Source organism: Flavobacterium sp. P1_E4 (assembly GCF_056405915.1).
Map to the genome: position 1 here is coordinate 57,672 of NZ_JBFUBE010000014.1, position 53,563 is coordinate 111,234.

The following is a 53,563-nucleotide window of genomic DNA, read 5'->3' on the forward strand; positions in this document are numbered from 1 at the left end:
TATCCGAATATTTTTTCACCAGTTCATATCATTTTTCTGGAACTTATTATGGGACCTACCTGCTCCATAATTTACGAAAATGAACCTATGGAACCCAATTTGATGAAACAAATTCCTCGCCCTTTTACCAATACTTTTTTCAGTCTCAAAGAAATTACAATTAGTATTATACAAGGATTGGTAATCACGTTAGGCCTTTTGTTCATTTATCAATACAGTACAAAAAATGGATTTTCGGAAGATCTCACCCGAACCATAGTTTTCCTCACATTGATTTCAGCCAACATTTTCCTGACACTTGCCAATCGGTCTTTTTATTATTCGATCTTGACCACTTTAAAATACAAAAACAATTTGGTAATACTTATTATTGGAATAACGCTGTTGATAACAGGTTTGCTATTAATCATACCGGTCTTCAGAACATTTTTCCAGTTTGAAAGTATTGAGCCTTTACAAATTGGTTTTAGTGTATTAATTGGGTTCGTTTCTGTAGTTTGGATTGAAATTTTTAAATTTTTTAGAAGAAGAAAATAAAAAAAGTGAGCAAATCCTTTTATTTATTGCTGCTCCCCGATATTATATTAAATCCGATTTGAAACGTGAGGGCATTTGCCTTGGAGAGATCGCTATAAGCCAAAAGATTATTGGCCATTGCATAAAAGTTGACCACACCAATTTTGGTCGTCAATCCCAAGCCTATGTTTGAATACGAATAGGAATCGATAGTGTAAGTGGCTTTCATTTGTAATCCTTTTAGAAATCTTCTTCTATAATAACCCGTTAGGGCCAACATTGGGGCTCTAGGAGTTGACATTGCAAAAAGCTGTGCCCCAACCGCGCTTCGATACCAAGAATCTTCATCGGTTTCACAATTGCATTCTGTTTGCCTTTCTTCTTCAAATGAATATTGGAATGAAGAATAAAATTTCAAAGGGCGCTGTGTGGTGTACTTATTATATATGGTATCAAAAGGAATCGCTTCTTTAAAATCCCCGTAGGCATCATCAATAGTACCTTCTTCATTAAAATTGGTAATAACTCCCTTAAAAGCGTAATCCCCTTTAAATGTATAATCGACAACATCTTTTGTGTGGCTTATAAACCCAATATCCACCAAACTTGCTGTTATCTGAATGTTTTTTTCTGGATAATAAGTAAGTCCTAAATCCATACCGAGCCCAAGATTCCCTCCCAAAAAGGCTTTTTTAGGAATATCATCCCTTAAATCAGTTGCTAAATCACCCTCATAGTTTTTGTCCAAATACTTTGCCGCCCCTGAAGTATTGAGCTGTAAATTGGATTTTATGACTTGATTATAAATTAAATCAGAACCTTGTGAAGTATAAAAATATCCTGAATTATGTGTTGAAGTCGCATTAAAAACACTGGAATAAATTTTTCCACGAATTCCGAGTATAAGTTTCTCATTAAGCTGTTTATTAAATCCTATGTGAAAGACAGAGAGCAACTCTGCTTTTGCACTCAAGTCACCCAAATCAAAAGACTTCCCTATATAATCTTTATTCCCATACAAAGACAAAATGGCCAAATCTTTTGGAACATAAATAAAGGAGTCTAATTCTTGATACATTCCAAAAGAAACATACGACTTACTTTCTTCACCACCTACCCTAAAACCTGCCGTAAATATTTCCAGCTGTTGATTGGCGGTCACATAATCATTTCTACTGGTTGAAGCTAAAACATTTTTTACTTTGGTAGTAAAATCTACTCCATCATTGGCAAATAAACGATAAGCATCAAATCCTGTTGAACCAACATTAGCCGAAATTCCAGATAACAACGGCACCCCAAAAAACCAATTGTATTTCACATCTGCTCCCGGATTAAGCAATAAGCTTTGGGGTTGAGGAGTGAAATTATATAAAACTTCTTTATTTTGGGAAAAACAATAAAAAGTAACTGACAGACATAAAAGGATTATTATTTTTCTCATTTTACATCAAAATAAGCCGTTATACTTGAACTCAACTCAACTCTGCCTGGACTATTAGCTGTTAATGGCGGACCTGAAATCATCACAATCGAGAAAACCATTTTGGTCGTTCTCTTTAAAACATCAACATTTGCAGCGGTAAATGTTTCTGTTTTTTCCGCTAAAACTTCTGTGCCGTTGTAGGCGGCTACATCCATCGTTATTAAATGGATGGGTGCATTATTTTCATCGAGGAAAGTGATATTATAAACATAGCGTCTCGCTATTGTATTTTTGATTCTGAAATATAAATCGGTTTTCACCAAATCTTCTTCCACAAAGGAAGTGTTCAAAAAATCAACATTAGAAACATATGAAAAGAAAGACTGCTCACTCCCGTTTATGATAAACTCAGGAGCTTTCACTTCAAAATAAGCGAGGTTTGTAGTAAATACAGGTTGAGAATTAAAGTCATTGACCTGCTCGAAGTCCAAATCGCTGCTACACGAAAAAAGACAATACCCTAGTGTGGCAATTAAAATAATTTTTTTGAAAAAAGGAAATTTCATATCTCGTTATTTTAATTTTAGAAAGCAATTCACAAGAGTCTTTGCAACTACACTAAAGTAACAAAAAAACTTAAACTATCTAACTATTAATAACTTAAATACAAAAACAAACTAGTATTAATGAAATTCACCAAATATTTTTGAAGCCTCATTATAGGCGCTTTCAAAACTCATAGGACTGCAATTGGTGTTTTCTTTTTGAACGGTAAAATAAGAGAGTAATTTCTCTGTAGGCATATTTCCAGTCAATTTATCTGTAGCCATGGGACATCCTCCAAAACCTTGTATTGCGCCATCAAAACGGCGACATCCTCCTTTATAGGCTGCATCAATTTTCTCCAGCCATTTATCTGGTGTTGTATGAAGATGGGCTCCAAATTCGATTTGAGGATATTGAGGAATCAAATTAGAAAACAAGTAATCAATTACTTCGGGTGTTGAAGTTCCCACAGTATCGGAAAGGGATAAAATTTTCACTCCCATTGCAGCCAATCTCTCAGTCCATTGTGCCACAATTTCAACACTCCAAGGATCTCCATATGGATTTCCAAAACCCATTGAAAGATAAGCTACAGTTTCTTTATTGGTCTTATCGGCAAGATTTAAAATCTCATCCAATGTTACCAAAGATTCTGCTATTGTTTTATGCGTATTTCGCATTTGAAAGTTTTCTGAAATCGAAAAAGGGAAACCTAAATATTGAATAGCGGAATGTTCCGAAGCAAGAGTTGCTCCTTGTGAATTAGCCACTATAGCCAACAGTTTACTTGTTGTTTTGGATAAATCAAGTTGTTCTAAAACTTCGGCAGTATCTTGCATTTGAGGTATGGCTTTCGCCGAAACAAAACTCCCAAAATCAATGCTATCAAAACCTACACGCAATAAACATTGTATATAAGCTACCTTTCTTTCGGTAGGAATAAAAGCTTTTATGCCCTGCATAGCATCTCGTGGACACTCAATAATTTTTATTGCCTTCATAACTTTCTTCCGAAAAAGTATTTAAATTTTGGTTGTCAGGAACCCACTTTTCATCTCAACGGAAGAAAAAGGTTTTTTGATGTGGGTTTCAAATATATAAAAAAGGTTTTGAGTTACAAAGAAAGAAAAATCGTTCTCTTATTATTTTTTTGCCAAAATTGCTTTATTTATTTCCTTCACCAATGCCGGCCCTTCATAGATAAAGCCTGTATATAATTGAATTAAACTAGCACCAGCCTCTAATTTTTCTAAGGCATCTTCTGCAGAATGTATTCCTCCTACTCCAATAATTGGAAATGCCTTATTGCTTTTTTGAGACAGAAAACGAATCACTTCTGTAGATCGTGATGTCAATGGTTTACCTGATAACCCACCTGTTTCCGTTTGATTGCAAGAACGCAATCCACTTCTGGAAATTGTTGTGTTGGTTGCAATTACACCTGCAATCTTGGTATCTTTTACAATATCAATAATATCTAGTAATTGCTCATCTGTAAGATCTGGAGCAATTTTTAGCAGCACTGGTTTTTGCTTTGGCTTCGCCAAATTCTTATTCTGCAAAGTTTGAAGTAATTGAGTAAGTGGCTCTTTTTCCTGTAAAGCTCTAAGATTTGGAGTATTAGGAGAACTCACATTGACTACAAAATAATCAACATAATCGTATAAAGTATCAAAACAAATCTCATAATCTGAGGTAGCATCTTCATTTAAGGTCACTTTATTTTTACCAATATTTCCTCCTATAAGAACACCGTTGTTTTTCTTTAGGCGTTCAACCGCTTCCAGAACTCCTCCATTATTAAAGCCCATTCTATTGATGATTGCCGAATCTTCCACTAAACGAAATATTCTTTTTTTATCATTTCCAGACTGCCCTTTTGGGGTAAGTGTACCAATTTCTATAAAACCAAAACCAAAATTAGACAACTCTTTATACAAGACAGCATTTTTATCAAAACCAGCCGCTAAACCTACAGGGTTTTTAAACTTTAAACCAAAAACTTCTGTTTCTAATCTTTTGTCGTCAACTTGATATAAAAATCTAAAAAGGGATGAGAATCCTGGAATTTTCGATACTATTCTAATTAATGAAAAAGTAAAGTGGTGCACTTTTTCAGGGTCAAAACAAAAAAGAATAGGACGTATAAAAATCTTGTACATAGTTCAAATATTGATTGCCACAAAAGTAAAGAAATGTTTTTAGTTTTAGGGCATAGAAATGCGTTTAAAGCCGTTCATTTGTTAAATTAACAAACTAAATTCACATTAAACTAAATCATTTAGACACAAAAAAATAAAAAACGACACAGAAGCATCGCTTTTTATTTTTCCAACCAATTAACAATTAAATTTTATTTTGGCATAGCAGCATTTATTGCCGCTTTATCTATATACTGAATAACTCTGTCCACTTTATCATTCGCGTCAAAATGATAATCTGTATGTATCCACTGAGTCATTTCTTTTCCTTTTTTATACTTTGCAGTTGTTTTGTACCAAGCAAGTAACCAAACTCCTTTGGCCTCCACGCTTTGAGACTTATTTACCATAATAGGCAAGAATATGGCATCGCTGAATTTAATGGTTTCAATTACATTGGCTCTTCTTTGTTTCCAATAAGCTGCTATTGCGGGTTTTCCCACTAGGCTGTCTCCACTGTTCCATACATAAACTGCACTGTCTGCATAAATTTCCATCCAACTATCCATGTCTCCTTTTTCCATAGCGGCAAGTGTCTTCCTGCCTATTTCAGCATACTTAGGATCTGCGAATTCAGCTGGTTTAGCAACGGTATCATCAGCAACAACTGCTGTATCCATTTCTTTAGATTCTTCTTTTTTACAACTTACAAATAGGCAAAAACAACAAACAATCAATACAATTTTTTTCATAGCTTAAATATTTAAAGTGTCAAAATATTTAGATTAAGCTATTACTAGAAAGGGTAAGTAAATTTAATCAAAAAAATAATAGGTTTACTTAAAATTAAAAAATAAAACAACTGATTATCAATTTTTTACATTAAAACCAAAACATTAATCAAAATTAAAACCATCCTCATTTTAGAACAAAATTTGAAGCTTCTTTTTAAAACTCTATTATTTACTCCAGAACAATTTTGATGTGTTTTTGATGGGATTTTTCAAATACAAAATAAAGTGTTGTTGAACTACATTTGGGATTCAATAATTTAAACCAAATAAAAAACCTTTTTATGTTTAAAAAAATAATCTTTACCCTATTATTGATTAACTCTTCATTTTACATACATATTCATGCACAAGTAAGTCCCAAAAGAGGAGTTGCTTACGGAAACCATTCCGTTTCAGATTTGAACACTTTAAAACCGGGAATTTCGTGGTGGTATAATTGGTCTTCCGAACCTGAACCTGCTGTAAATGACAGCTATGAGAGTTTAGGCGTAGAATTTGTACCGATGGCTTGGGGAAAAATAAATAATCCAGATGCTTTTATTGCAACCATAAAACCTGGAGCCAAATATTTATTGGCTTTCAATGAGCCTAACTTTAATGATGGATCACGGTTAACTCCTCAAGAAGCTGTAAACGCCTGGCCAAATATCGAAAAGATAGCTGCTGCAAAAGGGTTGGAAATCGTGAGTGCCTCCCCTGCTTATAATGGACCTTCCAATTATGGCGGATATCAAAGCCCCATTGCTTGGCACGATGAATTCTTTCGTCTTTGTCCAACTTGCAAAGTAGATTATATTGCTTTTCATACTTACGATGCCTCATCTAGTTCGGTAATTGGGGTAACGAATGGGCTAAAGAAATACAACATCCCTATTTGGGTAACCGAATTTGCCAATAGAGTAGTACAATCCGCCACAGAGAAAACCAATTTCATGAAACAGATTGTGACCTCTTTTGAAAATGATCCCGACATTTATCGTTATTCTTGGTTTACTTGTAGAGTTCCTTCGGATTGGACCGATATGCTGGAAGGGCAATTGCTTGGTCCAAATAGTGGCGAAATTAAACCTATCGGGACAGCCTATCTTAATGTTCCTTATACTTCCAAAAAAATGAATGTTCCAGGCAGAATCATCGCCTACAAACATTATCGCCGCAGAGGGACTGGCTTTCAAAGCACTACCGATGGTGGCACGACACGAAATGTATCTTTTACAGATGCTGGAGATTGGGGAGAATACATGATAAATGTAGCCCAAAACAGTTCTTATAAAATGACTTTTCGAGTAGCATCTTTAATTCAAGGTAAATTTGATATCAGCGTGAATGGCGTCATTGTAAAAACGGACGAAACTTTTGAAGCCACCGGAGGCTTACAAACTTATACTGACAAAATAGTTTCCAGAATCAACTTGCCACAAGGAGAAAACTATATCAGGATTCTTTATAAATCGAGTTTTAACTTTAATTATATTGATGTAGTTGACGAAAGTAATCTTGGAATTGATGACAAAAACCTAGAAAACAACTTAGATGTTTTTTACCCAAATCCTTTCACAAACGAAGCTTCAATCCAAATTAAAAGCACAACTACTGAACCGATTCTTCTCAAAATAATTGACATGAAAGGTACGGTTTGTTTTTCCAGTAATGATTTTTATACTAATCAAAAAATAACTATTGGTAACCATTTAGCAAGCGGAATTTACACGGTAATTGCCGTTTATGAAAATACACAGAAAACATTCAAAGTGATTAAAAATTAAAACAATTCATTACAATTTGGGCATGACCACAAGGGTCAGGCTGTCCATTATATCTTTTCTTTTCCTAAAGAAGGAAAAGAAAAGGATGTCATTTCCATCCTTCATGCAAACCCGTTTTCAAAACAATATTTTTCTTACAAAAATAAAATAATCCTACAAAACAGTAAGTAAAACCAGATTACCCTTTTAACGGTGTTTAATAGTGTACATTAGCCAAAAAACAATGTCTATAGAACATAAAGTTCAATTGGTTGAAGAATTATTTGACCGCCTAGAGAATGAAATAACTAATTTCAAATCCGAAACAAATTTACATTGTCTTACAGGTTGTGGTCAGTGCTGTTCAAAACCAAATATAGATGCTTCACCTTTAGAATTTTTACCATGGGCCTTTTACTTATTTTTAAATGGAAAAGCCGAAGCTGTTTTAGAAGAACTAAATACCAAAACCAGTACTTTTTGTCATTTATACCAATCGCTTTCAACTACAGACAACAAAAATGGCAGATGCACGGACTATAAATACCGTGGATTAATTTGTAGACTTTTTGGCTATGCCGCAAGTAGAGACAAATATGGCGAGCTACGATTAAATACCTGTAAAATAATAAAAGAGAACCAACAGGAAAACTACATTAATACCGAAGTAGCTATTAGCAAAGGATTGTATATTCCAATTTTTTCGGACTATTATATGCGATTAACGCAAATTGATCAGAGACTTGGAATTACTTTACTTCCTATAAATGAAGCCCTAAAAATGGCTATTGAAGAAGTCTTGCATTATTATGCCTACAGACCTTTTCCAGGCGGACTTGAAAATATTGCTTAGAATTAAAAATTCACTTATGTGCAATAATCAATAATGCAAAAACAATTGCTTTTTTTTCTAAATTAGTTGGTTCAAATAAAGAACCATGAAAAAATTAACCAAGGAAGATATCAGTCAGGAAATTTTTGATCTGTATGATGACTACGCACACAACAAAATCGAAAGAAGACAATTTATCGAAAAATTGTCCTTGTTTGCAATAGGAAGTTTAACTGTACCGTCTCTCCTTAGTTTTATGACTCCTAATTATGTTGATTCTATCACAATCAAACCCGATGATCCAAGAATAAAATCAGAATACATAACATATCAGTCTCCAAAAGGAGGGGGAATAATTAAAGGACTTTTATCACAACCAACGGAAACCAAAAAAAAATTACCCGGAATAATTGTCGTTCACGAGAATCGAGGATTGAATCCCTATATTGAAGATGTAGGAAGAAGAGCAGCTGTGGAAGGTTTCATTACTTTGGCTCCCGATGCACTATCCCCACTGGGAGGTTATCCAGGAAATGATGATGCAGGAAGGGAACTTCAAAAGAAACGCACTCGTGAAGAAATGCTCGAAGACTTTATTGCAGCCTATGAATATCTGAAATCACACAAAGACTGTAATGGTTATGTAGGTGTTGTTGGATTTTGTTTTGGAGGTTGGATTGCCAATATGATGGCAGTCAAAACCCCTACTTTATCCGCGGCAGTTCCTTATTACGGAGGACAACCCACTGCGGAAGAAGCCGAAAAAATAACGACTCCAATTATGCTTCACTATGCCGGTTTAGACACCCATGTCAATGAAGGCTGGCCTGCTTATGAAGCCATACTCAAAAAGAACAAAGTAGAAAACACCGCTTATTTCTATCCCGGTGTTAACCATGGTTTTCACAACAATACGACTCCTAGATATGATGAAGCTGCAGCCACTTTATCTTGGACACGAACCATTGATTTTTTTAAAGAGAAACTAAAAAAGAAATAATTATGAATCTTATAGCCAAAGCATCTATACAAATTCAAAAACCGATTGAAGAAGTTTTTGAAGGAATTGTAAATCCCGAAAAAATGACAAACTATTTTATTTCGGAAAGCAACGGACGAATGGAAACTGGAAAAGAATTGATGTGGAAATTTCCCGAATTCCCAGTTGAACTTTCCATAAAAAAAATTCAGATTGAAGTCAATCATTCGATTTCATATGTTTGGGATCCAGAAACCGTAGTGACAATTATTTTGGAAGCACAACCCGACAAAAGTACCGTCGTAAAAGTAACAGAAGACGGAAAAACATTCAATGAAAACAACCTTAAATGGGCCATAGGAAACACCGAGGGGTGGGCAAATTTTCTTGCTTGCATGAAAGCCTATCTCGAATACGGAATACAACTTCGCAAGGGAGCATTTGAGTTTATGAGACAATACTAAAAGTAACAACGAACTATTTGTTTTTCTCAAATTTTTAAAAGAACTTATAAAAGTATCGTAAATTCAAACCGCTTTATTCTTGATTAACATCATTACAATTATTTAACTCACTAATTGAAAGATATAAAGATTGTTCTTCCAAGATAATAAATAGTTAGTAAAGCAAAAAAAAAGACTTCTTCACGATTCACTTTAATATCATTTTAAAGAAAGTACTTTACAAATACTACACAAAAAGAAACTTTGATATCTTTGATTTACTTTAAACTATAAATCAGGATAAAGACTAAAAAGTATCAAAATCAAACTATATGAAAATTTTTACTCAACGCTTAATCTTAATCCTCTTCCTTTTACCTTTTTTTACAAAAGCACAAAATGCAAATTCCATTTCAGAAAAGACAAAAAACATGAAAGCCAATACTGGTTTTATAAACTTTTATTGGGAAGAAAGCACGGGGAAAGTTTGGTTACAAATAGACAAACTCAATGAAGAAATCTTATATCAAACATCATTATCTGCGGGTTTGGGATCTAATGATATTGGCTTAGACAGAGGTATAATGGGTACAACATACATAGTCAAATTTAATCGAGTGGGAAATAAGATTTTAATGATTGAACCTAATTATTCTTACCGAGCAGTCAATGGTGGTGTTGCCGAAAAAAGAGCCGTTGAACAATCATTTGCTCAATCAACTATTTGGGGATTTACAGTTGCTGCCGAAAACAATGGAAGTGTGCTTGTAGATGCCACAGATTTTTTATTGCGGGATGCTTTGCAAGTATCTAATACTTTACAAAACACCAAACAAGGTAGTTATGGAATTGATGCAACAAGAAGTGCAATGTATCTTGAACACACCAAAAACTTTCCTTTAAATACAGAATTTGAAACAACAGTTACTTTTGAAAACAAAGATGGAAAACCTGGGAATTATGTAAGTTCAGTAACACCCGCACCAGAGTCCATCACATTGAGAATGCATCATTCTTTTGTAAAGTTACCAGACAATAATTTTGAAACAAGATTATATGATGCTCGTTCTCCCTATATTACAAATTCTTATTTTGATTATAGTACGCCTATTACCGAACCCATTCAAAAAATTAACATTATACGTCATCGCTTACAAAAAAAAGACCCTACAGCTGTAAGAAGCGAAGCGATAAATCCCATAATTTATTATTTAGATAACGGAACACCCGAACCCATAAGAAGCGCTCTATTGGAAGGTGCCAGCTGGTGGAACCAAGCTTTTGAAACTGCAGGCTTTATAAATGCTTTCCAAGTAAAAATCCTACCTGAAAATGCAGATCCAATGGATCTTCGATATAACATGATTAACTGGGTTCATCGTTCCACTAGAGGCTGGAGTATGGGAGGGGCTGTAGTTGATCCTCGTACAGGCGAAATAATTAAAGGAAATGTAACATTAGGATCCTTACGAGTTCGTCAAGATTATCTTATCGCACAAGGATTACTTGCTCCTTTTAAAAATGGAGTTATTCCAACCGACAATAAAATGCTTCAAATGGCCTTGTGGCGTTTAAAGCAATTGGCTGCCCACGAAGTAGGTCATACACTCGGACTGATGCACAACTATATTTCCAGTGCACAAAATAGAGCAAGTGTAATGGATTACCCGCCTCCAATGGCAACCTTAGATAATAACAATGAAATTGACCTGAACAATGTTTATACCAATGAAATTGGTGATTGGGACAAAGTTAGTATTCAATATGGATACGAACAGTTTCCAAAAGGCACTAATGAAACTTTAGCATTGGATAAAATATTAACTGATGCTTCAAAAAAAGGACTCACTTTTATTTCCGACAGAGATGCTCGCGATCCAGGAGGAATGCATCCTAATGCACATCTTTGGGATAACGGAAAAGACCCCGTTATCGAGCTTCAAAATGTAATGAAAGTGCGTGCAAAAGCATTATCTCAATTTGGAGAGAACAATATTACCAATGGCACTCCAATGGCGATGCTGGAAGATGTACTTGTGCCCATTTATCTTTTCCACCGCTACCAAGTAGAATCGGTTACAAAAGTAATTGGTGGTATAAATTACTCTTATGCCATAAAAGGCGATGGTCAAATTATAACCCAAGCAGTTTCTAAAGAAGAACAACTCAATGCTTTGAATGCCGTTGTTGGTTGTATGGATCCAAAAGTATTGGAAATACCTGAAAATATATTAAAATTAATACCTCCACGTCCAGCAGGATATGAATATACCCGAGAATTATTTAACCGGAAAACTGGGCTTTCGTTTGATCCTTTAGCAGCAGCAGAATCAGCAGCGGATATTCCATTATCTTTTTTATTTAATGCTAATCGTTTAAATAGAATGATTGAATTACAGGCAAGGAATAATGGTCTTGGCATTGACGAAATGATTAACATACTTATTGACAAAACTTGGAAAGCTCCTAGGTTGAAAGGTTTACAAAAATTAATACAGCAACAAAATCAACAATTGCTTCTCACCTATTTATTGGCAACTTCCATCAATGACGACATTTCTTTTAACGCCAAAGCACAACTTTTAAAATCGATTGATGATTTAAAAGAATACACAACCGCTCAATTAAAAACAACAACAGACACCGATTATAAAGGACATTTATTACTTGCATTAGAAAGAATAAAATCTCCAGAAAAAGCAAAACCCACATTACACCAAGCACCACCTCCAGGCTCACCAATAGGTTGTGGAGAAGATGAAAAATAGTTACCAGTAATTTCTTTTGAGACAGTACAATAACAAAAAAAGCCCCAAAATGGGGCTTTTTCAATATCAAAACTTGAGTTTATTTACTCAAATACATTTTTCTTCTAGAGTACAATTCGTAGAATTGATCGTCTTTCAAGTCATCAATAAACAAGATACTTTCTCCTGTTGATTTCATCTCTGGTCCTAATGCTTTGTTCACATTTTGGAACTTACTGAAAGAAAAAACAGGTTGTTTAATTGCATATCCTTTTAATTGTGGATTAAAAGTAAAATCGGTTACTTTATTGTGTCCTAACATTACTTTAGTAGCATAGTTCACATATGGTTCTCCATAAGCTTTTGCTATAAATGGAACCGTACGAGACGCTCTAGGGTTTGCTTCAATGATATAAACGGTATCGTCTTTTATTGCAAACTGAATATTGATCAAACCAACCGTTTTTAAAGCTTTAGCAATTTTATGAGTGTGATCTTTTATTTGTTGCATTACAAATTCACCCAAGTTAAAAGGAGGTAAAGTAGCATTACTATCTCCAGAGTGTACTCCGCAAGGTTCAATATGCTCCATAATACCTATGATATAAACATTGCCGTCTGCATCACAAATTGCATCCGCTTCAGCTTCGATTGCTCCTGCCAAATAATGGTCTAACAGTAATTTATTTCCAGGGATCGTTTTCAATAAGTTGATAACGTGCTCTTCTAATTCTTTTTTGTTGATTACAATTTTCATTCCTTGACCTCCTAATACATAAGAAGGACGAATCAATAATGGAAAGTCCAAAGTATCAGCAAGTGCAGATGCTTCATCAGCAGTTTCTGCAATTCCAAATTGTGGAAAAGGAATTTTTAATTCAGTCAATAAATCAGAAAAACGTCCTCTGTCTTCGGCTAAATCCAAAGCATCAAAACTAGTTCCAATAATTTTCACCCCGTATTTAGACAATTTCTCGGCCAATTTCAAAGCAGTTTGACCTCCTAATTGCACGATAACACCTTCCGGTTTTTCATGTTGGATAATATCATAAATATGTTCCCAGAATACAGGTTCAAAATACAATTTATCGGCTGTATCAAAATCAGTCGAAACTGTTTCTGGATTACAGTTGATCATTATGGTTTCATAACCACATTCTTTGGCTGCTAAAACCCCGTGCACACAAGAGTAATCAAACTCGATTCCTTGTCCAATTCTGTTTGGTCCAGACCCTAGAACTATAATTTTCTTTTTATCAGTTACAACACTTTCATTATCAACATAACGTTCTCCGTTAGCTTTTTCAATTTCAGCCTCAAAAGTAGAGTAGTAATAAGGTGTTTTTGCTTTAAACTCCGCAGCACAAGTATCAACCAATTTGAATACACGGTTAATATCCATTGTCATACGCAAAGAATGTACTTCACTTTCTAGACAATTCATCATGTGTGCAATTTGTCTGTCTGCAAAACCTTTTTGCTTTGCTTCTAGCAATAACTCTTTTGGAAGGCTAGAGATTTTATAATTCGAAATTTCTTTTTCTAAAGTATAAAGTTCTTCGTATTGCTTCAAGAACCACATATCGATTTTAGTGATTTCATGAATACGGCTCAATGGAATTCCCATTGCAATAGCATCATAAATTACAAAAACTCGATCCCAACTTGCAAAAGTTAGTTTCTCGATAATTTGCTCGTAGTTTGTATATCCTTTTCCGTCGGCACCTAAACCATTTCTTTTGATTTCTAATGATTGAGTCGCTTTATGTAAGGCTTCTTGGAACGAACGTCCAATTCCCATTACCTCTCCTACCGATTTCATTTGAAGTCCCAAAGTTCTGTCAGCGCCTTCAAATTTATCGAAGTTCCAACGTGGTATTTTCACAATCACATAATCCAAAGTCGGCTCGAATAAAGCTGAAGTAGATTTTGTAATTTGATTTTGCAATTCATCCAAATTGTATCCCAAAGCCAGTTTCGAAGCAATTTTTGCAATTGGGTAACCAGTCGCTTTTGATGCCAAAGCAGATGAACGAGACACACGAGGATTGATTTCAATCGCAACGATATCCTCTTTTTCATCTGGCGAAACGGCAAACTGCACGTTACATCCTCCTGCAAAGTTTCCGATGCTACGCATCATCAAGATAGCATAATCACGTAATTTTTGGAATGTCGTATCCGACAACGTCATAGCTGGCGCCACAGTAATTGAATCTCCAGTATGAATTCCCATTGGATCCATATTTTCGATAGAACAGATAATTACAACATTGTCGTTTTTATCTCTCAATAACTCCAATTCATATTCTTTCCATCCTATCAAAGCTTTATCAATCAAAACTTCATGAATTGGAGACATTTCCAATCCGTAGGTAAGTTTTTCGTCAAATTCTTCTTTAGTATGTACAAATGCTGCTCCTGTTCCTCCAAGAGTAAAAGAAGGACGAATTACTAATGGAAAACCAAATTCCTGGGCAATTTCTTTTCCTTCTAAGAAAGAAGTAGCAGTTTTTGCTGGTGCAGTAGGAACATTTATTTTTTGAAGCAATTGTTTGAACTGCTCTCTATCTTCAGTAATATTGATGGCATTTACATCTACACCAATCATTCGTACTCCAAAATCTTGCCAAATTCCTTTCTCGTCAGCTTCCAAACATAAATTCAAAGCAGTCTGTCCTCCCATGGTTGGAAGTACCGCATCAATCTGCGGGTGTGCTTTAAGGATCTCAATAATAGACTTTGTCGTTAACGGTTTCAAATAAACATGATCCGCCATAGATGGGTCGGTCATAATTGTTGCAGGATTGGAATTGATTAAGATTACTTCAATCCCTTCTTCACGAATGGAACGGGCTGACTGTGAGCCTGCGTAATCAAATTCACATGCTTGACCAATAACTATCGGACCTGAACCTATTATTAAAACTGATTTTATAGATGTATCTTTTGGCATTTTATTATGTATTGTAGTTGTTGTTTTTTTATCACGTAAAATTTGAAATTTGTTAGAAAAACACGAATTTCAAACTTAATAAAGCAGTACCGCTTGGGTATAAAAAAAGGCGATACTAAAAAAAGTAACGCCTTATAGATGTTTATACAAACATTATTTTTTGTGTCTTGGTTCGCTAGAAACAGTCAATTTATGTCTTCCTTTAGCTCTTCTACGCGCTAGAACTTTTCTTCCATTAGCAGAAGCCATTCTATCCATAAATCCGTGTTTATTTCTTCTTTTTCTTTTCGATGGTTGAAACGTTCTTTTGCTCATTGCTTTGTATATTTAAAATCTTAATTAAGTGTCTATTTATTTTTGAATAACCATTATTCTAAAACCGAGTGCAAATATACAAAGACTTTTTTTTCTGGCAAGTAGTTTTTAAAAAATATTTTTAAATCCTTTTACTATCTTTGCAACCATAAATCTTTATACATTATGTTTCATAAAAATATCAAACTCATTCTCGCTGGACTTATTATAATCACTAGCATTTGGCAATTTACTGAAAGCAATATTGGAAACGGAATTTTCCTTATTTTATTGTCTGGAATTCCAATTTTTTTATATTTCAAAAACGAATTTATACTACTTGCCTTTTTAAAACTAAGAAAACAAGACTTCGAAGGAGCTAAAAAATGGTTAGCATACATCAAAAATCCCGAAACTGCTTTAGTTAGAAAACAACAAGGATATTTCAATTACTTACACGGGATCATGCTTTCGCAAACAAATATCAATCAAGCTGAAAAATATTTCAAAAAAGCAATAGAACTTGGTTTATCAATGGATATGGATTTGGCAGTTGCCAAATTAAACTTAGCAGGTGTTGCAATGACCCGCAGAAGAAAACTAGAGGCTACTACTTTATTAAATGAAGCTAAAAAGCTAGACAAGCAAAACATGCTTAAAGATCAGATTATCATGATGAAAGAGCAAATGAAAAAAATATAAATACCTAGCTTAAAACACTTATTACTATAACATTACAAAAAGTCACTCTCGTTTTAGGGTGACTTTTTTTACATCACAAGTATTACATCGGATTAATGCGTTATTCAACGTTATTTTTATATTATTAGACACAAAGAAGATATCTTAGCTAATTGTTTTTATACCTAAATGATTTATGCAAAGATTTTTACTTACACTAATTTTATCTTTATCGTTAACAACTTCCTATTGTCAAGATACAATTACTTACCTGTCTGACGCTATAAAAGAAAACATAAATCCCTATAAAAGAGCAAGCAATAGCGCTTACGAAAAAAGGAACATTGAGGAAGGCAAAAACCTTTTTGATTCTTTAGTAAAAAACAAACTCGTCGGAACAAAATTCGATGATTTCAGTTTGAAAGTTTACAAAGAAAAAAATGTAAAAATAAACCGAATCTCCAAACCTATTTTCATCATCACTTATGCTTCTTGGTGTGTTATTCCTAAAGGAGAAATTCCCGCTTTGAATATACTAGCTAAAGAACATCGCGATGACATGCAAATTATTGTAGTGTTTTGGGACAAAAAAAGTGATTTAAAAAATATAGCCTACAAATTCAACGACAATATTAAAGTGTGTTATGCTAATGAGTACTATTCGAAAGATTCCCATATTGTAGCAACCATCAAACATACTTTAGGCTTTCCAACTTCAATTTTTGTAGACGAAAATAAAAACGTTGTAAACATCAAACATTTTGAGAGTAATACAAAAATAAAAACTCCAATTAAAGAAGCTATCATCACCAGTTACAATTACTTCAGTAAAGACATTAATGAAAATCTAATGAAAGCTTTAACCAATAAAAAAAGCTTCACCACTAATTAATTCTTTTTTACTTCGCTTTGAATAAAAAAGCAATATCTTTTTAACTACAACTCTTCAACATCATCAAATTTACCTAGAATAATTTTAGGCAAATTTGTATTTAACCATTTGCATTTCATCAAAATCATTACGTGAGTACCACCTTTAACTATAATACAATTAGAAATCTTTTTAATTGGAAAAACGTCGTCTGCATCACCATGAATATGTATTACGTCATGATCAACAACAGTCCTATTCCACAAAATAACTTGCTCAATAGCCCAATCTAGATATCGTTTATCCCGTACCGAAAGAAATTTTTCATATAACTTAAGTCTTTCATTTACTTTTTTACCAAAAGAAAATTTCGCCAAGCTTTCAATATTTTGAACCAAACTTATTGGAATTAATTTGTAAGCTTTCGTCTTTTTTGCAATCACCATTCTTTTAGGAAACTCCAAATTACTTTTTACACTGGAAATAATTAGAACTTTACGGACCACAATAAAACGTGACATTTCCTGAACCAAAATACCCCCAAAAGAAACGCCTATCAAAACTGGGTTTTCATGTTTAATCTTTCCCGTCATGCGCTTGGCATAATCTTGTAAAGATTCTTTTTCTAATGGAATTTCCCATTCTAAAAAAAACATATCAAATTCTGACTCAGGAAGTTTAATTCTTTCGAAAATAGCAACACTAGCCGCCAAACCTGGCATAAAATAAACCGGAATTTTATTCATAACTATTTTTACATTAATCTGTATTCATCACACCACTTTTTAAAATTAATATTTTATTCTCATTTACGGACTACTTGCGTTTACATTTCAAAAAATATAATTTTTAAAACAAAATTTCAAAAAAAAACAGTCATTCCTTACAAACATAAGATTTAAAAAATAGTTTCATAAGTTAATCATAAAAACATTTTTTTGCTGATTATCAAATAATTACCTTTGCGCACTGAACTTCAATTAGCCATCCTTTGCATCAATAAAACAAATATGGAAACTATAATAAAATTAGAAATTAAAGACAATGGTTTTGCCCGACAATTTGAAACAAAAGTAGAAACTGGAATCGTTTCTGTTGAATATTCTTTTCAGGAGAAAAAAATATTCTTAACCAAGATTAACACCCCTGAGGGTTACAATGACGAAGAGTTTATTTCTAATTTTTTAAAGAACATCATGGAAACTGCTATCGAAAAAAAATTAAAAGTAGTACCCATTCTTCCTAAAATTGTTACTTTCTTTAAAAAAAACCCAATCTACAAAGAATTGCTTCCACCAGGAATACGCATATAAAAGATTCATTTAAAACAAAAAAAGCAGGAGAAATTAAACTCCTGCTTTTTTTTGCCTTGAAAAGAAACTGAAAATTTATTTTTCAATTTCTTTCATACTATCCATTTTTTTGTGAGCCAAGAAACCAGTTATATCTTCAAAATGTTCTACAACACGTTTATTACCAAATTCAAAAACCTTTGTAGCCAGTCCGTCAAGGAAATCACGATCGTGAGAAACCAAAATTAAAGTCCCGTCAAAGTCACGTAAAGCATCCTTGATAATATCTTTGGTTTTCATATCCAAGTGATTTGAAGGCTCATCCAGAATCAATAAATTCACTGGCTCTAGCAATAATTTAATCATTGCCAAACGTGTTTTTTCTCCTCCAGAAAGCACTTTAACTTTCTTAGTAATATCATCTCCATGAAACATGAAAGCTCCAAGAATGTTCTTTATTTGTGTTCTTACATCACCAACTGCAATATCATCAATAGTTTCAAAAATAGTGGCGTTTTCATCCAATAAAGCCGCTTGATTTTGAGCAAAATATCCAATTTGGGAATTATGACCAATTTCAACAGAACCACTATCAGGACCAAACTCCTTCATTATAGCTTTGATCATTGTTGATTTACCTTCTCCATTTTTCCCTACAAAAGCAACTTTTTGCCCTCTTTCTATAACAATATTAGCGTCTTTGAAAACCACATGATCTCCATAGGATTTAGACATCTCTTTTACAATAACAGGATATTGTCCCGAACGAGCCGCAGGCGGGAATTTTAATTTCAATGCCGAAGTATCCACTTCATCAACTTGAACAATAACAAGTTTTTCTAACATTTTCACTCTTGACTGAACTGCATCAGTTTTAGAAAATGTCCCTTTAAAACGGTCGATAAAAGTTCTATTATCCGCAATCATTCTTTGTTGCTCATCATAGGCTTTTTGTTGATGTAAACGACGGTCTTTTCTTAATTCCAAGTAATGAGTATATTTTGCTTTGTAATCATAAATACGTCCCATTGTCACTTCAATGGTACGATTGGTAATATTATCCACAAAAGCCCTATCGTGTGAAATTACCACAACAGCTTTAGCAGAATTAATCAAGAAATCTTCCAACCATTGAATACTTTCGATATCCATGTGATTTGTAGGCTCATCCAGCAAAATCAAATCGGGTTTTTGTAAAAGTATTTTTGCCAATTCTATTCGCATTCTCCAACCTCCAGAAAACTCCGAAGTTTGACGAGTAAAATCTTCACGAACAAAACCTAGACCTATTAAAATTTTCTCTACTTCGGCTTCATAATTCACCTCTTCAATCGCGTAGAATTTCTCACTTAAGTCGGAAACTCTTTCGATTAATTTCATATACCCATCACTTTCATAATCGGTACGAATGGTCAATTGCTCATTGATTTCATCAATCTCGGCTTTCATACTGAAAATTTCACCAAAAGCCTTTGAAGCCTCTTCCATCACGGTAGCGCCATCTGTCGTCAACAAATGCTGTGGCAAATAAGCAACAACAGCTTCTTTTGGCACAGAAACATTCCCTGTGGAAGGTTTTCCTTGTCCAGCAATAATCTTTAAAAGTGTTGATTTACCAGCACCATTTTTACCCATAAGGGCAATTTTATCATTTTCATTTATTGCAAAAGAAACATCACTAAAAAGAGTTGTGCCCCCAAATTGAACCGAAATATCGTTAATTGTAATCATTTAGATTTTTAGATTATTATACTACTTAGATTATTAGAGACCTTAGCAGTTATTTTTTGAAGCTGCAAAGATAGATTAATTAAATAATTAGACAACACAATTAGATTCTTAGACTTCTCAGATTTTTTTAAAATAAAAAATCGATAATTCACATAGCTGCCTATGTAAATTATCGAATTCAAGAAAATATAACTATCTAAGAAGTATAATCAAACTATTCTTTTCTCCACTTTTTTGATTCCTCAAAAATATGTTCCAAAATAGCAGCTTCAATTTCATCAAACTCTACATTTCTGCGGCTCATCACCAACCTTGCCGTTTCAAAAGCTTTTTTGGTAACATAAGTGGTAAATCCCGCTGCTCCTCCCCAAGAAAAACTTGGTACAAAATTGCGTGGAAAACCACTTCCAAAAATATTGGCACTCACTCCTACCACTGTTCCTGTATTGAACATGGTATTGATACCACATTTACTATGATCTCCCATCATTAATCCACAAAACTGAAGACCTGTTTTAGCAAAACCTTCAGTTTCATAACTCCACAATTTTACTTCTTCGTAATTGTTTTTCAAATTTGAATTATTACTGTCTGCACCAATATTACACCATTCTCCTAAAACCGAATCTCCAAGAAATCCGTCATGACCTTTATTGGAATAAGCAAAAAGCACTGTGTTTTTTACCTCACCTCCAATTCTCGAATAAGGGCCTACAGTTGTTGCTCCATAAACTTTGGCTCCCATTTTTACTTGTGCATTTTCGCATAAAGCAAATGGTCCGCGAATGATAGACCCTTCCATTATTTCAGAATCTTTACCTATATATATAGGTCCGCTCGAAGCATTCAAGGTGACAAATTCTAATTTAGCTCCTTCTTCAATGAAAATATTTTCAGGTGCAATTACATTTACACTTTTTGGTATAGGTTGTGATTTTCTATCGGCTGTCAAAAATTCGAAATCTTCACGAATGGCAGCATCATTCATGGAGAAAATATCCCAAGTGTTTTCAATAGTGATACAGTTATCATTATATTCAAGAATTTCATAAGTATCGAAATCTACTGACTCCTGTTCGTCATTCGTATAAAAAGCTATAACATCATCCCCTTTGAAAATAGCCTGATTAGGCCCAAGATTACTAACCATTTCTACCAAAACAGTATTGGGTAAAAAAGAGGCATTAATCATTACATTTTCCTCCAACTCTACCATTGGAAATTTCTCTGATAAATATTCCTCGGTTACTGTTGTAGTGGTAGATCCCAAATGCGCTTCCCACTTTTGACGAATCGTCATAATACCAACAAGAATATCGGCAACAGGACGTGTAAAAGTAAAGGGCAACAAAGCATTTCGAGCGGGACCGTCAAAAAGTATGTAGTTCATAAATTAAATTATAAATTGTTAAAATGTGATTTGGTTATCACCGCAAAGTTACAACTATTTTTAAATGTTTATAGGAGTAAGGAATCCCACACGAAAAGAATATGAGAAAAATTTCCATAAAAAAAGCCTCGCAAATTGCGAGGCTTTTTTGTGTATTTGAAACCAGTTAAAATTATTTAACGTGTTTAGCGTATTTAGTTTTGAATTTATCAATACGTCCTGCAGTATCGATAAGTTTAGATTTACCTGTGTAAAAAGGGTGAGAAGTTCTAGAAATCTCCATTTTTACAACTGGATATTCAACACCTTCGTGTATGATAGTTTCTTTAGTATCAGCAGTAGATTTAGTGATAAAAACATCTTCGTTTGACATGTCTTTAAAAGCAACTAATCTGTAATTTTCTGGGTGTACACCTTTTTTCATCTTGAATCTTTTTTATTTGTTAATTATAACTTGTCTTGAAGCTTTTCTTCTAACAGAAAAGGTATAAACGCGCTATAACTTTTTGTTTTACAATATTATTTTGAGTTTGCAAATTTACACTTATTTTTCAATATACAAACCTTTGTGTAACTTTTTTTATATAGCCGTAAAAATCATTTTTTACACGCCATTATATTGGGAATTGCTATATTTGTAGATTAATTAAAACAGTCTCTATGGAAAATAATGTATCCCCAGCAAAATCTGGTGTTTTGTTTGGTGTTTTATTCGGTGTCATAATGGTTTTGGAATTCGTAATTATGTACCTCGTTGGAATGAAATCATTAATTAATACGAGTGTCGGAACAATTGTAAACATCTCTAATTACATGTTATTGCCAATCTTATTTATATATATAGGTTGCACAAATTACAAGAAAAACATCAACAATGGCTTTATAACACTTAGCGAAAGTCTCAAAACAGGAATTTCCATAACTTTTATCGCCGCACTTATATACGCTGTTTTTAACATTATTTTCAATTTCATTTTCCCTGAATTCATAGATGAAATGATTGCTATTACCAAAGAAGGCATGTTGGCAAAAAATCCAACCATGACAGGAGAACAAATTGAAATGGGGCTTTCAATGGTGAAAAAATTCATGAATCCTTTTATTGTTTTACCTGTAACATTAGCCATGTATTCTTTCTTTGGCTTGATTTACTCCCTAATTGTAGGTGCAGTATTAAAAAACGAAAAACCGCAAAGCTTCTAATTAATGAATTTATCAATACTCATACCGCTTCTTAACGAAGAGGAATCTCTACAAGAATTGTACACTTGGATCATTTCGATAATGAAATCTAACAACTATAGTTATGAAATCATTTTTTTGGATGACGGAAGTACAGATGAATCTTGGAATATTATATCAGGATTTGCAACTGAGAATTCAAACGTAAAAGGGATTCGGTTTATGAAAAACTTTGGAAAATCACAAGCTTTGCATGCTGGTTTTGCCAAAGCAAAAGGCGATGTGATTATCACGATGGATGCCGATTTACAAGACAGTCCAGACGAGATTCCGGGTTTATATGAAATGATCACCAAAGAAAAATACGATTTGGTTTCGGGTTGGAAAAAGAAACGTTACGACTCAGTTGTAGCTAAAAATATTCCTTCGAAACTATTTAACTGGGCTGCCAGAAAAACATCTGGGGTTGAATTGAATGATTTCAACTGTGGACTGAAAGCCTACAAAAATGTAGTAGTAAAAAACATTGAAGTTTCTGGCGAAATGCACCGATATATTCCTGTTTTGGCTAAAAATGCCGGTTTTGGGAAAATTGGCGAAAAAATAGTGCAACATCAGGCAAGAAAATATGGAGAGACCAAATTTGGAATGGAACGTTTCATTAATGGCTTTTTAGATTTAATAACTATTTGGTTTCTTTCCCGATTTGGAAAAAGACCAATGCATTTATTTGGAGCGATTGGTTCCTTTATGTTTATTCTTGGTTTTTTATTGGCTGGATATATAGGAATTTCAAAACTATATCATATGTATATGGGAATGCACTATAATTTAGTAACCAGTAATCCTTGGTTTTTCATTGCACTGACAACAATGGTTTTGGGAACACAATTGTTTTTGGCAGGATTTCTGGGAGAAATTATTTTGAGAACCAAAAACAACGAGGAACGTTACAAGGTTTCGACTGAAGTAAATTTTTAAATTCTAAACCTTCTCCTTTGAAGAGAGAAGCAAGAACTAAAAAATAGTTTATAAAAACTAAATTTCTCGCTTTACGATTCTAGCCCTGATAGTAGCGGCATCCTTTTCTTGTCTTCTTTAGACAAGAAAAGATATAGCGGATAGCAGGAAAAAGCTCCTAATAAAACTGACATTCTTGTTTTCATAAAATAGATTAACAACTTAAACTAAATATAAAATGCACATACCTCAAAACATTTTAGACGCAGTAAACGAATGGCTAACCCCAACATTCGACAATGAAACACATGTGGCCATTAAGGAATTAATGACTACTTCACCAAAAGAACTGGAAGAGAGTTTTTATAAAAACTTGGAGTTTGGAACTGGAGGAATGCGTGGTGTGATGGGAGTTGGAAACAACCGCATCAACAAATATACGCTTGGAAAAAACACCCAAGGGCTTTCTAATTATTTACATACTGTTTTTCCAGGACAGGCTTTGAAGGTTGTAATTGCTTATGATTGCCGTCATAACAGTCAATCTTTAGCCAAAGTAGTTGCTGATGTTTTCTCTGCAAATGGAATTCAAGTTTATTTATTCTCAGACTTAAGACCTACTCCAGAATTGTCTTTTGCGCTTAAACATTTAGGTTGCCAATGTGGTATTGTACTAACAGCATCACATAATCCACCAGAATATAATGGTTACAAAGTATATTGGGAAGATGGTGGACAAATTGTTCCTCCACAAGACGGAGCTATCATTGATATTATTGAAAATTTAAATTATAACGAAATTAAATTTTCGGCAGACGAAAGTTTGATAAAATATATTGACACTGAAATTGATGAAGCTTTTGTAAAATCATCAGTTGAAAATGCAAGTTTCAACACTCCAAAGGAAGCTAAAGACAACTTAAACATTGTATTTACTTCTTTACACGGAACTTCAATTATGTCTGTTCCTGCAACTTTGGAAAAAGCGGGTTACACGAATGTGAACATCGTTCCAGAACAAGCTAAACCAGATGGAAATTTTCCAACTGTAAAATCACCAAACCCAGAAGAGCCAGAAGCATTGACAATGGCGCTTGCCTTGGCCGATAAGCTGAATGCAGATATTGTTGTAGGTACCGATCCAGATTGTGACCGTTTGGGAGTTGCGGTTCGAAATAACGAAGGCAAAATGATTTTGTTGAATGGAAACCAGACAATGATTTTGATGACGGCTTTCCTATTGGAACAATGGAAAAAAGCAGGTAAAATAAACGGAAAACAATTTGTGGGTTCTACCATAGTTTCTACTCCAATGATTATGGAACTGGCAACAGCTTATGGTGTAGAATGCAAAGTGGGATTAACAGGCTTTAAATGGATCGCCAAAATGATTAAAGATTTTCCAGAACTACAATTTATTGGTGGTGGAGAAGAAAGTTTTGGATTCATGGTTGGTGATGCCGTTCGTGATAAAGATGCTGTTGCGGCTACTTTATTGATTTGTGAAGTTGCGGCACAGGCCAAAGCCAAAGGCAGTTCAGTTTACAACACTTTGTTACAATATTATGTAGACTTTGGTTTCTACAAAGAGCATTTAGTTTCCCTTACCAAAAAAGGTATGGAAGGATTGGCCGAAATCAATCAAATGATGGTTTCATTACGCGAAAATCCATTGAAAGAAATCAATAGCCAAAGAGTGGTAATGGTAGAAGACTACAAATCATCGATAGCCAAAAACTTGTTTACTGATGAAGAAGAAGCTATTGACATGCCAAAATCTGATGTATTAATTTATTATACAGAAGATGGTTCTAAAATTTGCGCCAGACCAAGTGGAACTGAGCCAAAAATTAAATTTTACATCAGCGTAAAAACAGAATTAGATAGCGTAGCGAATTTTTCTAAGGTTGAAGAAATATTGAACGAAAAAATTAAAAATATAATTATTGCAATGCAATTGAACTAATGGACGAAAATTTAAGAAAAATATTTCCTTTTATAAAGCCTTACAAATCACACGTTACATTAAATGTAATTTATAATATTTTGTATGCTCTTTTCAGCACGCTTTCATTTATATCATTAATCCCAATGATGCAGGTGCTATTCAATAAAACAGAAAAAATAACTGAAGAACCTGTTTACAATGGCATTTTTAATATAACAAAATATGGAAATGATTATTTATATTATTATATCACCAAATTATCTGAAACAAGTGGCCCTCAATATGCCTTAATTTTAGTCGTTTCTTTAGTGATATCCACTTTCTTGCTTAAAAATCTCTTCAACTATTTAGCATCAAATCATTTAATGCACTTAAAGAATGGAGTCTTAAAAGATTTAAGAAATACAATGTATAATAAAATCATTGAACTCCCAGTTTCTTATTATTCCGAAAAAAGAAAAGGTGACATTATGGCTCGTATGCTGGGTGATGTTGGTGAAGTTCAAAACTCTTTCTTTGCCATTTTAGAATTAATTGTAAAAGAGCCTATGACTATAGTGTTTACTATTGTTGCCATGTTTATGATTAGTGTTAAATTGACGCTTTTCGTTTTCATATTTATACCTATTTCTGGATATTTTATTACAAAAATAGGAAAATCACTTAAATCAAAATCAGAGCGAATTCAGTCCGAAGGAGGCCATTTAATTTCAATTGTTGAAGAATCGCTTTCAGGAATGAAAGTAGTAAAAAGCTATAATGCCGAAAATAGCTTCAAAGGTAAATTTAATGATTCTGTTACGAGATTATTGAAACTTTCAAACAGTATTGGCAAGAAAAACAACCTTGCTTCGCCAATGAGTGAATTTATGGGAATTGTTGTTATTGCAGTTTTACTTTGGTATGGTGGAAATATGGTGTTGGTTGAAAAATTAGCAAACGGCGAACCTTTATTGGAGGGGGCCAAATTCCTTGCTTATATGGGATTGGCTTATAATATTTTAACACCTGCCAAATCTATTTCAAAAGCAAGCTATTCTGTAAAAAGTGGTATGGCAGCTGCACAGCGTGTATTTGAAGTATTGGAAGTTGAAAACACAATTACTGACAAGCCAGACGCAATAATTAAAAAATCTTTTGATACTACCATTACAATTGAAAACATCAATTTCAAATATGAAGATAAAAATGTTTTACATAATTTTTCAATTGAAGTTCCTAAAGGTAAGACCGTAGCTCTTGTTGGTCAGTCTGGCAGCGGGAAAAGCACTATTGCCAACTTATTGACTCGTTTTTATGATGTCCAAGAAGGAAATATAAAGATTGACGGTATTGACATCAAAGACATGACCATGCATTCTTTACGCAGCTTATTAGGCTTGGTAACACAGGATTCCATTCTTTTTAACGATACCATTAAAAATAATATTCTTATCGGAAAACCTGATGCTTCTGATGAAGAAATTACAGAAGCACTAAAAGTTGCCAATGCATATGAATTTGTCAAAGATCTACCGCTTGGAATCGATACAAACATTGGTGACAGCGGAAACAAACTTTCTGGCGGACAAAAACAACGATTGTCTATTGCCCGTGCCGTGCTGAAAAACCCTCCAATCATGATTCTAGATGAAGCTACATCCGCTTTGGATACGGAAAGCGAAAAATTCGTGCAAGTGGCCCTGGAAAACATGATGCAAAACAGAACTTCCATTGTAATTGCACATCGTCTTTCGACTATACAAAAAGCAGATTTGATTGTAGTCATGAAAAAAGGAAAAATCGTAGAGCAAGGAAAACACGAAGAGCTTATCGCTATGGACGGCACTTATAATAAATTAGTAACAATGCAGTCATTTGAATAGTTTAGAATAACTTAGAAGGTTTAAGGACTAAAACTTTTAAACCCTCTAAACTTATAACCTTAAACAATGTATCTCAATAATCCCAACATAAAACTTCCACAAGATTCAGATACCATTGTATGGAAATATCTGGACTTGTCGAAGTTTTTGGATTTATTGCTTTCGCAAAAATTATTCATGTCCCGATCGGATAAATTTGAAGATCAATACGAAGGTACTTTTAGCGAACCGACATTTGAGGAAATCAAAAAACTTTCCATAAACAATCCTGATTTTTTAAATTACTACAAAACACATCGGGAGAAAGTGGCAATCAGCAGTTGGCATATCAATGAATACGAATCATTTGCAATGTGGCAAATTTTTACACAGAATAGCGAAGGATTAGCAATACAATCTACAGTAAAAAGACTTCAGAATGCTTTGGTTCCCGAAAAAAATTACAAACAATATATTGGCGAGGTCAATTATATCGATTACAAAAAAGAATACATTCCGTTTGACGATTTGTTTTTCCCCTTTTTGTTCAAACGAAAAAGTTTTCAATACGAACGTGAGGTTCGAATCATTACCGATGTAACCGAGAATACTGTAAAACTAAATGATGGGCTAAAAATAAATGTAGACATCACCCAATTGATTGAAAAAATCTACATCCATCCCAAATCCGAGAATTGGTATAAAAACCTAGTAATTCAATTGGTAAAACAGCTAGGATTTGATTTTGAAATAGAAAAATCTGATTTAGAAAGCGATATTTTGATTTAGCTTTTATATTGGATTATAGCTCTCTACTTTCCAGTCTTTATCGGCTAAATTGATGTAATTATAATGCACTACATCTTTGCTGTCAAATTTTCCGTTTTTGTTGGTATCTTCAACTGTTCTAAAGTACAAACGTTTTTGGGATTCGATTAAGTTCCAATCAATCAATTCCTGTAAATCTGGAGAAACTTTGGTCAATTTATCTCCGCTAATTTCACTCAAATACAATGTTGTAATATCGCTTACATCGAGTTTACCATCTTTATTGGTATCCATATCCATCATCGAATACACCATAATTTGCTTGTTGATTTTGTCGGAAATGGTTTTTAAGTATGTTGCCGTTTGAATCAAAACAGGTTTGTCCGTTAATGCTTTTATAGAATCTGAACCTATTTTTTGGAATTTAAGATTCTGCAAAAATCCAGTAATTTCATACTCGGATGCATTTGATATAGTAAAACTCAAATCATTCACACTCGAAGAACCATATCTATTTTTTGTACCTTTTTCATAAACACTCAAATCACCTACAGGATGAATCAAATATTCAGTTCCTTGCATTTGAATTGGCAAATCGGCAATTTTTATTTGGGTAGAATCAGCTTTGGTGAGTTCTCTACCAATTTTTGAAGCATCGTAAGTCACTTTCGGCTTTTCAATTTCTTCTTTACAGCTTGCCAAAAGCAAAAGCGAAATCCCAATATAGACAAAATGTGATGTTCTCATAATAATTTTAATATTAAAAAATAAACTCAAATGTAATCATTTTTAAAAATGGAAAGGAAATATACAACAGATTTATTAATTCTGTCAATCCCAAAAAATAGCCTACAACCTCATATTTAACTTCAAGTTAAAAACTCGGGTTGTCATATAATTTGGAATCGCATATTCTGTTTTGGTATATACATCACGAACCCAAGTATTGGTAATGGCATTTTGATTGTCAAAAAGGTTGAAAATTTCAAAACCTAAAGATAGCTCTTTAAAATTCTTAAAAAATTTCTTATTCGACATCCCAACTTTTTGATCAATAAAGACTTTTGAAAACCCAACATCAACCCGACGATAATCATTCAATCTGTTTTGGTACAAATAGGGATCGGCATAAGCGGGCGAACCACCTGGTAATCCAGTATTGTAAACCATATTAAGATACAGCTTCAAACTTGGAATCTTTGGCATATAATCTTGGAACAAAAGCCCAAATTTCAATCGCTGATCCGTTGGTCTTGCAATATATCCTTTATCATCAATATTCTCTTCAGTTTTTAAATACCCGAAACTAATCCAAGAATCGGTTCCAGGAACAAATTCACCATTAAGCCGAACGTCGATCCCTTGTGCATAAGCAACTGCATTATTATCTGCAGCATAGCGTATCCTCACATTGTCAATAGTATAAGGATTTACATCCGTCATTTTTTTATAATAGGCTTCGGTAACCAATTTAAATGGGCGCTCCCACATTTTAAAACTATAATCATTACCCAAAACAAAATTTATGGATTTCTGGGCTTTAGTATCGGGTTGCACTACTCCATCATAATCACGCAGCTCCCTATAAAATGGCGGTTGACTGTAAATACCAGCTGTAAATCTGAAAAGCATATCTTTTTTCCAATTTGGTTTGATGGCAAATTGAGCTCTCGGGCTAAAAATAGTTTGAAAATTACTATCTAAATTATCCCCTGACACTTCCCAACTTTGCATTCGTACACCCAAATTATACCAAATCTCGTTTGTCCCTAAATTGTCTTTCCTTCCCCATTGTCCATAAGCAGAAAATCTATCAATATTTGTAAAATTAATGGCACTTACATATTGGTATGGAATTAATAATCCTGAATATGGCTGATAAGGCTCATCATTTTTTGGCAAACCAAGTGGAGGGCGTATCGAAAACCCTGCTGAATCAATAACTTCCCATTCCGAAATTCGGTCTCGAATGGATTCTCTAGTGTATTTAACTCCCCATTCGATTTGATTTTGCTTCCAATTTTTAAAACCTTTTACTTCCAAATTGGCAATTAAAGCATCCAAATCATTTCGGGCGTGATTGAGTTGCGAGCCAATTCCTCTTGAAAAGGCAATATCACCATAAGTATCCGATCCAATATTCGTATCCACTTCCCCTAAACGATATTGTGCATAAATATCAAAATATTCTTGTTCTATCGTATGAAAAACAGACCCAATAAATTTTAAGGTAAAACTATCGCTCACTTGATAAGTGCTTTTTAAAGCTCCAAAATAAGTATCATATTTATCTTTCTCTTTGCCTTCATAATAAACAGCAAGAGCCATTGGTGCATCTGCTGTACCAAAATTGGTTTGGCGAGTCAACGGTTGGTACAAATATTTATTCTGAGAAATATTCCCTAGAAAACTCCATTGCCATTTTGCCGAAGCTTGATAACTGATATTGGTTTGGATATCTGCAAAAGTAGGAGTATAATTAGTTTGTGTTTCTTGACTATTGACAAGAAGACTGTTGTTTCTATATCTTATTCCTGTAATTGCCGACCATTTTTTATCTTTCGAAACTGCATCAACAGCAAGGCTTCCTCCTAGAAAACTCATTTCAAGAATTGCACCAAATTGTGTAGGTGTTCTGTAGGTGATATCCAAAACAGAAGACATTTTATCACCGTACTTTGCTTGAAAACCTCCAGCCGAAAATTCTATATTTTGTACTAAATCAGTGTTGGTAAAACTCAACCCTTCCTGTTGTCCAGATCGAATCAGGAAAGGGCGATACACTTCTACTTCATTAACATAAACTAAATTTTCGTCATAATTTCCACCACGTACCGAATATTGTGTGCTGAGTTCATTATTTGAATTGACTCCTGGTAATGTTTTCAAAACATTTTCGATACCCGCATTGGCACCTGGAATAAAACGAATGTCTTTAGCTTCAAAAGTAACAATCCCCTGAACCGTTTTCTTATTATTGCTATTGATTATAACCTCACCCATTTGCTCCTCTTGATCATTCATGCGCATATTAAACACATAAACTTCATTTGGTTTTAAAGAAATTTTTAAACTGGCTTTTTTTAAAGAAATATGGGTAAATTCAAGTGTAATTATTTGATTGGAAGGAATAGCAATTTGATAAAATCCCTTTTCATTTGTCTGAGTCGTATTATTAGGAGAAGATACATTCACACCCTCAACAGGAAGACTCTTTTCATCCAAAACGATACCTTTTACAAAAGCCGTTTGAGCAAATGAATTCATTCCCATCCATAAAAAAATAAAACAACATAGGGATTTAAAAATATTCAATTGATTTTGCTTTTACTGTTTTTGATTTCTTTGAAAACGAGTTTCAAAGATAGAAGAATTCCCTACATTATCAACTACTACAACCTTTAATTCATTGTCCCCATCAGCAACAATTCCATCACTAAAATTATGAGTCAATAGTCCTGTTTTATTATCATATTCCATCAAAATCCATTTTCCGTTGATATAACCATTATAGGATTTAATTCCAGACAAGCTATCGGATATACTCACCTGAAGTAGTTTTTGGTTGTCCGATTTTTTTCCTTCAATAGATTTTGCAATCTTAATTACTGGTGCAATAGTGTCTAACACTAATTTATACTGTCCTAAAGTTTTTACTCTGGTCTCATAAACATTGTTTTTTTCGCGTGTCGTATTATAACTCACCCTTCCCCCTTCTATACGCCCAATAAATATTTTATCTTTTTGATCCGCTGAATAACTATCATTTTCCATACTAATTGTAAAATTTGTGTGTGCCGGAACTGTATCATCATGTACAGTCAAAACATTAGCTTTTACATCAAAATTCAAATTAAAATCACCATAAAATGTCCCTGCTGGAAAGAAAACAGAACATTTATCTTTTTCAAAAAAACAATCCTTTGTCGCTTTCACAACATAATTGGCAACAACAGGTTCTTTTTCAATTATAGTTGTGAGCAAATCATATTCAACAGGAATCGCAATTGTGGTTTTATTTCCATAAAAATCAGAAACCACCAAACTACAAACTGAGGTCAAATTGGGAAGTACTGTGATAATTCCATTGGTTTCGTCGGTTTTTATGATGCTCAAATTATAAGGCGGATTCATAAATAATTTTTGGACCCTTTGCCCTGTTTTTTTATAAAGCGAATAATCAATCAACGCATTCACATATCGCATTTCATCAAAAGAATAGGTATTAAATTGATAACCAAAAATAGATTTTCCGTTGCAGGACAAATTCACGTCAAAAATTCCATTTTTATTGAAAGACACATCATCATAATCATTAGCAATAATACCAAAACCTATTTTTCCGTTAGCAATAACTTTATCTGCCATATAAGTTCCGTCCTTTTGTAAGGATAAATTAATTGGAATAGGTCGTTGCGAATGATTTACCGTTGTTTTCGAATCTAAAGGATAAGCATACAAATTGGAGACTATTGGCTTCTTGGTATCTTTCATTAAAGCATCAAAACCAAAAAACATCGGGTTGATAATTTTCTCTGTTTTGGTATCACGAAATTCAAAATGCAAATGAGGCCCTTCGGAAGCACCTGTATTACCCGAAACAGCAATCAATTGTCCTTTTTTGACTTGCATTTCATTGGGTTTAAAATACATTTCAATTTCAAAAGACTGCTCTTTATAATGCGTTTTCTTTATAAAACTCTCAATAGAATCTGTTGCTTTTTGCAAATGTCCATAGACCGAAGTATATCCATTTGGATGATCTATATAAATTGTTTTTCCGTTTCCAAAAGTAGAAATCTTAATTCTCGAAACATATCCATCAGCAACTGCATATACGTTTAAGCCTTCTCTTTGAAGGGTTTTCATATCAAAACCGGCATGGAAGTGACTTGGCCTCAATTCGCCAAAATTCCCAGATAATTGTAGTGGAATATCAAGCGGAGGACAAAAATAATTTTTAGGATAATCTGTTTGAGCAAAAAGAGTAGTTGTGAAGACTAATAAAAAAAAAGAAAATTTCATTTGTGAATATTTATTGTATTTTATCGGTCAAATGTAATTCGCATAACAGCATTAGTGTCTGCGACCGATTTTGGACTATGCTCATTTCATGGAATACATTTTTGCTAAGATAAAAAAAGCAACTAAAACCCACAAGACAAAATAAAACCAAATCCCAATAAACTGATTTATAAATAATTGATTATTTTAACGTAAAAAAATCGATAAAATATTGCAATAATAAAAAGGAATACTAACTTTGTAAGATTAAGTAATGAATAGGAATTATAATGAGTGTGATTGCAGAAATAATTGATACTCTTGAAAATAAGATTGGAAAACTTTTTTTGAAAATAAAAAGTTTGGAGAAAAACAATCAAGAATTATACATAGAGTTAAAGAACGCTGCAGTGTTAGTACAAAATCAATCCAAAGAGATTGAAGCCTTAAAAACACAATTAGAAACACTCAAAATAGCCAATGCATTATTAGGCAGTGACGATAACAAAAGAGATACAAAGCTTAAAATAAATTCAATAATTCGTGAAATTGATTACTGTATAGCCCAGCTATCAGATTAGTAAAAATTATGGACGAAAAGCTTAAAATTAAAATATCAATTGCAGACAGAGTTTACCCGTTAACGGTAGATTTCTCCCAGGAAGAAGGACTTAGAAGTGCTTCTAAAAAAATTGATGCGATGATTAAGCAGTTTGAAGAAAATTATGCTGTGCGAGATAAACAAGATGTATTGGCGATGTGCGCTTTACAATTTGCGTCTCAAGCAGAACAAAAACAGATTGACAATGCTATAAATGGAGATGAAACCATTGAAAGATTAAACAAAATCAATTTGCTTTTGGACGAATATCTCGAAAATTAAACGTTCTTTACAAAGACTAAGATACTGCCTACATTAGTTCATATTGGTAAACTCAACACTAACAATTTAGAATGAGCGAATCATCACTACTATAGTATGCCACGCTTCGGCGAGGAAACTTGAACAGTGAGTTAGCTCAAAACTTGTCTTTTCGAGTTTATACAACTTCTAATGTAGGCTTTTTTTATATATAAATTTTTAACAAACATGGACATCATAACAATAATTATTTCAGGAATTACGGGTATTGCGCTAGGATTTGGCATCGCCAAAATCATCGAAAAAAGCAACATCTCTAATTTGATTAAAAGCGCAAAAAAAGAAGCAACTTCTATACTAAAAGATGCCAATCTTGAGGCAGAAAACATTAAAAAAGATAAAATTCTTCAAGCAAAAGAAAAATTCATTGAATTAAAATCGGAACACGAACAAGTAATTTTAGCCAGAGACAAAAAAGTAGCTGAAGTAGAAAAAAGAGTTCGCGACAAAGAATCACAGATTTCAAATGAATTATCAAAAGCAAAGAAAGTAAATGATGATTTTGAAGCAAAAACTGCAGAATACGAGTCTAAAATTGAAAATTTAGAGAAAAAACAAGTAGAGGTTGATAGACTACACAAAAGTCAATTACAACAGCTAGAAGTTATTTCTGGACTATCTGCCGATGAAGCCAAAGAACAACTTATCGAAGGTCTTAAAGGTGAAGCGAAGAGCAAAGCAATGTCTCATATTCAGGACACTATTGAAGAAGCTAAATTAACAGCTCAACAAGAAGCCAAAAAAATCATCATCAACACTATCCAAAGAGTGGGTACCGAAGAAGCTGTAGAAAACTGCGTTTCTGTTTTCAACATCGAATCGGATGATGTAAAGGGTAGAATCATTGGACGTGAAGGTAGAAATATTAGAGCGCTTGAAGCAGCAACCGGAGTTGAAATTATCGTTGACGATACTCCTGAGGCAATTATTCTTTCTTGTTTTGACCCAGTACGTAGAGAAATTGCTCGCTTGGCATTACACAAATTAGTTACTGACGGACGTATACACCCTGCTCGTATTGAAGAAGTTGTTGCAAAAACAACTAAACAAATTGATGATGAAATCATTGAGGTAGGTAAACGTACTGTTATTGATTTGGGAATCCACGGATTACACCCAGAGTTAATAAAAGTAGTTGGTAGAATGAAATATCGTTCTTCTTACGGACAAAATTTATTACAACACTCCCGTGAAGTTTCTAAACTTTGTGGAATTATGGCAGCTGAATTAGGACTAAATGTTAAACTTGCCAAAAGAGCTGGATTACTTCACGATATTGGTAAAGTGCCAGATGCAGAAAGTGATTTACCACACGCATTATTAGGAATGCAGTGGGCTGAAAAATATGGTGAGAAAGAAGAAGTTTGTAACGCGATTGGAGCTCACCACGATGAAATAGAAATGAAATCATTACTATCTCCTATTATTCAGGTTTGTGATGCTATTTCAGGTGCAAGACCAGGTGCAAGAAGACAAGTTTTGGATTCTTACATTCAACGTCTGAAAGATCTTGAAGAAGTAGCTTACGGATTTAGCGGAGTGAAAAATGCTTATGCAATCCAAGCTGGTAGAGAACTACGTGTAATCGTAGAAAGCGAAAAAGTATCTGATGAAAATGCCGCTAATTTATCGTTTGAAATCTCTCAAAAAATACAAACTGAAATGACTTATCCAGGTCAAGTGAAAGTTACCGTAATTAGAGAAACTAGAGCCGTGAATATCGCAAAATAAAAACCACTATCTATTAAAAGCAAGAGAGTGTAAAATACCAAAAAATCCAAATCCCAATTTATCAACAATTGGAATTTGGATTTTTTATTTAGATGCTTTTTTACTGTTGACTATTTAGGCAGTTTTTCCAAAAATAGACTATGTTGACTCTTTAGCCCTGATGGAAGTGGCATCTCCCGATTTAGAAAAACAAGGCTTTTTTGCCGTAGTTTTTGTTAATCGGGAAATATAGCGGACAGCAGGAACGATATTTCCCGATAAAGCCTAATGTTTCGCTCCTTACTATTTTCCTATCCTTTTTTGAAATAAATTTTAAAAGTAGATCCAAAATTAAGGGTGCTCTCCACTTCGATTTTACCTCCCATATTTTCAATTTGGTTTTTGGTAAGATATAGACCAACTCCTCTCGCGTCATTGTTTCTGTGAAATGTTTTATACAATCCAAAAATAGAGTCTTGATGTTTTTCGAGATCAATTCCCAATCCATTATCCTTTACATTCAGAACTACAAAATCATCATTGGCCTCCGTTGTAAAAATGATTTTTGGATCTTTATTGGGATCAGAATATTTAATTGCATTGGTAACCAAATTCAACATTATACTTTCCAGATAGGCCGGTACACAAAACACTTTTAAAGCCTTAGGCACATAATTCAGAACCTGAATCCCCTTCAGTTTAATTGACTCGTTTAAAACGTCCAGAACTTTATCAATAAAACTATTGAGCTTTAATAATTGCATGTCGCTTTCCCTTTCAGCATATATGTTTACCAAATCGTTTAAATTTTCGATTGTAGAGAACAATTCATCTGAAACGATCTGAATATTACTTAACGTATCTTCATTCGATAGAAGTGCTTCTTGATGCAAATCCAGTAATGATTTTATGTTTCCGCTATGTGTTCTTAAATTATGGGAAACGATGTGGGCAAAATTCAGCAATTTATTATTCTGTGTATTTACGATTTCTAGCATTTTGGCTAGCTCGATTTCTTTTTCTTTTTGTGCAGATATATCAGTGTGAGTACCTACTATTCGCAATGGCTTGTCATCTTCATCTCTTTCAATCACTTTGCCTCTATCTAGAATCCATTTGTATTTACCGTTACAAAGAACGCGATGACAGGTTTCATAAAAAGGGATTTTATTTTCAAAATGCTGATTTATGTTTCCATAATATTCATCCCTATCATCTGGATGTACTCTTTCGTCCCATTCTTCAGGAGCGGCAACTAAATCTGATTCAGTCAGTTCCAAAATTTTCATCGACTCGGAAGAATAATACACTTTATTGGTTATCAAATCCCAATCCCAAACTCCCCTATCCGAAGCTTGCACTGCAAAATGATACCTTTCGTCAGCAACTTTTAGTCTAATTTCTTGTTCTTTTACTACCGTTACGTCTGAAATCAGTCCATAAAAAACCACCTCCTCATTATCATTTTTTTTGGGGGTAGCATCAATACGAATCCATTTATAACCGCTTTCTGGCATTAATAATCTGAAATCAATTTCCCATTTTTCTTTGCTTGAAAGGGCCTTTTCATACGAATCCAAAAAGACTTTCAAATCCGGCTCATAAATTTTATAATTCGATAATTTATATGAATCTTCCAGAAACTCATTTATGGAAAATTCATTTAAAAACTCAATGGGTTTGCTCAAAAAATCGACAGCTATTTGTTTTTGGGAATTTACCCTTATCTGAAAAATAATATTCGGAAGCTGCTTGATTAAACTTTCGTATAATTTATTTAAATCTTCTGGGTTTTTATTGGCTGTAAAAATCATTATTTACTATACTTCTTTAGTTTACTAACAAAACTATTGAATCTTAAACAGATATTACACAAAACATTGAATTTTATTCAAAAAATCACTTTCTAGGATGATAAGCATTCATCACTTCAGTTAAAAATTTTCTATCCAAATGGACATAAATCTCGGTAGTAGTAATAGATTCATGGCCAAGCATCAATTGAATTGAACGCAAATCGGCACCATTTTCTAACAAATGGGTTGCAAAAGAATGCCTAAAAGTATGGGGACTGATTTTTTTATTCAGATTGATTTTTACAGTCAAATCTTTGATAATGGTAAAAATCATCGCACGAGTCAATTGCCGTCCTCTTCGGTTTAAGAATAAAGTATCTTCAAAACCCTTTTGAATGCTAAGATGAACTCGCACTTCATTTCTATAAATTCCAATATATTTTTGGGTCAAATCCCCAACTGGAACGAACCGCTGTTTATTACCTTTTCCGGTAATTTTGATAAATCCTTCCTCAAAAAACAAATCGGATATTTTTAAGGAAACCAATTCGGAAACCCGAAGACCACAACCGTATAAAGTTTCCAGCAAGGCACGATTGCGCTCCCCTTCATTTGAACTCAAATCAATTGCCGAGATAATAGCGTCGATTTCCTCGACTGCCAAGGTATCTGGAAGTTTACGCCCTGTTTTTGGAGATTCGATTAATTCTAAAGGATTGTCGTTTCTAAAATCTTCAAAAATCAAATAAGAAAAAAAACTTTTCAATCCAGAAATTATTCTGGCCTGCGACCTTGGGTTTACTTCTTTAGAAACAGCATAAATGAATTGCTGTACAGTTTCCTCATTAATCGCTATAGGTGATACCTGAATAGAATTTTGATTTAAAAACAAGCACAACCTCTCAATATCAAAAGAATAATTATCAATGGTGTTTTTTGATAAACCTCTTTCAATCTTAAGATAGGATTGATAACTCTTTAAATACGATTCCCAATTCATTTGAACAAAGTAAGGACTTTTTGGGGTAAAAAAAAACCTCCCGAGTTGGGAGGTTTTTTTTTTGATTCCTAACAAATATTAGAAGTGTAATGCAAATCCAATATTTAATTGGAAGACATCTTCATAAAAATCATTGTTTAACGAAATATTGTAACGAAGACCTGGCTCAACAGAAACGTTTGGTCCCAAGAACCAAGCATATCCTGCTTGTAATCCTAAATAAGAAGGATTTTCGTTAAAATCCTCTATACTTGCTCCTGTAAAAGAAGCCTCAAGAGGAAATTTATTCAGCAAATAATATTTTGCTCCTACTTTATAAGAAAAAACACTTGAATTAAAGTCGCTTCCGTCATCTCCATAACCTAGTCCAGCTTTAACAGCCAAATTATCTGCAACAAAGTAACCAGCTTCTGCTCCTAAGTTCCAAGCAGTATCACCATCAGAAGAAGCTAATTGAAAACTTGTGTTACCAACTGTAGTAGCTCCAAAATTTGTGTTAGCCTCAATTAACCATTTCCCTTTTTTTGTTTGTTCTTGTGCATTTGCAAAACCAAATGCTAATACTGCTACAGCAGCAAAAATTAATTTTTTCATTTTTTTTTATTTTAATAGTTATTTTCGGCAAATGTATTATTATTCCTCTTCTTTTAATAAAAAAATAACAATATTTTTCTCATTTTAATCAATAAAAAAAACAATTTACTGATAATCAATAATATAATTTATTACTATTTTTTAGATTTTAAGAACCATTATTTTTTTTCAAATAAAGTAAGAACTCTTTTGTATATAAAAAAAACCTCCCGAATTGGGAGGTTTTAATAAATTGAAATAATTAAACTACCATTTGTACAATAGTCCAAATTTTGGTTGAGCAAAAATATTATTGAATAAATTCACATTAATCACTAAGTCACTAGTACTAGAACCATTTTCAGGGTTTGCATTATTATAGCTTAAAATTTCAGCTAGAGTAAATGTTGCAGCCCATTTTGGAGTGAAAAAATAATTGATTCCTAAATCAATATTAGCTTTAATACCATTATTAACATTAGAGCCACCATTCATATACTCCAATTTTGTGTGGTTGTAACCCAAACCAGCTTCTCCAAATGCTTTGAAATTCCCTAGATTCAAGAAATAATATCTTGCAAATACTCCAATTCCATACGAATTTGATTTATCAAGATTATTACTATTAGGCAAATAAGACACTGATGAGATATTAAAATCACCACCTACAGCCCATTTTTCATCCAAAAAATAACCAAATTTAGGTGTTATCGCAAAATAATCATCACTGCTGTCTCCAGTAGTTAAAGTAATTCCACCCTCAAGCCACATATCCCCTTTTGAAAAAGTAGCTTTAGTCATTCCCGATTCTTGAGCATTTGCAAAACTAAAAGCAAAAACTGTAACCAATAATAAAATAATTCTTTTCATTTTTTTTTGTTTTGTTTGTTATTATGCCTGTAAATGTACGAAATAGTGTCTAATATTTACAAACCAAACCTTGATTTAATGTTAAAACAAAACCTCAATATCCAATTCATCAAAACTTAACAAAAATACAAATAACTATACAAAAGTAGTTTACAACAAAAACAAATTACCTAGAACAATTCAAAAAGAGATTTTTTTTCTTAACAAAATCAAACCAATGCGTTCAATTAAAAAAAACAATGGATTTTAGACAAAAAGTAGATCTTTAATCTATAAGGATTATTTATTTTTACAAAACAAAAATTTATGAAATGAGCATAACGTCAAATTGGTCGCAAGCACCAATAATGATATGCGAATTAATTATAGCCGATAAAACCAATAAATATCAACATATGAAAATAGCCATCCTTAATGGTCCAAATTTAAATTTACTAGGAAAAAGAGAACCTGAAGTTTACGGAACTCAAACATTCGAAGATTATTTTGAACTTTTAAAAAATAAGTTTCCAAAAATAGAATTGACCTACTACCAAAGCAATATCGAAGGAGAATTAATTGGTAAAATACAAGAATTGGGTTTTACTTATGACGGTATTATCCTCAATGCTGGCGCTTACACCCATACTTCCATAGGAATTGGCGACGCTATCAAAGCGGTAACCACACCAGTAATCGAAGTTCATATTTCAAACACTTATGCCCGTGAAAGTTTTAGGCATCAATCATATATTTCGGGAAATGCCAAAGGTGTAATTCTGGGTTTTGGTTTAAAAAGTTATGATTTGGCAATTCAGTCTTTTTTATAATCACTTTTTAACAAATTTTATAAAAAATCATACATTTTCACATGTAACATACCTTACAAAAAAGCGTCAAACATCAAAACTATAATTTATGAAAAACGCTTTTTTGTTCCTTTTTTTAGTTACTGGACTTTTTAGTTTTGCCCAAGTTAAAGGCAAAATAACCGATGAAAAAGGAAATCCATTGTCTTCCGTTACCATCTACGAAGACAATACCTATAACGGAACCACTTCCAATGAGCAGGGATTTTATGAATTAAACACAAAAAAGCTTGGCAAGCACACCGTGGTCTTTCAATTTTTAGGATTCAAAACTCAAAAGTCAACAATAGACATCGCTACTTTTCCTTATAATTTGGATATAAAATTAACAGAGGAAAGCTTTACTTTAAATGAGGTTGTAATCAATCCCAATGACAATCCTGCCAATCAGATTATCAAAAATGCTATTGCCTATAAAAAAATAAATATTGAAAAAACGGCTAAATACAAAGCTGATTTTTATTCCCGTGGTATTTTCCGAATCAAAGATGCCCCTAAAAAGATTCTAGGGAAAAAATTAGACATGTTTGATGAAGTTTTGGATTCTACTCGCAGCGGAATCCTTTATTTATCTGAAACCGTTTCAAAAATTTCTTTTCAGAAGCCAGACAAAATGAAGGAAACTATTATTGCCTCCAAAGTAAGCGGTAATGATAATGGATTCAGTTTCAACAATGCAGCATCGGCTAACTTTGATTTTTACGACAATTACTTACCGTTTGATGTGAATGTAGTTTCACCAATTGCAGACAATGCTTTCAACTACTATAAATACAAACTGGAAGGCTCATTTTACAATGAAAACAATCAACAAATCAATAAAATAAAAGTCACACCAAAAAGAGAATCGGAGCCCGTCATGGAAGGTTACATTTATATCTTAGATGACAGTTGGGCAATATATGCAGTTGATGTTAACATTAAAGGGGAGCAAATGCAAAATCCAGCATTGAACTTATTGACTTTAAAACAAAACTTCAGTTACAATTCAGATACCAAAATTTGGATAAAAAACACTCAGACAATCGATTTCACCTTTGGAATGCTAAGCATTAATATTTCTGGAAAATTTACTTATGTCTTTTCGAATTTTGAATTTGAACCTACATTCACAAAAAAAACATTTACAAAAGAAGTTCTGACTTTTGAAGAAAATGCCAACAAAAAAGGAGACGAATATTGGAATACCATTCGTCCAATTCCTTTAACCATTGAAGAAAGCACCGATTATACCAAGAAAGATATTCTGCAAACCAAAAAGAAATCACAGGTATATCTCGATTCTATAGACAAAAAGAATAATAAATTCCATTTTTTAGACCCCATTACTGGATATTCCTATAAAAATTCATTTCAAAAATGGTCTGCTAAATATGATGGAATATTAACCGGAATCAACTTTAACACTGTACAGGGCTGGAAAATCAGTACTGGATTGTCCTATACAAAAGATGACCGGGAAAAAGGAAAATACACTCGATTTGGAGTTGATTTTGATTATGGTTTCTCCGAAGACAAATTTAGATCAACAGGAAGCTTTATCCATAAATTTAACAATACCAACAAAAGTGAAATTCAAATTTCCGGTGGTAATCGTATAGCCCAGTTTAATGAAGAAAAGCCAATTAAAGAGTTATTAAACTCCGTTACCACTTTATTTTTCGAAGAAAATTTAATGAAGATTTATGAAAATAATTACATCTCATTTTTATACCAACGCGAAATCACCAATGGAATTTTCATGAAGGCCAAAGTCGATTATTTAGAAAATAAACCATTATCAAACACAACGGACCAAACCTTTTTCCCAAAAGAAAAAAACTACACTTCCAATAATCCTTGGGCTCCAAAAGATTATACAACCCCAGCATTCGAAAAATACAATTTGGTAAAAGCCAAAGTGGATGCCAGAATTAATTTTGATCAAAATTATATAACCCGCCCTGACGGAAAGTATAATTTTTCAAACGGCAATTATCCGATACTTACATTAGGTTATGAAAAAGGATTCGCCGGGAGCGAAAAAAATTATGAATTTGACCATCTAAAAGCCAAGATTGAATATGATGCAAAACTAGGAAACAAAGGAATTTTATCGTTGAATGCCAAAGGAGGCAAATTCTTTAACGCCGATCAAATTTCATTTGTGGACTACAAACATTTCAATGGAAATCAAACCTATATTGGGTTCTCAGAAAGTTATTTGAATGTATTTAATTTGATGCCTTATTACACCAACAGCACCAATGATAGTTATTTTGAGTTACATACAGAACACAATGACAAAGGCTATATCACGAATAAAATTCCGTTGTTGAATCTACTAAAATCAAACTTAGTTTTAGGTTATCACCTGCTTGCCATACCAAATAGAAATCCTTATTCTGAATACAGCGTAGGTTTGGACAACCTTGGTTTTGGAAAATTTAAAATGTTCCGACTGGATTATGTTCGCTCTTACCAAAACGGATTTCAAAAAGACGGTGTAATTGTTGGAATTAAATTCTTGAATTAAACCCGAACCACAGTAATAAAAAAACCAATACTTTTTAAATTGTATTGGTTTTATTTTTTTATAATCATTTTCTAATCCGGCTCAATATGAATCAAAACATGTCCCAATTCTGGTATTTTCTCCCGAAGGGTATCTTTGAGTAAATGAGACAAATCATGTCCTTCCTTTACGGTAATTGACCCTTTTACTCTAGCATGAAGATCAACATGATATTTCATTCCCGCTTTTCTGATAAAACATTTTTCAGTATCGATAATTCCATCCACTTGATGAGAAACTTCTCTAATTTCTTCAACCAAATCATCATACAAATGTTCGTCCATGATTTCACCAAGTGCTGGTCTAAAAATCAGGTAACTATTATACAAAATGAAAACCGAAGCAAACAAGGCAGCCCAATCATCGGCAGCTTCATATCCTTTCCCCAAAAACAATGCTATCGAAATCCCAATAAATGCCGCAACCGAAGTTAAGGCATCACTTCGGTGATGCCAAGCATCGGCTTTAAGGGAAGAACTATTGGTTTCTTTACTTCTTTTCATCACCAATCGAAAAGAATACTCTTTCCAAAGAATGATTGCGCCAAGTACATAAAGTGTCCACGATTTTGGCAATTCGTGAGGGGTTTGGATATTTATAATACTCTCATAACCTATAATCGTAGCTGATGTAATCAAAAAACCAACTACCAAAAAGGTAATCAACGGCTCGGCTCTACCGTGTCCGTAGGGATGATTATCATCTGCTGGTCTATTTGAATATTTTATACCAAACAAAACTAAAAGAGAAGCAAAGATATCCGTTGTAGATTCTATCGCATCGGCAACTAAGGCATAGGAATTCCCAAAAAAGCCAGCCAACCCTTTTATAAGAGCGAGGGAAGTGTTCCCGATTATACTAAAATAGGTTGCCTTTATGGCTTTTTGTTCATTAGCTTTATCTGACATATTTTTATTCTACTAAAAATCGCTTAAACAAACTAATTTCAAATGAAAATTAAATTTATTTAAGCGATTTTAAAATTGTTATTCTTTTAATTTTGTTTTTCTCGAACTATTTTAGCTCCTATGGCTCGTAAACGTTCATCTATGCGCTCATATCCTCTATCGATTTGCTCAATATTTTGGATTGTGCTTGTTCCTTTGGCAGATAGTGCCGCAATCAATAATGAGATTCCTGCACGAATATCAGGAGAAGACATTGTTGTTGCTTTTAGAACAGATTTAAAATCATGACCTATAACTACAGCTCTATGTGGATCACACAACATGATTTTGGCTCCCATATCAATCAATTTATCAACAAAGAACAAACGGCTTTCAAACATTTTTTGGTGGATCAAAACATCTCCTTTGGCTTGAGTGGCAACTACTAATATGATACTCAATAAATCGGGTGTGAATCCTGGCCAAGGTGCATCGGCGATAGTAAGGATTGAACCGTCAATATCTGTTTTTACTTCGTAACCGTCTTTATGTTCTGGAATAAAAATATCATCCCCTCTTTTCTCCAATGTGATTCCTAATTTTCTGAATACATTTGGAATCACCCCTAGATTTTCCCAACTTACATCTTTGATTGTAATTTCGCTTCTTGTCATAGCCGCAAGACCAATCCAAGAACCTATTTCTATCATATCCGGTAAAATTCTATGAACACAACCACCTAGTTTTTCAACTCCTTCGATAGTCAATAAATTAGATCCAACTCCTGTAATATTGGCTCCCATAGAGTTCAACATTTTACAAAGTTGTTGCAAATAAGGTTCACAAGCAGCATTGTAAACTGTTGTTTTTCCTTTGGCCAAAACTGCAGCCATAACGATATTGGCAGTTCCAGTTACAGATGCCTCATCAAGTAACATATCAGCTCCGACAAGTCCATCTGGAGCTTCTACTCCATAAAAATGGTCTTCTCTATTGTATCTAAATTTAGCTCCTAAATTGATGAATCCTTCAAAATGGGTATCCAATCTTCTACGTCCAATTTTGTCACCACCTGGTTTCGGGATATACCCTTTTCCAAAACGTGCCAAAAGTGGCCCAACAATCATAATGGAACCACGAAGAGAACCACCTTCTTTCTTGAAAGCTTCAGTTTCTAGATATCCTACATTCACCTCATCAGATTGGAAAGTATAAGAACCATGTCCTAGTTTCTCAATTTTAACTCCCAAATTCCCCAAAAGCTTTATCAATTTGTTGATATCGATAATATCTGGGATATTGTTGATTGTTATTTTTTCTGGCGTTAAAAGTACTGCACACAAAATTTGTAATGCTTCGTTTTTCGCTCCTTGCGGTATTACTTCCCCTTTTAGATGAACTCCTCCTTCTATTTTGAAAACTTCCATGTTTTTGATTTAAGATTCTTTGACTTGAAGATTCTAAGATTCTAAGGTTCTGAGTTACTAAGACATTGAACTAAAATGCTCCTATGCTTCTTAGAAACTTAGGAACTTAGCACCTTAGCTTCTCTTTTTTATTTATTTTTTTTGGAACGGTTTTGGTTTCCCCGTTTTATTATTCTTGTTACTTTGAATTTTTGGTTGTCCTGCCGGGCCAATTTTATTAGAAATCCTTTTGTTGGTTCTTAGTAAATCGGTGGTATTTAATAATTCCTCAGAACTTTGCAATAAATTCAACTTCCCGTCTGATAATTCATAAAGATGTTCAAAAATCACATCGTCTTTTACGGTATCTTTATTCCAACTCAAATAGGATTTTTTCATATGATTGGCAATTACTTTGACCAATGCACTTTTCATTTCCCCTTCTTCCCATTTGTTTGCTACATCAATCATATACTTGATGTTATTCCCATAATACCTGTATTTCGGGTAGTTTTGAGGATATTTTAAAACATCTGGCTTAAGTTGCAATACTTCCCTTGATGGAATTGGATAAGGAGAATCTGCAACTAACTTAAAATCAGACATAATAAAAAGCTGATCCCAAAGTTTGTGCTGAAAATCGGGTACGTCACGCAAGTGAGGATTCAAACTTCCCATTACCTGAATGATGTATTTTGCCGTTTTGTTGCGTTCTACTTCATCTTCAATAACGGTAGCCTGCTCGATCAATTTTTGCAAATGACGACCATATTCTGGAATGATTAAATGCTCTCTTTCGGAATTGTATTCCAAATTGAAAACAACATCATTCGCATTTTCTTTTTTATATTTTTCGATCATAATTATAAGGAAACTATACCTTCTATTGTGGATAATTCTTGGTACTTATCTATTATTTCTTGCGAATCTTTGACAGTTACATCTACTGAAACACTAGTAAATTTTCCAGTTTTGGATTTTGTTGTTTTGATTACGGCTCCCATGCAATTGAAAGCATTTTCCACTTTTTGGATATTTTCCTCGGTGGTGGGAACTATAAATTTAAACAAATATTCTGCAGGCCAGGAATTACTATTGTCCAACTCAACCTTCAGTCTTTCATAAAACTCTGCAGCCTCTTTTTCTTTATCGTTGTCCATTCTTAAATTAAAAATAAAGGCAAATATACGTTTTAGATTTTAGATTTTAGATTTTAGATTTAGGAATTATAAGTATGGATTTAAGTTTTATGAAACAATAAGTGCCAAACTAACATTTTTCTTTTATTTCTAAGATGAATTTCAATCAAAGTTATGTTTATAAAAATACACTATGTCTCTCCTTTAGCCCTGATGGAAGTGGCATTACATCTCGTTTTTTCTACGAGATGTAATATAGCGGACAGCAGGAACCATTTATACTGAAAAATCCCCATCATTCGCTCCTTATTATTCGGCTGTAATTAGCAATCAATAAACTTTTTAATTTCCAATAAGTTTGAGTATTTTTGCCGCTTAATTACAGAAAGTGCAGAAAGAAATTATTGTTATCATTGGCGGCCCGGGTACTGGGAAAAGCTCCATTATTAAAGGTCTGGAAACGAAAGGCTATTGTTGTTATCCTGAAATTTCTCGTGAAGTTACACTTGAAGCCCAAAAAAGAGGTATTGAACAATTGTTTCTGGAAGATCCTTTATTGTTTAGCCAAATGTTGCTTGACGGCAGAATAAAACAATTTAACAACGCCCAAAATGAGTCCCATAAATGGGTATTTATTGACCGTGGAATTCCTGACGTTGTTGCTTACCTAGACTATATTGGTGATGATTTTCCTGAGCATTTTGATAATGCCTGTCGCGAAAATGTGTACACCAAAATTTTCATGCTTCCACCTTGGGAGGAGATTTATGAAAGCGACAGTGAGCGCTATGAGAACTTTGAACAAGCAAAAACCATCTACAAACACCTTACTAAAACGTACACAGATTATGGATATAATCTAATTGAAGTGCCAAAAGATAGTGTAGATAACAGAATTCTTTTTATATTAGATAAAATTTAGCAATTTCTTGAAAATCAAGATTGCAAATTATTAAAAATCTAAACCAGAAATAATGCCAGAAGCATTAGCAATTCTTCAGAAATATTGGCAACATAGCACCTTTAGATCACTACAAAAAGAAATTATTGATTCGGTTTTGAGTGGCGAAGATACTTTTGCCTTGATGCCAACAGGTGGTGGGAAATCAATTTGTTTTCAGGTGCCTGCCTTGATGAATGAAGGAATCTGCCTGGTTATTTCTCCGTTGGTTGCCTTGATGAAAGATCAAGTTGCCAATTTGCAAAATCGAGGTATTAAAGCCATCGCTTTGACTGGAGGCATACGATCTGAGGAGATGATTGACTTGCTGGACAATTGCCAATTTGGGAATTATAAATTTCTGTATGTATCTCCGGAGCGCTTGCAGTCGGACTGGATTTTGGAACGTATAAAAAATCTCCCTATAAATTTGATAACTATTGACGAAGCGCATTGTGTTTCGCAATGGGGGCATGATTTTCGCCCTGCGTACTTGAAGATTTCGGCATTGAAAACCTATTTTCCAAAAGTTCCATTTTTGGCTTTGACCGCAACTGCCACTCCAAGAGTAAAAGAGGATATTATTAAAGAACTAGGATTACACAATCCTAAGCAGTTTGAGAAATCTTTTGCCAGAAAGAATATTGCCTACATGGTTTTTGAAGTGGAAGACAAACTTTTTCGGATACAACAAATTCTGAAAAAAAATCCTCAGCCATCAATTATATATGTTAGAAATAGAAAAGCATGCTTGGAAATTTCAGCCCAATTGCAAACCTTAGGATTTCAAGCCACTTATTATCACGGCGGTCTTACCTCTAGAGAAAAAGACAAAAACATGCAACTCTGGATGGAAGAAAAGGCGCAGGTCATTGTTGCCACAAATGCCTTTGGAATGGGAATTGACAAGCCTAATGTTAAAACCGTTATCCATATTCAGTTACCCGAAAACATAGAAAATTATTATCAAGAAGCAGGACGCTCTGGAAGAAACGGAGAAAAAGCATATGCCGTTTTATTAACCAGTCCAACGGATATTATCCAGACTGAAAATCAATTCATAAACGTTTTGCCGGACAAAGCGTTTTTGAACACTATGTTTATCAAACTCTGCAATTACTTTCAGATTGCCTACGGAGAAGGAATTAATGAAGAATTCACTTTTAATTTGCATCATTTTTGTTTGAAATATGGATTTCCAGCACTAAAAACATTCAATGCAATGCGTTTTTTAGATGGTCAAGGCGTTTTGACTTTGTCCCAGGAATTCTCAGAAAAGATTACATTACAATTTTTAATTCCATCCAAAGAAGTCATTCGCTATACGAGTTTGAATCCCAATGATGAAGAAATCATTTTGACTATTCTACGGACTTATCCTGGAATTTATGAAATGCAAACCGCATTCAATTTACCAATGATTGCAAAAAAATCCAATCATTCTGAAGCCGAAATACTAGCCGTATTGCATAAGCTAAAAGACAAAGAAATTATAGAATACCATTCTAAAAACAATGACGCTACATTAATCTTCAATGAAATTCGGGAAGATGAAAGAACAATAAATAAAGTTTCTAAATATTTAATAAGACAAAACGAACTCAAAAAAGAACAACTGCAATCGGTACTAAATTATGTAAAGGAAAAGAATGTTTGTAAGAGTAAAATGATTTTGGATTATTTTGGAGAAAAAGCAACTTCCAATTGTGGCATTTGTTCCTACTGCATAACAGTGGCTAAACCTAAAAAAGACTACAATGCTCTTTTAAAAAAAATCATGACTTTATTACAAAGTGAAGATTTAAATTCAAGAGAAATCCAAGAGAAAACAAAAAATACTGCAGACGATGTTATCTTTGTACTCCAACAATTATTGGAAGATGATCTTTTAATAATTCAAAAAAATAATAAATACACTTTAAAAGCCTAATGGAAAAATTAAGAATTATATTTATGGGAACTCCAGAATTTGCCGTTGGTATTCTGGACACCATAATCAAAAACAATTACGAAGTGGTTGGTGTGATCACCGCCGCTGACAAACCTGCTGGAAGGGGACAAAAACTGAAATATTCGGCAGTAAAAGAATATGCACTGGAAAATAATTTAAACTTATTACAACCAACCAATCTAAAAGACGAGAGTTTTCTTGAAGAATTAAAATCATTGAACGCTAATCTACAAATCGTTGTTGCTTTTCGAATGTTACCAAAAGTGGTCTGGGAAATGCCTTCATTGGGAACATTCAACCTTCATGCTTCTTTACTACCTAATTATAGAGGAGCTGCACCAATTAACTGGGCAATTATCAATGGAGAAACAAAAACTGGTGTCACTACTTTTTTTATCGATGATAAAATAGACACTGGAGCGATGATTTTGAGTTCTGAAACGGCAATCGATGACACCCAAAATGCAGGGCAATTACATGATAGATTAATGCATTTAGGATGCGACACTGTAATAGTGACTTTGAAAGCGATTGAAAGTGGAAATGCAACAACAACAATTCAGAGTGATCCATCGGATATCAAAACGGCATACAAGCTAAATAAAGAAAATTGTAAAATTGATTGGTCAAAATCGATTACAGAAATTTACAATTTAATTCGAGGCCTAAGTCCTTACCCAGCTGCTTGGTGCTTTTTTGGCGACAAAAACGAAGAGTGGAATGTAAAAATCTATGAAGCCAAGGCTATTTTAGAAGAACATACACATAGCATTGGCAGCTTAATTTGCACCAAAAAAGAAATGAAAATCGCAGTAGATAAAGGCTATATTCAAATAGTATCTCTTCAATTTCCAGGAAAAAAGAAAATGACTACCCCTGAATTATTAAATGGTATTACTTTTTCAGAAGAAGCAAAAGCCTATTAAGGTCAATGAAAACAGGAGTTAAGTGGTGTTTTTTTCAGAATTTTAGCTCACTTTATGAACAAAGATTGTAAGTTATTAACAAAATACGCTAAAAATGTATAAAACACTTGCAAAGACCGTATTTCCTGTTAATTTTGTTCTAATTAACAATTATTTTAACCAACAATTAACATCCAATTATTATGAACAAATCAGAATTAATCGACGCTATCGCTGCTGATGCAGGAATTACAAAAGCTGCTGCAAAATTGGCATTAGAATCATTTTTAGGAAATGTAGGTGGAACTTTGAAAAAAGGTGGTAAAGTATCATTAGTAGGATTCGGATCATGGTCAGTATCTTCAAGAGCTGCAAGAGACGGAAGAAACCCTCAAACTGGAAAAACTATTCAAATCGCTGCAAAAAATGTTGTAAAATTCAAAGCTGGAGCAGATTTGGAAGGAGCAGTAAACTAATTGTAGTTTATCTTATATAATTAAACCTTCCGATTGGAAGGTTTTTTTTTGCTTTTAAACGATTAAGCCCAAAAAAATTTGGTATTTAAATTTAATTTTTCTTAAATTTAATTAAAAATATAGCCTTATGATTTCAGAAAAATTAAAAAAAGGATATTTACTTATTGCTGAACCATCAATAATTGGAGACTTGTCATTTAATCGATCAGTAATCCTATTAGCTGATCATAATGAAGATGGTTCCGTAGGCTTTATTATGAACAAACCTTTGAAATATACCATCAATGATTTGATTCCCGAAATAAATGCCAATTTTAAGATTTTCAATGGCGGCCCTGTAGAGCAGGATAATCTTTATTTCATTCACAACATCCCTGACCTAATACCAAATAGCATAGAAATATCCAACGGAATTTATTGGGGTGGTGATTTTGAATCAACAAAAGACCTCATCAATAAAGGCAAAATAAAAAAAGAGAACATCCGATTCTTTTTGGGATATACTGGATGGGAAGAGCACCAACTTGAAAAAGAAATGGAAGCCAATTCATGGATTATCACCAGAAACAATTACGAGAACAAAATAATCGGAAAATCAACTGCCCATTTCTGGAAAGAACAAATCATAGAATTGGGAGGCGAATACCTTATTTGGTCCAACGCCCCCGAAAATCCATATTTAAACTAAGCCAAGCTTAAAGATTCATTCAGTTTTGCAACTAAAGTTTTAGAAACTTCAATCGAAAATTCTTTTTTTCTATATTTTGTAATCGGTTGCACACCTTTAATAACATTCGTCACAAACAATTCATCCGCTTTTTGAAGATCAAAAGGTGAAATTATCTCCTCAGCCACTTCAATACCGTTTATTTTTTTGGCTAATTCCAAAATTTGCTTTCTCATAACCCCATTCAAGCAACCTTCAGAAACAGGAGGAGTGATTAATCGATTTTCTTTTAGCATAAAAATATTGCCTTGTAGCGCCTCTACAACATTTTTGGAATCATTTAATAAAAGACAATTATCCAATCCATTTTCATTAGCATAAATGCTTCCTGTTACATTTATCAAACGGTTTGTCGTTTTAATTGAGGATAACAATTGCTTTGTGATATAAAAATCCTTGTACAAATCGACTTCATATTCACCTTCACTAATAAAATAGGCTGTATTTTCAAGCGATATAGCTTGTATCAAAAAAGAAACAGTATTATTTTGCGGCAAATAAAATCCACCATCATTTCTATAAACCGTAATTCTAGCTCTAGAAGACGATTCTATATTATTGTTTTTAACCAATGTAAGGATTTGATCTTCCAGGTATTCCATTGTGAAATCCATTGGGATTTCCATTCGAACAACTCTCATGGAAGACATCAACCTGAAGTAATGATCTTCTAAGAAGAGAATTTTACCGTTTACGATTTTCACTGTCTCAAAGACCGCGTCACCATATAAAAATCCTCTATTTTGTACTAATATATTCGAGTCCTCAGAGACTATTGCACCATTAAAATTTATCATACTATTTTTCAAAAAAAAGTCACGCTAAAAAGCGTGACAAATATAAGTTATAATATACAATTTCACTACACGGAACCGATAACATGTTTAAGGTCTGAAATTTGATTTTCCCACAGCTGAGTCGCCTCTTCAAGTTCCTCTTTATGAGCAAAATCAACCACCATCAAAGAAACATCTTTTGTCAATTCATCTACCAATATATTTAATTCAAAAAAATATTCGGTATCCTTATTGTTGTCGTCAACCCATTTAAACTTTACTTTTTCTCCTGATTTTTTGGAGGCCAATCTTGCTTTCTCCTGTGAGTCATTCCAGATAAAAGTAAAAAACTCACCACGAGAATTTACATTATCTGCAAACCATTCAGACAAGCCCGAAGGCGTCGAAATGTATTGATACAACAATTGAGGAGAGGAATTTATGGGGAATTCGATTTCGTAACGCACTTTTAAATCCATGAATATCGCTTAATTTTTTTCGAATATATAGATTATTACTGCAATAAAAAAACGTTTTGAAAAAAAAATATTTTTTGTTGTTTTTCGCTTGCAAACTCTAATTATTGTTTTATATTTGCACCCGCATTCAGGGATAGGATATATCCCAAATATGGCGAGGTAGCTCAGTCGGTTAGAGCGCAGGATTCATAACCCTGAGGTCACGGGTTCAACTCCCGTCTTCGCTACTGGTAATCAAGGACTTACGTTTTTTCGTAAGTCCTTTTTTCATTAAGAGTGACTTTAAGGAGTGACTTTTTACACATAAAATACCCTATATACACTTAATGTAGGTTCTCCTATTGCAGACAAAACCACATTGATAAAAAAGCTATATCCACACACAATATTGCTAAATTGTTAGCTAATAATATTATTTACTTTGTAATTTTGGATAAAACTATAGTACATGGACATTACTGATATCGTAGACCAACTTACAGATACATCAACCTCACTTACGTCAATCCTATTA

48 protein-coding genes and 1 tRNA gene (1 of these 49 running past the window's edge) are annotated in these 53,563 nt (G+C 33.5%); 25 read left to right on the forward strand and 24 right to left on the reverse strand.

Annotation, left to right across the window (positions count from 1 at the left end; all coding sequences use genetic code 11):
• A protein-coding gene (locus AC1DY0_RS13420) for a cation-translocating P-type ATPase (protein WP_477189102.1) crosses the window boundary here: on the forward strand, positions 1 to 537 show its 3' portion. Its footprint begins 1,962 nt before the window's first position; the window shows 537 of its 2,499 coding nt (coding positions 1,963-2,499); its start codon lies off the left edge, out of view; its stop codon occupies positions 535 to 537.
• A gap of 19 nt (positions 538 to 556) precedes the next feature.
• On the opposite strand, the gene AC1DY0_RS13425 is transcribed toward AC1DY0_RS13420, so the two are convergent.
• The 5 genes from AC1DY0_RS13425 to AC1DY0_RS13445 all read right to left on the reverse strand — a co-directional run bounded on the left by AC1DY0_RS13425 (position 557) and on the right by AC1DY0_RS13445 (position 5,381).
• Positions 557 to 1,960 carry a DUF5723 family protein gene (locus AC1DY0_RS13425; RefSeq protein WP_477189103.1) on the reverse strand — a complete coding sequence of 468 codons (1,404 nt, stop codon included), beginning with the start codon at positions 1,958 to 1,960 and terminating at the stop codon, positions 557 to 559.
• Positions 1,957 to 2,508, reverse strand: coding sequence for a hypothetical protein (locus AC1DY0_RS13430; protein WP_477189104.1), 552 nt, complete (start codon positions 2,506 to 2,508; stop codon positions 1,957 to 1,959). The genes AC1DY0_RS13425 and AC1DY0_RS13430 overlap by 4 nt, the downstream gene beginning before the upstream one ends.
• Before the next feature lie 117 nt (positions 2,509 to 2,625).
• On the reverse strand, positions 2,626 to 3,489 hold the full coding sequence (locus tag AC1DY0_RS13435) for a hydroxymethylglutaryl-CoA lyase (protein ID WP_477189105.1): 864 nt from the start codon (positions 3,487 to 3,489) through the stop codon (positions 2,626 to 2,628).
• 141 nt (positions 3,490 to 3,630) lie between these two features.
• The gene (locus AC1DY0_RS13440; protein WP_477189106.1) at positions 3,631 to 4,650 is read right to left on the reverse strand and encodes a quinone-dependent dihydroorotate dehydrogenase; all 1,020 of its coding nucleotides are present in this window, start codon (positions 4,648 to 4,650) and stop codon (positions 3,631 to 3,633) included.
• Positions 4,651 to 4,841: 191 nt separating this feature from the next.
• Positions 4,842 to 5,381, reverse strand: coding sequence for a nuclear transport factor 2 family protein (locus AC1DY0_RS13445; RefSeq protein WP_477189107.1), 540 nt, complete (start codon positions 5,379 to 5,381; stop codon positions 4,842 to 4,844).
• Between the two features lie 323 nt (positions 5,382 to 5,704).
• On the opposite strand from AC1DY0_RS13445, the gene AC1DY0_RS13450 reads away from it, so the two are divergent.
• The 5 genes from AC1DY0_RS13450 to AC1DY0_RS13470 all read left to right on the forward strand — a co-directional run bounded on the left by AC1DY0_RS13450 (position 5,705) and on the right by AC1DY0_RS13470 (position 12,190).
• A complete protein-coding gene (locus AC1DY0_RS13450) occupies positions 5,705 to 7,189 on the forward strand; it encodes a glycosyl hydrolase (RefSeq protein WP_477189108.1) in 1,485 nt (494 codons plus the stop codon).
• Between the two features lie 223 nt (positions 7,190 to 7,412).
• The gene (locus AC1DY0_RS13455) at positions 7,413 to 8,021 is read left to right on the forward strand and encodes a YkgJ family cysteine cluster protein (protein ID WP_477189109.1); all 609 of its coding nucleotides are present in this window, start codon (positions 7,413 to 7,415) and stop codon (positions 8,019 to 8,021) included.
• Positions 8,022 to 8,106: 85 nt separating this feature from the next.
• Positions 8,107 to 9,000, forward strand: a complete 894-nt coding sequence (locus AC1DY0_RS13460; RefSeq protein WP_477189110.1) for a dienelactone hydrolase family protein — start codon at positions 8,107 to 8,109, stop codon at positions 8,998 to 9,000.
• A gap of 2 nt (positions 9,001 to 9,002) precedes the next feature.
• Positions 9,003 to 9,443, forward strand: a complete 441-nt coding sequence (locus AC1DY0_RS13465; protein WP_477189111.1) for an SRPBCC domain-containing protein — start codon at positions 9,003 to 9,005, stop codon at positions 9,441 to 9,443.
• A 311-nt stretch (positions 9,444 to 9,754) separates the two neighbouring features.
• Complete coding sequence (locus AC1DY0_RS13470) at positions 9,755 to 12,190, forward strand: zinc-dependent metalloprotease (RefSeq protein WP_477189112.1); 2,436 nt, start codon at positions 9,755 to 9,757, stop codon at positions 12,188 to 12,190.
• A 79-nt stretch (positions 12,191 to 12,269) separates the two neighbouring features.
• Here the strand turns inward: AC1DY0_RS13470 and carB are convergent, their stop codons facing one another.
• The gene (gene carB, locus AC1DY0_RS13475) at positions 12,270 to 15,125 is read right to left on the reverse strand and encodes a carbamoyl-phosphate synthase large subunit (protein ID WP_477189113.1); all 2,856 of its coding nucleotides are present in this window, start codon (positions 15,123 to 15,125) and stop codon (positions 12,270 to 12,272) included.
• Positions 15,126 to 15,278: 153 nt separating this feature from the next.
• Complete coding sequence (rpmH, locus tag AC1DY0_RS13480) at positions 15,279 to 15,440, reverse strand: 50S ribosomal protein L34 (protein ID WP_008464848.1); 162 nt, start codon at positions 15,438 to 15,440, stop codon at positions 15,279 to 15,281.
• A 165-nt stretch (positions 15,441 to 15,605) separates the two neighbouring features.
• On the opposite strand from rpmH, the gene AC1DY0_RS13485 reads away from it, so the two are divergent.
• Positions 15,606 to 16,121, forward strand: a complete 516-nt coding sequence (locus tag AC1DY0_RS13485) for a DUF2892 domain-containing protein (protein WP_477189114.1) — start codon at positions 15,606 to 15,608, stop codon at positions 16,119 to 16,121.
• 175 nt (positions 16,122 to 16,296) lie between these two features.
• Positions 16,297 to 16,992 carry a TlpA family protein disulfide reductase gene (locus AC1DY0_RS13490; protein WP_477189115.1) on the forward strand — a complete coding sequence of 232 codons (696 nt, stop codon included), beginning with the start codon at positions 16,297 to 16,299 and terminating at the stop codon, positions 16,990 to 16,992.
• A 44-nt stretch (positions 16,993 to 17,036) separates the two neighbouring features.
• Here AC1DY0_RS13490 and AC1DY0_RS13495 read toward each other — a convergent pair whose 3' ends face one another.
• Positions 17,037 to 17,717 (reverse strand): alpha/beta hydrolase, encoded by a 681-nt coding sequence (locus tag AC1DY0_RS13495; RefSeq protein ID WP_477189116.1) that lies wholly within the window; start codon positions 17,715 to 17,717, stop codon positions 17,037 to 17,039.
• A gap of 264 nt (positions 17,718 to 17,981) precedes the next feature.
• Between AC1DY0_RS13495 and AC1DY0_RS13500 the strand changes: the two genes are divergently transcribed.
• Positions 17,982 to 18,284 carry a GNAT family N-acetyltransferase gene (locus tag AC1DY0_RS13500; protein ID WP_477189117.1) on the forward strand — a complete coding sequence of 101 codons (303 nt, stop codon included), beginning with the start codon at positions 17,982 to 17,984 and terminating at the stop codon, positions 18,282 to 18,284.
• 75 nt (positions 18,285 to 18,359) lie between these two features.
• Here the strand turns inward: AC1DY0_RS13500 and AC1DY0_RS13505 are convergent, their stop codons facing one another.
• The 3 genes from AC1DY0_RS13505 to AC1DY0_RS13515 all read right to left on the reverse strand — a co-directional run bounded on the left by AC1DY0_RS13505 (position 18,360) and on the right by AC1DY0_RS13515 (position 21,808).
• Positions 18,360 to 19,994: an ABC-F family ATP-binding cassette domain-containing protein gene (locus AC1DY0_RS13505; protein WP_477189118.1), complete on the reverse strand. Its 1,635-nt coding sequence runs from the start codon at positions 19,992 to 19,994 to the stop codon at positions 18,360 to 18,362.
• Between the two features lie 214 nt (positions 19,995 to 20,208).
• Positions 20,209 to 21,384: a GlmU family protein gene (locus tag AC1DY0_RS13510; RefSeq protein ID WP_477189119.1), complete on the reverse strand. Its 1,176-nt coding sequence runs from the start codon at positions 21,382 to 21,384 to the stop codon at positions 20,209 to 20,211.
• Between the two features lie 172 nt (positions 21,385 to 21,556).
• The gene (locus AC1DY0_RS13515) at positions 21,557 to 21,808 is read right to left on the reverse strand and encodes a type B 50S ribosomal protein L31 (protein WP_077375626.1); all 252 of its coding nucleotides are present in this window, start codon (positions 21,806 to 21,808) and stop codon (positions 21,557 to 21,559) included.
• A 236-nt stretch (positions 21,809 to 22,044) separates the two neighbouring features.
• On the opposite strand from AC1DY0_RS13515, the gene AC1DY0_RS13520 reads away from it, so the two are divergent.
• The 5 genes from AC1DY0_RS13520 (at position 22,045) to AC1DY0_RS13540 (ending at position 28,107) form a co-directional block, all read left to right on the forward strand.
• Entirely contained in the window at positions 22,045 to 22,587 is a 543-nt protein-coding gene (locus tag AC1DY0_RS13520; RefSeq protein WP_477189120.1) for a DUF4199 domain-containing protein, read from the forward strand.
• A 3-nt stretch (positions 22,588 to 22,590) separates the two neighbouring features.
• Positions 22,591 to 23,547, forward strand: a complete 957-nt coding sequence (locus AC1DY0_RS13525) for a glycosyltransferase family 2 protein (protein ID WP_477189121.1) — start codon at positions 22,591 to 22,593, stop codon at positions 23,545 to 23,547.
• Positions 23,548 to 23,764: 217 nt separating this feature from the next.
• The gene (locus AC1DY0_RS13530) at positions 23,765 to 25,492 is read left to right on the forward strand and encodes a phospho-sugar mutase (RefSeq protein ID WP_477189122.1); all 1,728 of its coding nucleotides are present in this window, start codon (positions 23,765 to 23,767) and stop codon (positions 25,490 to 25,492) included.
• Positions 25,492 to 27,339, forward strand: a complete 1,848-nt coding sequence (locus tag AC1DY0_RS13535) for an ABC transporter ATP-binding protein (protein WP_477189123.1) — start codon at positions 25,492 to 25,494, stop codon at positions 27,337 to 27,339. Before AC1DY0_RS13530 ends, AC1DY0_RS13535 begins: the two co-directional genes overlap by 1 nt.
• A gap of 66 nt (positions 27,340 to 27,405) precedes the next feature.
• Positions 27,406 to 28,107 (forward strand): DUF2971 domain-containing protein, encoded by a 702-nt coding sequence (locus tag AC1DY0_RS13540; RefSeq protein ID WP_477189124.1) that lies wholly within the window; start codon positions 27,406 to 27,408, stop codon positions 28,105 to 28,107.
• 3 nt (positions 28,108 to 28,110) lie between these two features.
• Here AC1DY0_RS13540 and AC1DY0_RS13545 read toward each other — a convergent pair whose 3' ends face one another.
• From AC1DY0_RS13545 to AC1DY0_RS13555, 3 genes are all read right to left on the reverse strand, one after another.
• Positions 28,111 to 28,833, reverse strand: coding sequence for a hypothetical protein (locus AC1DY0_RS13545; protein ID WP_477189125.1), 723 nt, complete (start codon positions 28,831 to 28,833; stop codon positions 28,111 to 28,113).
• 102 nt (positions 28,834 to 28,935) lie between these two features.
• Positions 28,936 to 31,359: a TonB-dependent receptor gene (locus AC1DY0_RS13550; RefSeq protein WP_477189126.1), complete on the reverse strand. Its 2,424-nt coding sequence runs from the start codon at positions 31,357 to 31,359 to the stop codon at positions 28,936 to 28,938.
• A 54-nt stretch (positions 31,360 to 31,413) separates the two neighbouring features.
• Positions 31,414 to 33,111, reverse strand: a complete 1,698-nt coding sequence (locus AC1DY0_RS13555; protein WP_477189127.1) for a M23 family metallopeptidase — start codon at positions 33,109 to 33,111, stop codon at positions 31,414 to 31,416.
• A gap of 269 nt (positions 33,112 to 33,380) precedes the next feature.
• On the opposite strand from AC1DY0_RS13555, the gene AC1DY0_RS13560 reads away from it, so the two are divergent.
• From AC1DY0_RS13560 to rny, 3 genes are all read left to right on the forward strand, one after another.
• A complete protein-coding gene (locus AC1DY0_RS13560; RefSeq protein WP_477189128.1) occupies positions 33,381 to 33,671 on the forward strand; it encodes a hypothetical protein in 291 nt (96 codons plus the stop codon).
• A gap of 8 nt (positions 33,672 to 33,679) precedes the next feature.
• Positions 33,680 to 33,973 (forward strand): cell division protein ZapA, encoded by a 294-nt coding sequence (locus tag AC1DY0_RS13565; protein WP_477184978.1) that lies wholly within the window; start codon positions 33,680 to 33,682, stop codon positions 33,971 to 33,973.
• 207 nt (positions 33,974 to 34,180) lie between these two features.
• Entirely contained in the window at positions 34,181 to 35,743 is a 1,563-nt protein-coding gene (gene rny / locus AC1DY0_RS13570) for a ribonuclease Y (protein WP_477189129.1), read from the forward strand.
• Between the two features lie 290 nt (positions 35,744 to 36,033).
• Here the strand turns inward: rny and AC1DY0_RS13575 are convergent, their stop codons facing one another.
• From AC1DY0_RS13575 to AC1DY0_RS13590, 4 genes are all read right to left on the reverse strand, one after another.
• Positions 36,034 to 37,536, reverse strand: coding sequence for a PAS domain-containing sensor histidine kinase (locus AC1DY0_RS13575; RefSeq protein ID WP_477189130.1), 1,503 nt, complete (start codon positions 37,534 to 37,536; stop codon positions 36,034 to 36,036).
• Positions 37,537 to 37,621: 85 nt separating this feature from the next.
• Positions 37,622 to 38,518, reverse strand: a complete 897-nt coding sequence (locus tag AC1DY0_RS13580; RefSeq protein ID WP_477189131.1) for a site-specific tyrosine recombinase — start codon at positions 38,516 to 38,518, stop codon at positions 37,622 to 37,624.
• Positions 38,519 to 38,596: 78 nt separating this feature from the next.
• On the reverse strand, positions 38,597 to 39,112 hold the full coding sequence (locus AC1DY0_RS13585; protein ID WP_477189132.1) for a hypothetical protein: 516 nt from the start codon (positions 39,110 to 39,112) through the stop codon (positions 38,597 to 38,599).
• Positions 39,113 to 39,358: 246 nt separating this feature from the next.
• Entirely contained in the window at positions 39,359 to 39,961 is a 603-nt protein-coding gene (locus tag AC1DY0_RS13590; RefSeq protein ID WP_477189133.1) for an outer membrane beta-barrel protein, read from the reverse strand.
• A 395-nt stretch (positions 39,962 to 40,356) separates the two neighbouring features.
• Here AC1DY0_RS13590 and aroQ point away from each other — a divergent pair, with 395 nt between their 5' ends.
• Positions 40,357 to 40,770 (forward strand): type II 3-dehydroquinate dehydratase, encoded by a 414-nt coding sequence (gene aroQ, locus AC1DY0_RS13595; RefSeq protein WP_477189144.1) that lies wholly within the window; start codon positions 40,357 to 40,359, stop codon positions 40,768 to 40,770.
• 88 nt (positions 40,771 to 40,858) lie between these two features.
• Complete coding sequence (locus AC1DY0_RS13600) at positions 40,859 to 43,324, forward strand: DUF5686 and carboxypeptidase regulatory-like domain-containing protein (protein ID WP_477189134.1); 2,466 nt, start codon at positions 40,859 to 40,861, stop codon at positions 43,322 to 43,324.
• A 71-nt stretch (positions 43,325 to 43,395) separates the two neighbouring features.
• Here the strand turns inward: AC1DY0_RS13600 and AC1DY0_RS13605 are convergent, their stop codons facing one another.
• The 4 genes from AC1DY0_RS13605 to AC1DY0_RS13620 all read right to left on the reverse strand — a co-directional run bounded on the left by AC1DY0_RS13605 (position 43,396) and on the right by AC1DY0_RS13620 (position 46,816).
• Positions 43,396 to 44,271, reverse strand: coding sequence for a cation diffusion facilitator family transporter (locus AC1DY0_RS13605; protein WP_477189135.1), 876 nt, complete (start codon positions 44,269 to 44,271; stop codon positions 43,396 to 43,398).
• 86 nt (positions 44,272 to 44,357) lie between these two features.
• Entirely contained in the window at positions 44,358 to 45,677 is a 1,320-nt protein-coding gene (gene murA / locus AC1DY0_RS13610; protein WP_477189136.1) for a UDP-N-acetylglucosamine 1-carboxyvinyltransferase, read from the reverse strand.
• Between the two features lie 132 nt (positions 45,678 to 45,809).
• The gene (locus AC1DY0_RS13615; protein WP_477189137.1) at positions 45,810 to 46,517 is read right to left on the reverse strand and encodes a DUF4290 domain-containing protein; all 708 of its coding nucleotides are present in this window, start codon (positions 46,515 to 46,517) and stop codon (positions 45,810 to 45,812) included.
• A 2-nt stretch (positions 46,518 to 46,519) separates the two neighbouring features.
• Entirely contained in the window at positions 46,520 to 46,816 is a 297-nt protein-coding gene (locus AC1DY0_RS13620) for a DUF493 family protein (protein ID WP_477189138.1), read from the reverse strand.
• Between the two features lie 367 nt (positions 46,817 to 47,183).
• Here AC1DY0_RS13620 and AC1DY0_RS13625 point away from each other — a divergent pair, with 367 nt between their 5' ends.
• The 5 genes from AC1DY0_RS13625 (at position 47,184) to AC1DY0_RS13645 (ending at position 51,755) form a co-directional block, all read left to right on the forward strand.
• Positions 47,184 to 47,717 (forward strand): AAA family ATPase, encoded by a 534-nt coding sequence (locus AC1DY0_RS13625; RefSeq protein WP_477189139.1) that lies wholly within the window; start codon positions 47,184 to 47,186, stop codon positions 47,715 to 47,717.
• Positions 47,718 to 47,769: 52 nt separating this feature from the next.
• The gene (locus AC1DY0_RS13630) at positions 47,770 to 49,665 is read left to right on the forward strand and encodes a RecQ family ATP-dependent DNA helicase (RefSeq protein WP_477189140.1); all 1,896 of its coding nucleotides are present in this window, start codon (positions 47,770 to 47,772) and stop codon (positions 49,663 to 49,665) included.
• A complete protein-coding gene (gene fmt, locus AC1DY0_RS13635; protein WP_477189141.1) occupies positions 49,665 to 50,612 on the forward strand; it encodes a methionyl-tRNA formyltransferase in 948 nt (315 codons plus the stop codon). Before AC1DY0_RS13630 ends, fmt begins: the two co-directional genes overlap by 1 nt.
• A gap of 182 nt (positions 50,613 to 50,794) precedes the next feature.
• Positions 50,795 to 51,067 carry an HU family DNA-binding protein gene (locus tag AC1DY0_RS13640; protein ID WP_077375548.1) on the forward strand — a complete coding sequence of 91 codons (273 nt, stop codon included), beginning with the start codon at positions 50,795 to 50,797 and terminating at the stop codon, positions 51,065 to 51,067.
• 127 nt (positions 51,068 to 51,194) lie between these two features.
• Complete coding sequence (locus tag AC1DY0_RS13645; RefSeq protein ID WP_477189142.1) at positions 51,195 to 51,755, forward strand: YqgE/AlgH family protein; 561 nt, start codon at positions 51,195 to 51,197, stop codon at positions 51,753 to 51,755.
• Here the strand turns inward: AC1DY0_RS13645 and AC1DY0_RS13650 are convergent.
• Together AC1DY0_RS13650 and AC1DY0_RS13655 are read right to left on the reverse strand one after the other, a co-directional pair.
• Positions 51,752 to 52,591, reverse strand: a complete 840-nt coding sequence (locus AC1DY0_RS13650) for an aminotransferase class IV (RefSeq protein WP_477189143.1) — start codon at positions 52,589 to 52,591, stop codon at positions 51,752 to 51,754. The two genes, AC1DY0_RS13645 and AC1DY0_RS13650, sit on opposite strands and share 4 nt — an antisense overlap.
• 65 nt (positions 52,592 to 52,656) lie before the next feature.
• A complete protein-coding gene (locus AC1DY0_RS13655; protein WP_116797373.1) occupies positions 52,657 to 53,049 on the reverse strand; it encodes an START-like domain-containing protein in 393 nt (130 codons plus the stop codon).
• Positions 53,050 to 53,202: 153 nt separating this feature from the next.
• Between AC1DY0_RS13655 and AC1DY0_RS13660 the strand changes: the two genes are divergently transcribed.
• Positions 53,203 to 53,276, forward strand: a tRNA-Met gene (locus AC1DY0_RS13660).
• Positions 53,277 to 53,563 lie beyond the last annotated feature (287 nt).

Excerpts from the sequence above, each read along its gene's own strand:
- AC1DY0_RS13425 (WP_477189103.1), bottom strand. The coding sequence starts at position 1,960 with ATGAGAAAAATAATAATCCTTTTATGTCTGTCAGTTACTTTTTATTGT.
- AC1DY0_RS13430 (WP_477189104.1), bottom strand. The coding sequence starts at position 2,508 with ATGAAATTTCCTTTTTTCAAAAAAATTATTTTAATTGCCACACTAGGG.
- AC1DY0_RS13435 (WP_477189105.1), bottom strand. The coding sequence starts at position 3,489 with ATGAAGGCAATAAAAATTATTGAGTGTCCACGAGATGCTATGCAGGGC.
- AC1DY0_RS13440 (WP_477189106.1), bottom strand. The coding sequence starts at position 4,650 with ATGTACAAGATTTTTATACGTCCTATTCTTTTTTGTTTTGACCCTGAA.
- AC1DY0_RS13445 (WP_477189107.1), bottom strand. The coding sequence starts at position 5,381 with ATGAAAAAAATTGTATTGATTGTTTGTTGTTTTTGCCTATTTGTAAGT.
- AC1DY0_RS13450 (WP_477189108.1), top strand. The coding sequence starts at position 5,705 with ATGTTTAAAAAAATAATCTTTACCCTATTATTGATTAACTCTTCATTT.
- AC1DY0_RS13455 (WP_477189109.1), top strand. The coding sequence starts at position 7,413 with ATGTCTATAGAACATAAAGTTCAATTGGTTGAAGAATTATTTGACCGC.
- AC1DY0_RS13460 (WP_477189110.1), top strand. The coding sequence starts at position 8,107 with ATGAAAAAATTAACCAAGGAAGATATCAGTCAGGAAATTTTTGATCTG.
- AC1DY0_RS13465 (WP_477189111.1), top strand. The coding sequence starts at position 9,003 with ATGAATCTTATAGCCAAAGCATCTATACAAATTCAAAAACCGATTGAA.
- AC1DY0_RS13470 (WP_477189112.1), top strand. The coding sequence starts at position 9,755 with ATGAAAATTTTTACTCAACGCTTAATCTTAATCCTCTTCCTTTTACCT.
- carB (WP_477189113.1), bottom strand. The coding sequence starts at position 15,125 with ATGCCAAAAGATACATCTATAAAATCAGTTTTAATAATAGGTTCAGGT.
- rpmH (WP_008464848.1), bottom strand. The coding sequence starts at position 15,440 with ATGAGCAAAAGAACGTTTCAACCATCGAAAAGAAAAAGAAGAAATAAA.
- AC1DY0_RS13485 (WP_477189114.1), top strand. The coding sequence starts at position 15,606 with ATGTTTCATAAAAATATCAAACTCATTCTCGCTGGACTTATTATAATC.
- AC1DY0_RS13490 (WP_477189115.1), top strand. The coding sequence starts at position 16,297 with ATGCAAAGATTTTTACTTACACTAATTTTATCTTTATCGTTAACAACT.
- AC1DY0_RS13495 (WP_477189116.1), bottom strand. The coding sequence starts at position 17,717 with ATGAATAAAATTCCGGTTTATTTTATGCCAGGTTTGGCGGCTAGTGTT.
- AC1DY0_RS13500 (WP_477189117.1), top strand. The coding sequence starts at position 17,982 with ATGGAAACTATAATAAAATTAGAAATTAAAGACAATGGTTTTGCCCGA.
- AC1DY0_RS13505 (WP_477189118.1), bottom strand. The coding sequence starts at position 19,994 with ATGATTACAATTAACGATATTTCGGTTCAATTTGGGGGCACAACTCTT.
- AC1DY0_RS13510 (WP_477189119.1), bottom strand. The coding sequence starts at position 21,384 with ATGAACTACATACTTTTTGACGGTCCCGCTCGAAATGCTTTGTTGCCC.
- AC1DY0_RS13515 (WP_077375626.1), bottom strand. The coding sequence starts at position 21,808 with ATGAAAAAAGGTGTACACCCAGAAAATTACAGATTAGTTGCTTTTAAA.
- AC1DY0_RS13520 (WP_477189120.1), top strand. The coding sequence starts at position 22,045 with ATGGAAAATAATGTATCCCCAGCAAAATCTGGTGTTTTGTTTGGTGTT.
- AC1DY0_RS13525 (WP_477189121.1), top strand. The coding sequence starts at position 22,591 with ATGAATTTATCAATACTCATACCGCTTCTTAACGAAGAGGAATCTCTA.
- AC1DY0_RS13530 (WP_477189122.1), top strand. The coding sequence starts at position 23,765 with ATGCACATACCTCAAAACATTTTAGACGCAGTAAACGAATGGCTAACC.
- AC1DY0_RS13535 (WP_477189123.1), top strand. The coding sequence starts at position 25,492 with ATGGACGAAAATTTAAGAAAAATATTTCCTTTTATAAAGCCTTACAAA.
- AC1DY0_RS13540 (WP_477189124.1), top strand. The coding sequence starts at position 27,406 with ATGTATCTCAATAATCCCAACATAAAACTTCCACAAGATTCAGATACC.
- AC1DY0_RS13545 (WP_477189125.1), bottom strand. The coding sequence starts at position 28,833 with ATGAGAACATCACATTTTGTCTATATTGGGATTTCGCTTTTGCTTTTG.
- AC1DY0_RS13550 (WP_477189126.1), bottom strand. The coding sequence starts at position 31,359 with ATGGGAATGAATTCATTTGCTCAAACGGCTTTTGTAAAAGGTATCGTT.
- AC1DY0_RS13555 (WP_477189127.1), bottom strand. The coding sequence starts at position 33,111 with ATGAAATTTTCTTTTTTTTTATTAGTCTTCACAACTACTCTTTTTGCT.
- AC1DY0_RS13560 (WP_477189128.1), top strand. The coding sequence starts at position 33,381 with ATGAGTGTGATTGCAGAAATAATTGATACTCTTGAAAATAAGATTGGA.
- AC1DY0_RS13565 (WP_477184978.1), top strand. The coding sequence starts at position 33,680 with ATGGACGAAAAGCTTAAAATTAAAATATCAATTGCAGACAGAGTTTAC.
- rny (WP_477189129.1), top strand. The coding sequence starts at position 34,181 with ATGGACATCATAACAATAATTATTTCAGGAATTACGGGTATTGCGCTA.
- AC1DY0_RS13575 (WP_477189130.1), bottom strand. The coding sequence starts at position 37,536 with ATGATTTTTACAGCCAATAAAAACCCAGAAGATTTAAATAAATTATAC.
- AC1DY0_RS13580 (WP_477189131.1), bottom strand. The coding sequence starts at position 38,518 with ATGAATTGGGAATCGTATTTAAAGAGTTATCAATCCTATCTTAAGATT.
- AC1DY0_RS13585 (WP_477189132.1), bottom strand. The coding sequence starts at position 39,112 with ATGAAAAAATTAATTTTTGCTGCTGTAGCAGTATTAGCATTTGGTTTT.
- AC1DY0_RS13590 (WP_477189133.1), bottom strand. The coding sequence starts at position 39,961 with ATGAAAAGAATTATTTTATTATTGGTTACAGTTTTTGCTTTTAGTTTT.
- aroQ (WP_477189144.1), top strand. The coding sequence starts at position 40,357 with ATGAAAATAGCCATCCTTAATGGTCCAAATTTAAATTTACTAGGAAAA.
- AC1DY0_RS13600 (WP_477189134.1), top strand. The coding sequence starts at position 40,859 with ATGAAAAACGCTTTTTTGTTCCTTTTTTTAGTTACTGGACTTTTTAGT.
- AC1DY0_RS13605 (WP_477189135.1), bottom strand. The coding sequence starts at position 44,271 with ATGTCAGATAAAGCTAATGAACAAAAAGCCATAAAGGCAACCTATTTT.
- murA (WP_477189136.1), bottom strand. The coding sequence starts at position 45,677 with ATGGAAGTTTTCAAAATAGAAGGAGGAGTTCATCTAAAAGGGGAAGTA.
- AC1DY0_RS13615 (WP_477189137.1), bottom strand. The coding sequence starts at position 46,517 with ATGATCGAAAAATATAAAAAAGAAAATGCGAATGATGTTGTTTTCAAT.
- AC1DY0_RS13620 (WP_477189138.1), bottom strand. The coding sequence starts at position 46,816 with ATGGACAACGATAAAGAAAAAGAGGCTGCAGAGTTTTATGAAAGACTG.
- AC1DY0_RS13630 (WP_477189140.1), top strand. The coding sequence starts at position 47,770 with ATGCCAGAAGCATTAGCAATTCTTCAGAAATATTGGCAACATAGCACC.
- fmt (WP_477189141.1), top strand. The coding sequence starts at position 49,665 with ATGGAAAAATTAAGAATTATATTTATGGGAACTCCAGAATTTGCCGTT.
- AC1DY0_RS13640 (WP_077375548.1), top strand. The coding sequence starts at position 50,795 with ATGAACAAATCAGAATTAATCGACGCTATCGCTGCTGATGCAGGAATT.
- AC1DY0_RS13645 (WP_477189142.1), top strand. The coding sequence starts at position 51,195 with ATGATTTCAGAAAAATTAAAAAAAGGATATTTACTTATTGCTGAACCA.
- AC1DY0_RS13650 (WP_477189143.1), bottom strand. The coding sequence starts at position 52,591 with ATGATAAATTTTAATGGTGCAATAGTCTCTGAGGACTCGAATATATTA.
- AC1DY0_RS13655 (WP_116797373.1), bottom strand. The coding sequence starts at position 53,049 with ATGGATTTAAAAGTGCGTTACGAAATCGAATTCCCCATAAATTCCTCT.